The sequence below is a fragment of the Synechococcus sp. HIMB2401 genome, assembly GCF_042883245.1.
GTDB lineage: Bacteria > Cyanobacteriota > Cyanobacteriia > PCC-6307 > Cyanobiaceae > Parasynechococcus.
Genome location: NZ_JBDJKK010000004.1, coordinates 56562 through 110596 on the forward strand (window position 1 = coordinate 56562; position 54035 = coordinate 110596).

General features: G+C 63.7%; 64 protein-coding genes, 2 tRNA genes and 1 pseudogene (2 of these 67 cut by a window edge). 32 read left to right on the forward strand and 35 right to left on the reverse strand.

Annotation, left to right across the window (positions count from 1 at the left end; translation table 11 throughout):
• Positions 1-709 carry the 5' portion of a TatD family hydrolase gene (locus AAXE93_RS09675; protein WP_390130352.1) on the reverse strand. 80 nt of this gene lie to the left of the window's left edge, so the window shows 709 of its 789 coding nt (coding positions 1-709); the start codon lies at positions 707-709; its stop codon lies off the left edge, out of view.
• Between the two features lie 48 nt (positions 710-757).
• On the reverse strand, positions 758-1054 hold the full coding sequence (rpsT, locus tag AAXE93_RS09680; protein ID WP_011365018.1) for a 30S ribosomal protein S20: 297 nt from the start codon (positions 1052-1054) through the stop codon (positions 758-760).
• A gap of 108 nt (positions 1055-1162) precedes the next feature.
• Between rpsT and hisD the strand changes: the two genes are divergently transcribed.
• Entirely contained in the window at positions 1163-2470 is a 1308-nt protein-coding gene (hisD, locus tag AAXE93_RS09685; protein WP_390130354.1) for a histidinol dehydrogenase, read from the forward strand.
• Here the strand turns inward: hisD and rpiA are convergent.
• A complete protein-coding gene (gene rpiA / locus AAXE93_RS09690; RefSeq protein WP_390130356.1) occupies positions 2463-3182 on the reverse strand; it encodes a ribose-5-phosphate isomerase RpiA in 720 nt (239 codons plus the stop codon). The two genes, hisD and rpiA, sit on opposite strands and share 8 nt — an antisense overlap.
• A gap of 38 nt (positions 3183-3220) precedes the next feature.
• Positions 3221-4285 (reverse strand): trypsin-like peptidase domain-containing protein, encoded by a 1065-nt coding sequence (locus tag AAXE93_RS09695; RefSeq protein ID WP_390130665.1) that lies wholly within the window; start codon positions 4283-4285, stop codon positions 3221-3223.
• A 390-nt stretch (positions 4286-4675) separates the two neighbouring features.
• Between AAXE93_RS09695 and AAXE93_RS09700 the strand changes: the two genes are divergently transcribed.
• The 7 genes and pseudogenes from AAXE93_RS09700 to AAXE93_RS09730 form a co-directional block, all read left to right on the forward strand.
• The gene (locus tag AAXE93_RS09700) at positions 4676-4834 is read left to right on the forward strand and encodes a hypothetical protein (RefSeq protein WP_390130358.1); all 159 of its coding nucleotides are present in this window, start codon (positions 4676-4678) and stop codon (positions 4832-4834) included.
• A gap of 85 nt (positions 4835-4919) precedes the next feature.
• The gene (locus tag AAXE93_RS09705; RefSeq protein ID WP_115131921.1) at positions 4920-5177 is read left to right on the forward strand and encodes a hypothetical protein; all 258 of its coding nucleotides are present in this window, start codon (positions 4920-4922) and stop codon (positions 5175-5177) included.
• Positions 5178-5287: 110 nt separating this feature from the next.
• Positions 5288-5755 (forward strand): ribosome maturation factor RimP, encoded by a 468-nt coding sequence (gene rimP, locus AAXE93_RS09710; RefSeq protein WP_390130360.1) that lies wholly within the window; start codon positions 5288-5290, stop codon positions 5753-5755.
• Between the two features lie 54 nt (positions 5756-5809).
• Positions 5810-7213 (forward strand): transcription termination factor NusA, encoded by a 1404-nt coding sequence (gene nusA, locus AAXE93_RS09715; protein ID WP_390130362.1) that lies wholly within the window; start codon positions 5810-5812, stop codon positions 7211-7213.
• A complete protein-coding gene (locus AAXE93_RS09720; RefSeq protein ID WP_114989435.1) occupies positions 7210-7488 on the forward strand; it encodes a YlxR family protein in 279 nt (92 codons plus the stop codon). Before nusA ends, AAXE93_RS09720 begins: the two co-directional genes overlap by 4 nt.
• A 69-nt stretch (positions 7489-7557) precedes the next feature.
• Positions 7558-10893, forward strand: a complete 3336-nt coding sequence (infB, locus tag AAXE93_RS09725) for a translation initiation factor IF-2 (protein WP_390130365.1) — start codon at positions 7558-7560, stop codon at positions 10891-10893.
• 14 nt (positions 10894-10907) lie between these two features.
• Positions 10908-11468 (forward strand): annotated as a pseudogene (locus AAXE93_RS09730) (low-complexity tail membrane protein); the annotation flags it as partial.
• 567 nt (positions 11469-12035) lie between these two features.
• On the opposite strand, the gene AAXE93_RS09735 reads toward AAXE93_RS09730, so the two are convergent.
• Positions 12036-12311 carry a DUF3493 domain-containing protein gene (locus AAXE93_RS09735; protein ID WP_115131855.1) on the reverse strand — a complete coding sequence of 92 codons (276 nt, stop codon included), beginning with the start codon at positions 12309-12311 and terminating at the stop codon, positions 12036-12038.
• A 43-nt stretch (positions 12312-12354) separates the two neighbouring features.
• Here AAXE93_RS09735 and AAXE93_RS09740 point away from each other — a divergent pair.
• Positions 12355-12427 (forward strand) — tRNA-Thr (locus AAXE93_RS09740).
• 67 nt (positions 12428-12494) lie between these two features.
• On the opposite strand, the gene AAXE93_RS09745 is transcribed toward AAXE93_RS09740, so the two are convergent.
• Positions 12495-12953 (reverse strand): hypothetical protein, encoded by a 459-nt coding sequence (locus AAXE93_RS09745; protein ID WP_390130367.1) that lies wholly within the window; start codon positions 12951-12953, stop codon positions 12495-12497.
• Between the two features lie 191 nt (positions 12954-13144).
• The gene (locus AAXE93_RS09750) at positions 13145-13510 is read right to left on the reverse strand and encodes a hypothetical protein (protein WP_390130369.1); all 366 of its coding nucleotides are present in this window, start codon (positions 13508-13510) and stop codon (positions 13145-13147) included.
• Between the two features lie 250 nt (positions 13511-13760).
• Here AAXE93_RS09750 and AAXE93_RS09755 point away from each other — a divergent pair, with 250 nt between their 5' ends.
• From AAXE93_RS09755 to AAXE93_RS09770, 4 genes are all read left to right on the forward strand, one after another.
• On the forward strand, positions 13761-14387 hold the full coding sequence (locus AAXE93_RS09755; protein ID WP_390130371.1) for a succinate dehydrogenase cytochrome b subunit: 627 nt from the start codon (positions 13761-13763) through the stop codon (positions 14385-14387).
• The gene (locus AAXE93_RS09760) at positions 14384-16303 is read left to right on the forward strand and encodes a fumarate reductase/succinate dehydrogenase flavoprotein subunit (protein WP_390130373.1); all 1920 of its coding nucleotides are present in this window, start codon (positions 14384-14386) and stop codon (positions 16301-16303) included. Before AAXE93_RS09755 ends, AAXE93_RS09760 begins: the two co-directional genes overlap by 4 nt.
• A complete protein-coding gene (locus tag AAXE93_RS09765; RefSeq protein ID WP_390130375.1) occupies positions 16300-17028 on the forward strand; it encodes a succinate dehydrogenase/fumarate reductase iron-sulfur subunit in 729 nt (242 codons plus the stop codon). Before AAXE93_RS09760 ends, AAXE93_RS09765 begins: the two co-directional genes overlap by 4 nt.
• 113 nt (positions 17029-17141) lie before the next feature.
• Complete coding sequence (locus AAXE93_RS09770; protein ID WP_390130377.1) at positions 17142-17921, forward strand: prohibitin family protein; 780 nt, start codon at positions 17142-17144, stop codon at positions 17919-17921.
• A gap of 19 nt (positions 17922-17940) precedes the next feature.
• Here AAXE93_RS09770 and AAXE93_RS09775 read toward each other — a convergent pair whose 3' ends face one another.
• The 5 genes from AAXE93_RS09775 to AAXE93_RS09795 form a co-directional block, all read right to left on the reverse strand.
• Complete coding sequence (locus AAXE93_RS09775; protein WP_390130379.1) at positions 17941-18213, reverse strand: hypothetical protein; 273 nt, start codon at positions 18211-18213, stop codon at positions 17941-17943.
• Between the two features lie 218 nt (positions 18214-18431).
• Positions 18432-18620, reverse strand: a complete 189-nt coding sequence (locus AAXE93_RS09780) for a hypothetical protein (protein WP_115080922.1) — start codon at positions 18618-18620, stop codon at positions 18432-18434.
• 66 nt (positions 18621-18686) lie between these two features.
• Positions 18687-19571: a tRNA glutamyl-Q(34) synthetase GluQRS gene (gene gluQRS / locus AAXE93_RS09785; RefSeq protein WP_390130381.1), complete on the reverse strand. Its 885-nt coding sequence runs from the start codon at positions 19569-19571 to the stop codon at positions 18687-18689.
• Between the two features lie 62 nt (positions 19572-19633).
• Positions 19634-19909, reverse strand: coding sequence for an HU family DNA-binding protein (locus AAXE93_RS09790; protein ID WP_006850925.1), 276 nt, complete (start codon positions 19907-19909; stop codon positions 19634-19636).
• Positions 19910-20042: 133 nt separating this feature from the next.
• Positions 20043-20702: an MBL fold metallo-hydrolase gene (locus AAXE93_RS09795; RefSeq protein WP_115010048.1), complete on the reverse strand. Its 660-nt coding sequence runs from the start codon at positions 20700-20702 to the stop codon at positions 20043-20045.
• A 41-nt stretch (positions 20703-20743) separates the two neighbouring features.
• Here AAXE93_RS09795 and AAXE93_RS09800 point away from each other — a divergent pair, with 41 nt between their 5' ends.
• Positions 20744-22849, forward strand: coding sequence for a glycogen debranching protein (locus AAXE93_RS09800; protein ID WP_390130384.1), 2106 nt, complete (start codon positions 20744-20746; stop codon positions 22847-22849).
• Between the two features lie 4 nt (positions 22850-22853).
• Here AAXE93_RS09800 and AAXE93_RS09805 read toward each other — a convergent pair.
• A tRNA-Gly gene (locus AAXE93_RS09805) sits at positions 22854-22924 on the reverse strand.
• A 131-nt stretch (positions 22925-23055) separates the two neighbouring features.
• Between AAXE93_RS09805 and AAXE93_RS09810 the strand changes: the two genes are divergently transcribed.
• The 5 genes from AAXE93_RS09810 to plsY all read left to right on the forward strand — a co-directional run bounded on the left by AAXE93_RS09810 (position 23056) and on the right by plsY (position 27272).
• On the forward strand, positions 23056-24384 hold the full coding sequence (locus tag AAXE93_RS09810; RefSeq protein WP_390130667.1) for an MFS transporter: 1329 nt from the start codon (positions 23056-23058) through the stop codon (positions 24382-24384).
• Positions 24381-25130: an MlaE family ABC transporter permease gene (locus tag AAXE93_RS09815; RefSeq protein ID WP_390130386.1), complete on the forward strand. Its 750-nt coding sequence runs from the start codon at positions 24381-24383 to the stop codon at positions 25128-25130. The genes AAXE93_RS09810 and AAXE93_RS09815 overlap by 4 nt, the downstream gene beginning before the upstream one ends.
• A complete protein-coding gene (locus AAXE93_RS09820; RefSeq protein WP_390130388.1) occupies positions 25127-25552 on the forward strand; it encodes a DUF3119 family protein in 426 nt (141 codons plus the stop codon). The genes AAXE93_RS09815 and AAXE93_RS09820 overlap by 4 nt, the downstream gene beginning before the upstream one ends.
• Positions 25553-25659: 107 nt before the next feature.
• Complete coding sequence (locus tag AAXE93_RS09825; protein WP_390130390.1) at positions 25660-26679, forward strand: DUF3086 domain-containing protein; 1020 nt, start codon at positions 25660-25662, stop codon at positions 26677-26679.
• A complete protein-coding gene (gene plsY / locus AAXE93_RS09830) occupies positions 26676-27272 on the forward strand; it encodes a glycerol-3-phosphate 1-O-acyltransferase PlsY (RefSeq protein WP_115131847.1) in 597 nt (198 codons plus the stop codon). The genes AAXE93_RS09825 and plsY overlap by 4 nt, the downstream gene beginning before the upstream one ends.
• A 19-nt stretch (positions 27273-27291) precedes the next feature.
• Here plsY and pyrF read toward each other — a convergent pair whose 3' ends face one another.
• From pyrF to AAXE93_RS09845, 3 genes are all read right to left on the reverse strand, one after another.
• Positions 27292-28020 carry an orotidine-5'-phosphate decarboxylase gene (gene pyrF, locus AAXE93_RS09835; RefSeq protein ID WP_390130393.1) on the reverse strand — a complete coding sequence of 243 codons (729 nt, stop codon included), beginning with the start codon at positions 28018-28020 and terminating at the stop codon, positions 27292-27294.
• The gene (gene tyrS, locus AAXE93_RS09840) at positions 28020-29267 is read right to left on the reverse strand and encodes a tyrosine--tRNA ligase (protein ID WP_390130395.1); all 1248 of its coding nucleotides are present in this window, start codon (positions 29265-29267) and stop codon (positions 28020-28022) included. Before tyrS ends, pyrF begins: the two co-directional genes overlap by 1 nt.
• Positions 29268-29342: 75 nt before the next feature.
• Complete coding sequence (locus AAXE93_RS09845; protein WP_115131845.1) at positions 29343-29672, reverse strand: DUF1825 family protein; 330 nt, start codon at positions 29670-29672, stop codon at positions 29343-29345.
• Between the two features lie 202 nt (positions 29673-29874).
• Here AAXE93_RS09845 and AAXE93_RS09850 point away from each other — a divergent pair, with 202 nt between their 5' ends.
• The 5 genes from AAXE93_RS09850 (at position 29875) to AAXE93_RS09870 (ending at position 33578) form a co-directional block, all read left to right on the forward strand.
• Positions 29875-30582: a response regulator transcription factor gene (locus tag AAXE93_RS09850; RefSeq protein WP_390130398.1), complete on the forward strand. Its 708-nt coding sequence runs from the start codon at positions 29875-29877 to the stop codon at positions 30580-30582.
• Between the two features lie 95 nt (positions 30583-30677).
• A complete protein-coding gene (locus AAXE93_RS09855; protein WP_390130400.1) occupies positions 30678-31247 on the forward strand; it encodes a hypothetical protein in 570 nt (189 codons plus the stop codon).
• The gene (locus AAXE93_RS09860) at positions 31247-31819 is read left to right on the forward strand and encodes a GIY-YIG nuclease family protein (protein ID WP_390130402.1); all 573 of its coding nucleotides are present in this window, start codon (positions 31247-31249) and stop codon (positions 31817-31819) included. Before AAXE93_RS09855 ends, AAXE93_RS09860 begins: the two co-directional genes overlap by 1 nt.
• 56 nt (positions 31820-31875) lie before the next feature.
• Positions 31876-33345 carry a leucyl aminopeptidase gene (locus tag AAXE93_RS09865; protein ID WP_390130404.1) on the forward strand — a complete coding sequence of 490 codons (1470 nt, stop codon included), beginning with the start codon at positions 31876-31878 and terminating at the stop codon, positions 33343-33345.
• The gene (locus AAXE93_RS09870; RefSeq protein WP_011365057.1) at positions 33342-33578 is read left to right on the forward strand and encodes a hypothetical protein; all 237 of its coding nucleotides are present in this window, start codon (positions 33342-33344) and stop codon (positions 33576-33578) included. The genes AAXE93_RS09865 and AAXE93_RS09870 overlap by 4 nt, the downstream gene beginning before the upstream one ends.
• 49 nt (positions 33579-33627) lie before the next feature.
• Here the strand turns inward: AAXE93_RS09870 and AAXE93_RS09875 are convergent, their stop codons facing one another.
• The 5 genes from AAXE93_RS09875 to AAXE93_RS09895 form a co-directional block, all read right to left on the reverse strand.
• Complete coding sequence (locus AAXE93_RS09875; protein WP_114989454.1) at positions 33628-33810, reverse strand: hypothetical protein; 183 nt, start codon at positions 33808-33810, stop codon at positions 33628-33630.
• Between the two features lie 223 nt (positions 33811-34033).
• Entirely contained in the window at positions 34034-34201 is a 168-nt protein-coding gene (locus AAXE93_RS09880; protein ID WP_170950489.1) for a hypothetical protein, read from the reverse strand.
• A 190-nt stretch (positions 34202-34391) separates the two neighbouring features.
• On the reverse strand, positions 34392-34544 hold the full coding sequence (locus AAXE93_RS09885) for a hypothetical protein (RefSeq protein WP_170950490.1): 153 nt from the start codon (positions 34542-34544) through the stop codon (positions 34392-34394).
• 134 nt (positions 34545-34678) lie between these two features.
• Positions 34679-34846, reverse strand: a complete 168-nt coding sequence (locus AAXE93_RS09890; RefSeq protein ID WP_390130408.1) for a DUF4278 domain-containing protein — start codon at positions 34844-34846, stop codon at positions 34679-34681.
• 172 nt (positions 34847-35018) lie between these two features.
• Positions 35019-35309 (reverse strand): DUF3104 domain-containing protein, encoded by a 291-nt coding sequence (locus AAXE93_RS09895; RefSeq protein WP_390130410.1) that lies wholly within the window; start codon positions 35307-35309, stop codon positions 35019-35021.
• Positions 35310-35540: 231 nt separating this feature from the next.
• Here AAXE93_RS09895 and AAXE93_RS09900 point away from each other — a divergent pair, with 231 nt between their 5' ends.
• Positions 35541-35693, forward strand: a complete 153-nt coding sequence (locus AAXE93_RS09900) for a hypothetical protein (RefSeq protein WP_390130412.1) — start codon at positions 35541-35543, stop codon at positions 35691-35693.
• Between the two features lie 211 nt (positions 35694-35904).
• Here AAXE93_RS09900 and msrA read toward each other — a convergent pair whose 3' ends face one another.
• The 8 genes from msrA to AAXE93_RS09940 are packed head-to-tail and all read right to left on the reverse strand — an operon-like array spanning position 35905 to position 43690.
• Positions 35905-36528 (reverse strand): peptide-methionine (S)-S-oxide reductase MsrA, encoded by a 624-nt coding sequence (msrA, locus tag AAXE93_RS09905; RefSeq protein WP_390130414.1) that lies wholly within the window; start codon positions 36526-36528, stop codon positions 35905-35907.
• Positions 36525-37706, reverse strand: a complete 1182-nt coding sequence (gene lpxB, locus AAXE93_RS09910; RefSeq protein WP_390130417.1) for a lipid-A-disaccharide synthase — start codon at positions 37704-37706, stop codon at positions 36525-36527. Before lpxB ends, msrA begins: the two co-directional genes overlap by 4 nt.
• A complete protein-coding gene (gene lpxA, locus AAXE93_RS09915) occupies positions 37706-38530 on the reverse strand; it encodes an acyl-ACP--UDP-N-acetylglucosamine O-acyltransferase (protein WP_390130419.1) in 825 nt (274 codons plus the stop codon). The genes lpxB and lpxA overlap by 1 nt, the downstream gene beginning before the upstream one ends.
• 5 nt (positions 38531-38535) lie before the next feature.
• A complete protein-coding gene (gene fabZ, locus AAXE93_RS09920) occupies positions 38536-38991 on the reverse strand; it encodes a 3-hydroxyacyl-ACP dehydratase FabZ (protein WP_390130421.1) in 456 nt (151 codons plus the stop codon).
• Complete coding sequence (gene lpxC, locus AAXE93_RS09925; protein ID WP_390130423.1) at positions 38988-39815, reverse strand: UDP-3-O-acyl-N-acetylglucosamine deacetylase; 828 nt, start codon at positions 39813-39815, stop codon at positions 38988-38990. The genes fabZ and lpxC overlap by 4 nt, the downstream gene beginning before the upstream one ends.
• Entirely contained in the window at positions 39815-41989 is a 2175-nt protein-coding gene (locus AAXE93_RS09930) for an outer membrane protein assembly factor (protein WP_390130425.1), read from the reverse strand. Before AAXE93_RS09930 ends, lpxC begins: the two co-directional genes overlap by 1 nt.
• A gap of 43 nt (positions 41990-42032) precedes the next feature.
• Entirely contained in the window at positions 42033-42785 is a 753-nt protein-coding gene (gene purC / locus AAXE93_RS09935; protein ID WP_390130427.1) for a phosphoribosylaminoimidazolesuccinocarboxamide synthase, read from the reverse strand.
• Entirely contained in the window at positions 42782-43690 is a 909-nt protein-coding gene (locus tag AAXE93_RS09940) for a hypothetical protein (RefSeq protein ID WP_390130429.1), read from the reverse strand. Before AAXE93_RS09940 ends, purC begins: the two co-directional genes overlap by 4 nt.
• 58 nt (positions 43691-43748) lie before the next feature.
• On the opposite strand from AAXE93_RS09940, the gene purD reads away from it, so the two are divergent.
• Together purD and AAXE93_RS09950 are read left to right on the forward strand one after the other, a co-directional pair.
• A complete protein-coding gene (purD, locus tag AAXE93_RS09945) occupies positions 43749-45056 on the forward strand; it encodes a phosphoribosylamine--glycine ligase (protein WP_390130431.1) in 1308 nt (435 codons plus the stop codon).
• A complete protein-coding gene (locus AAXE93_RS09950; RefSeq protein WP_115131830.1) occupies positions 45053-47119 on the forward strand; it encodes an ATP-binding protein in 2067 nt (688 codons plus the stop codon). The genes purD and AAXE93_RS09950 overlap by 4 nt, the downstream gene beginning before the upstream one ends.
• 1 nt (position 47120) lies before the next feature.
• On the opposite strand, the gene kaiC is transcribed toward AAXE93_RS09950, so the two are convergent.
• From kaiC to AAXE93_RS09965, 3 genes are all read right to left on the reverse strand, one after another.
• Positions 47121-48659, reverse strand: coding sequence for a circadian clock protein KaiC (kaiC, locus tag AAXE93_RS09955; RefSeq protein WP_390130434.1), 1539 nt, complete (start codon positions 48657-48659; stop codon positions 47121-47123).
• Between the two features lie 65 nt (positions 48660-48724).
• Positions 48725-49090 carry a circadian clock protein KaiB gene (kaiB, locus tag AAXE93_RS09960; protein WP_114989467.1) on the reverse strand — a complete coding sequence of 122 codons (366 nt, stop codon included), beginning with the start codon at positions 49088-49090 and terminating at the stop codon, positions 48725-48727.
• The gene (locus AAXE93_RS09965; protein ID WP_390130437.1) at positions 49087-49971 is read right to left on the reverse strand and encodes a circadian clock protein KaiA; all 885 of its coding nucleotides are present in this window, start codon (positions 49969-49971) and stop codon (positions 49087-49089) included. The genes kaiB and AAXE93_RS09965 overlap by 4 nt, the downstream gene beginning before the upstream one ends.
• A 132-nt stretch (positions 49972-50103) precedes the next feature.
• Between AAXE93_RS09965 and rplU the strand changes: the two genes are divergently transcribed.
• Both rplU and rpmA read left to right on the forward strand, forming a co-directional pair.
• Entirely contained in the window at positions 50104-50469 is a 366-nt protein-coding gene (gene rplU, locus AAXE93_RS09970) for a 50S ribosomal protein L21 (RefSeq protein ID WP_011365073.1), read from the forward strand.
• A 45-nt stretch (positions 50470-50514) separates the two neighbouring features.
• Positions 50515-50781 (forward strand): 50S ribosomal protein L27, encoded by a 267-nt coding sequence (rpmA, locus tag AAXE93_RS09975; protein ID WP_114989469.1) that lies wholly within the window; start codon positions 50515-50517, stop codon positions 50779-50781.
• Positions 50782-50863: 82 nt separating this feature from the next.
• Here the strand turns inward: rpmA and AAXE93_RS09980 are convergent, their stop codons facing one another.
• On the reverse strand, positions 50864-51616 hold the full coding sequence (locus AAXE93_RS09980; protein WP_390130441.1) for a class I SAM-dependent methyltransferase: 753 nt from the start codon (positions 51614-51616) through the stop codon (positions 50864-50866).
• A gap of 41 nt (positions 51617-51657) precedes the next feature.
• Here AAXE93_RS09980 and truB point away from each other — a divergent pair, with 41 nt between their 5' ends.
• From truB to AAXE93_RS09995, 3 genes are all read left to right on the forward strand, one after another.
• A complete protein-coding gene (gene truB, locus AAXE93_RS09985; protein WP_390130443.1) occupies positions 51658-52566 on the forward strand; it encodes a tRNA pseudouridine(55) synthase TruB in 909 nt (302 codons plus the stop codon).
• Positions 52567-52619: 53 nt separating this feature from the next.
• Positions 52620-53363, forward strand: a complete 744-nt coding sequence (locus tag AAXE93_RS09990; RefSeq protein WP_115131826.1) for a YebC/PmpR family DNA-binding transcriptional regulator — start codon at positions 52620-52622, stop codon at positions 53361-53363.
• Between the two features lie 105 nt (positions 53364-53468).
• Entirely contained in the window at positions 53469-53639 is a 171-nt protein-coding gene (locus AAXE93_RS09995) for a Nif11 family protein (protein WP_071823080.1), read from the forward strand.
• 29 nt (positions 53640-53668) lie between these two features.
• Here AAXE93_RS09995 and AAXE93_RS10000 read toward each other — a convergent pair whose 3' ends face one another.
• Both AAXE93_RS10000 and AAXE93_RS10005 read right to left on the reverse strand, forming a co-directional pair.
• On the reverse strand, positions 53669-53932 hold the full coding sequence (locus AAXE93_RS10000) for a hypothetical protein (RefSeq protein WP_390130446.1): 264 nt from the start codon (positions 53930-53932) through the stop codon (positions 53669-53671).
• A 19-nt stretch (positions 53933-53951) separates the two neighbouring features.
• Positions 53952-54035: the end of a glucosamine-6-phosphate deaminase gene (locus AAXE93_RS10005; protein WP_390130448.1), read on the reverse strand. Its footprint extends 684 nt past the window's final position; 84 of the gene's 768 nt are visible here — the last part of the coding sequence; the start codon falls outside the window, past its right edge; the stop codon is at positions 53952-53954.

Consider the following 54035-nt stretch of genomic DNA (forward strand, 5'->3'; position numbering starts at 1 on the left):
CAACCCGCGTGGCAACGGACGCCACGAAGGCCGGCTCATTGCGCTTGCCGCGGCGGGGCACAGGGGCCAGGAAAGGGCAATCGGTTTCCACCAGGAAACGATCCTCCGGCACCTGACGGGCGCAGTCGTGGGTGGGCTCCGCCTTGGGGAAGGTGACGGTGCCGCTGAAGCTGATGTAGAAACCGAGCTCCAGGAACTGGTGCATTTCATCTGGGGTGCCGCCCCAGCAATGCATCACCCCTCCCGGGCAACGGCCCTGCGCCTTGCGGGCCCGCAGTTCCTCCAGCATCGGCTCGGCGGCATCCCGGCAGTGAATGATCACCGGCAGGTTCAACTCCACCGCCAGGTCCAATTGAGGGCGCAGCACAGCAAGCTGCTCCTCGAGATTCTTGTCTCGGAAGAGATCGAGGCCGAGTTCGCCGATGGCGACCACCCGATCGTCTTCCAGGGCTGACCGGCGCAGCACCGCCACCGTGTCATCCCGCCAATGCTCGGTGTCCAATGGATGGACGCCGACGGAATAGCGCATTTCCGGGAATCGATCCGCCAGGGCGCGGATCGCCGGGATTTCGGAGGGTTCGACGCAGGCATGCAGCAGTGCACCAACCCCAGCCTCACGCCAGCGTGAGGCCACCTCATCGAGGTCGTCGTCAAAGTTGCGGAAGACGATGTGACAGTGGCTGTCAATCAACGTCGGGGTGGGGGACACAGCTGGGCCGAAACGCGCTTTCGGCCCATTCTGCCGGTTGAAACCGAATCAGCTGGCGGGCTCGAGCACCTTGCGCACGGCCGCACTGAGGCGGGACTTCTGGTTGGCACCGTTGTTGCGGTGCAGCACACCCACCTTCACGGCCTTGTCGATCTTGCTGAAGGCGGCACGCATGGAGGTCTGCACGCTGGCCTTGGCTTCATCACCAGGGGTGGCGCTGTAGGCGTCACAAGCGGCGAAGCAGCGCTTCATCAGGGTGCGCATCGACGACTTGTAGGTGCGGTTGCGCAGACGGTTGCGCTCAGCAATCTCAATCCGCTTCTTGGCTGACTTGTTATTGGCCACTGAGGCTTCAACGTTGCGAACAATCCAGCACCTTACTCCTTGACAGGACCCCCTTCCCTGGGTTGTGGAGTCCTAACTTGACCGAACTCTCCCACTGTTCCTTTGTCTGTGAGCCAGCCGGCCGTTGCTCCCCTTCGCATCGTGCGGGATCTGGACCGGGCCCAGACGGAGCTGAAACGGTTGTCGAGCCGCACCACACAAACCCAGCAGGGTGAAGCCCGTGAGCGGGTTGAAGCCATTCTCAAAGCGGTGCGCGACCGCGGTGATGCCGCCATTGCCGACTTCACCGAACGGTTCGATGGCTTCCGGCCCGAACCAATGGCGGTGTCCCCCGAAGCCCTCGAACAGGCCTGGACGTCGCTGCCGACCAACCTGCGGGATGCCATGGAGCTGGCCCATCGCCGCATCACCGACTTCCACCAACGCCAACGTCCCGCCGATCTGGCGGTGACGGGCCCCCACGGCGAACAGCTTGGGCGGCGCTGGCGGCCGGTGGAGCGGGCGGGTCTCTACGTGCCCGGAGGACGGGCGGCTTACCCCAGCACCGTGCTGATGAATGCGGTGCCAGCCCGGGTCGCCGGCGTCAAAGACGTGGTGATCTGTTCCCCCGCCGGACGTGATGGTGCGGTGAACCCCGTGGTGCTGGCAGCGGCCCACATGGCCGGCGTGAAAACGGTGTTCCGCCTCGGAGGTGCTCAGGCTGTTGCCGCCATGGCCTACGGCAGCGAGAGCGTGCCCAAGGTGGACGTGATCAGTGGCCCCGGAAACCTCTACGTCACTCTTGCGAAACAGGCGGTGTACGGCCAGGTGGCCATCGATTCCCTGGCGGGACCAAGCGAAGTGCTGGTGATCGCAGACCACTCCGCCAAGCCCGATCAGGTGGCAGCGGATCTGTTGGCGCAGGCGGAGCACGACCCCCTGGCGGCGGCGGTGCTGATTACCACCGACCCTGCACTGGCCGACGGGATCAACGCCGCAGTGGCCGAACAGCTGGCCGATCACCCCCGCCAGGAGATCTGCGAAGCCGCTCTGCGGGACTGGGGGCTGGTGGTGGTCTGCGGCGACCTCGAGAGCTGTGCCCGCCTGAGCGACAGCTTCGCCCCAGAACACCTGGAGCTGCTGGTGGAGCGGCCCGAACCCCTGGCGGATCGCATTCAGAACGCCGGCGCCATTTTCCTGGGCCCCTGGTCTCCAGAAGCAGTGGGGGATTACCTGGCAGGCCCGAACCACACATTGCCCACCTGTGGAGCCGCACGCTTCAGCGGGGCCCTGAGTGTTGAGACCTTCATGCGCCACACCTCGCTGATCGGTTTCAACCGGGCTGCCCTAGAAGCAACGGGTTCAGCTGTGCAGGAGCTGGCCACCAGTGAAGGCCTGCACAGCCACGCTGAATCGGTGCGGCGGCGCCTCAGCTGAGGCGCTTTTCCAGGCTGCGGACACCGGCAACACCATCGGTGATCTCGCCGACCAGCACCTCATCGGTGATGTTGACGAACAGGCCGTTCTCCAGCACACCGGGAATGTTGTTGATCGTTTGCTCCAGGGCCACTGGATCGCTAATGCCACCGTTGAGCTTGGCGTCCAGAACCAGGTTGCCCTGATCGGTAACCACAGGGCCGGCCTTGCGCTGGGCCATGCGCAGCTCAGCGCTGCCCCCGAGGGCTTCCAGCTGCTGCTTCACCTGGCGCCAGGCACCGGGAAGCACTTCCACCGGCAGCAGAAAACCGAGGTTGAGACGGTCCACCAGTTTGGTGGAGTCCACCACCACCACAAACCGATCCGCCCGTGCCGCCACGAGTTTCTCCTGCACGTGGCAGGCGCCACCACCCTTGATCAATTGGAAGCCAGGGTCGACTTCGTCGGCACCATCGATGGCCAGATCAATCCGGCTGACGGCGTTGAGGCTGAGCAGGGGAATGTTGAGCTCAGCGGCCAGCACCTCTCCTTGGAAGGACGTGGTGACACCGACGATGTCTTTGAGTTCTCCGCTGGCGAGCTTGGCTCCCAGGCCCTGAATCATCAGGGCGGCGGTGGAGCCTGACCCCAGGCCCAGCACCATGCCGTCCTTGATCTGTTCCACGGCGGCATCAGCCACCGCCTGCTTCATCTGGGTCTGTAAATCAGCCATCGGGTCACGTCCTTTGGGCGAGACCGTAGCAAGGGGTTTCAGGCCATCCCAGGCAGGGGCTCCGGTTTGACGGACAGGGTGAGCTCGCGGCCGGCCCGCAGCACTTTCAGAGGCAGAGGAACATCAATGGCGGCGGCATCCACCACCTCGAGCAGCGCCTGAGGATCGGCAATGTCGCGCTCAGCCACCGTGATCAACAGATCGCCGCGGCGCAGTCCTGCTTTTTCAGCCGGGCCATCGGGCAGCACGGCTTGCACCAGGGCACCGCTGCGTTCCGGCAGCTGCACAAGGGCATTGGGGTCCATGTTGTGCTCGCGCGCGATGCGCGGTGTGAGGGCCACCAGTTGCAGACCGATGTAGGGGTGCACCACTTCACCCTGCTTCTGGAGCTGATCAGCCACCCGGCGGGCCAGGTTGATCGGGATGGCAAAACCGAGGCCGGCCCCAGGGCCCGACCGCACCAAGGTGTTGATGCCAATCACCTGGCCATCGCCGTTCACCAACGGCCCACCGGAATTGCCCGGGTTGATGGCGGCGTCGGTCTGAATCAGTTCCAGCCGTTTGTCGGCGAAGCCAAGGCTGTTGATGTTGCGGTGCAGGCTGCTTACGATCCCCAGGGTCACCGTGCGTTCCAATCCGAACGGGGTGCCGAGGGCGATCGCCCAATCGCCCACCTGCATGGCTTCCGAATCACCAACGGGAGCCCGTGGCGGCAGTTGATCGCCCTCGAGACGCACCAGTGCCAGGTCTGTCACCGCATCGGTGCCCACCACCCGTCCATCCCGCTGTTCCCCGTCGGCCAGGGTGACGCTGACGGACTCCACCCGATCCACCACATGGGCATTGGTGAGCACAAGGCCCTTGGCATCGATCACCACACCAGAACCTTGCCCCCGTTCCCGCTCCGGACCTGCCGGAGGGTCCCCCAGCAGGTCCCGCAGCAGGGGATCAAGCAGCGTGGGGTCAAACGGCTGACGTTCCACAGTGCGCTCGGTGTCGATCCGAACCACCGCCGGCGCCACCCGCTGAACGGCATCGGCCACAAAGCTGTGCTCCAGGGCCTGCGCTGAGTCGCCTTCACCGACCAGAACCGCTACGGCCATCAGAACGGCCAGGAGTTGACGCAGGGCGTACCGCAACACAAGACCTCATAATTGCCTTCTTTTTATCGGATCCAGCCGGAGAAACGGGCCCTGGTCCAAATCGATCGCAATCTCAAAACCTCCATTGCGATGCGCGGTCGAGCTTGGACATTCCAGCTAACAAACCAGCAAACGCAGTTTTCGCATGCGTGCACTTCTGGCTCCAGCGGCAGCTCTGCTTGCCCTGGCTGGCCCGGTTGCCCTCACCCCTCAAGCCTCCGCGGAGAGCACAACTCTCAAGGCGGTGATCTTTTAGGAGGTCAAGCCGCTATATCAAAAAGCAGATGCCGGCTACGAAGGCCTCGGGGTTGACGTTCTTGAACAGATCCGGTCCAGGCCAAGCGCCGCAAGGTGGACTACCGGGTGGCCAAGTCGGTGAACGACGGCATCGGCGCCGTGATCACCGGCCGGATGTTCGGCCCCTTCCAGCAGGAGCAGGGCAAGAGCATCAGCCAAGTGAATTTCAGGATCGGCGCCAATAAGGATCCACTGGCCATTGGATTCAGTTAACGCATTTCCGTTCAGGGCTGCCACTGATCGCACAACGGCTCTTGAATCCACTGCTTAGGGTCAGGCCGTTTTGTGGGCTTCACTCTTGAGCGAATCCGCCGCTTCACAACGCTGTGAGCTCTGCCAGGTCGTGATCGAAGACCGCCCTGGCCTTTCCGATGTGGTGACGTTCAGCAATGGCCCCCAGGGCAGCCGCAGCAAACTCTGGAGCCGCGTCTGCCAGTACGTGACCGATCCGGAGCGTCGACGCCTCTGCATCAATCAGGATTCCGACGGGCGCGGCGCTGAACAGCCGGGCGACGCCTTTCCCGATGCACCGGCCATCGATCTGGGCAACAGCTGACGGCGGGCAGACGGTCCCGTACATTGAAGGTGTGTCCGACGGGCATCTCCCTGCGGGAGATCGGTCACAACTGAAATGCACGTCGGGCCGACGTCAGCCCTCAGTTCGCGTTGCCTCATCCTCTGCTTCCGGATCTCGAAACGCTGGTCACCGATGTGGCCGCCAGCAAAGGCTTTGCCCTTTGCGGCATTCAGCTGCTCACCCACATGAGCCCGATGACCCTGGAAGTGCAGATCCGCCACAGCGGTGGAGCGGATGTGAGCCTTGATGACTGCGCCGGTTTCAGTGGCGTGCTGGGAGATGCCCTTGAGGCCTCCACCCTGCTCACTGACGCGTATGTTCTGGAGATCAGCAGTCCCGGCATCGGCGACCAGCTGTCCAGCGATCGCGACTTTGAAACCTTCCGTGGGTTCCCCGTGGAGATTCATCACCGCGACAATGACGACAGCGAGCAACGCCTGGAGGGCCTCTTGCTCGAACGCGACGCCGACACGCTGCAGATCAACATTCGCGGACGAATCAAACGGATTCCCCGGGATTGCGTGATCGGTGTCCGCCTCACGAGTCCAGGCAGCTGAACCCAGCGTTCACACCCCTGCAACCGCTCCTTTCTTTTCCCCTTACCCAACGCGATGGCTCTCGTCCTGCTTCCCGGTCTCAGCAACCTGATCGACGACATCAGCGAAGAGAAGAAGCTGCCGCCCCAGGTGGTGGAGGCGGCCCTGCGGGAGGCCCTGCTGAAGGGCTATGAGCGCTACCGGCGCACCCTATACATCGGCATCAGCGAAGACCCCTTTGATGAGGAGTACTTCAGCAACTTTGACGTTGGCCTCGACCTTGAGGAGGAGGGCTACCGAGTTCTCGCCAGCAAGATCATTGTTGATGAGGTGGAGAGCGAAGATCACCAGATCGCGATCGCCGAGGTGATGCAGGTCGCCGATGACGCCCAGGTGGGCGACACGGTGGTGCTGGATGTCACCCCAGAGAAAGAGGACTTCGGCCGGATGGCCGCCGCCACCACCAAGCAGGTGCTGGCCCAGAAGCTACGGGATCAGCAGCGCCGCATGATCCAGGAGGAATTCGCTGATCTGGAGGATCCGGTGCTGACGGCCCGGGTGATCCGCTTCGAGCGCCAGTCGGTGATCATGGCGGTCAGCTCAGGCCTGGGCCGTCCGGAAGTGGAGGCCGAACTCCCCCGGCGCGATCAACTGCCCAACGACAACTACCGCGCCAACGCCACCTTCAAGGTGTTCCTGAAAGAGGTGAGCGAAGTGCCCCGCCGGGGACCACAGCTGTTTGTCAGCCGCTCCAATGCCGGTTTGGTGGTCTACCTGTTCGAGAACGAAGTTCCCGAAATTCAGGAAGGGTCCGTTCGGATCGTGGCCGTTGCCCGTGAGGCCAATCCCCCCTCCCGTTCCGTGGGCCCCCGCACCAAGGTGGCCGTCGACAGCATCGAACGCGAGGTGGATCCCGTCGGCGCCTGCATCGGCGCCCGCGGCTCCCGCATTCAGCAGGTGGTGAACGAACTGCGTGGAGAAAAAATCGACGTGATCCGCTGGTCGCAGGATCCGGGCCAGTACATCGCCAACTCCCTCAGCCCCGCTCGGGTGGAAATGGTGCGCCTGGTGGATCCCGTGGGCCAGCACGCCCATGTGCTGGTGCCCCCCGATCAGCTGAGCCTGGCCATCGGCCGCGAAGGCCAAAACGTTCGTTTGGGCGCCCGACTCACCGGCTGGAAGATCGACATCAAGAACTCCACCGAATACGACCAAGAGGCAGAGGATGCCGTGGTGGCAGAGCTGATCTCCCAGCGGGAGGAGGAGGAAGCCCTCCAGCAGCAAGCCGAAGAACGACTGGCCGCCGAACAGGCCGCTCGGGCGGAAGAGGATGCACGCCTGCGGGAGCTGTATCCGCTTCCCGAAGACGAAGAGGAGTACGGCGAGGAGCAGGCAGAGCAGGAGTTCGAGGCCGAGGCTGAAATAACGGACGCAGCGGCTGAGGCCGATGCCGAGCCCGATCAGGAGCAGGTCCGGTGAGTGACCGCCCCGTCCTGCGTCGCTGCGTGGCCTGCCGCCAGCTCTTGGATCGCCGCCAACTCTGGAGGGTGATCCGCGACCATCAGGACGGAGTTCTCCTCGATAAGGGGATGGGCCGTTCGGCCTATCTCTGCCGCGAGGAGAACTGCCTTGAGGAGGCGACCCGTCGCAAGCGTCTGCAGAAAGCTCTGCGTTGTCAGGTGCCCGAAACAGTGCTTGCGGTGTTGAAACAGCGGCTTAACCAAAGCGTTGGTGAATCCGCTGAGGCAGACTGAACATTGGCCCCACCTTGTGCGAGGCCACCGCGGCATTCCATGCCCGGACCGATCGGAGACCCGAACTGAATGACCAGCAGCGGCAAAGTCAGAATTTACGAGCTGTCCAAGGACCTCGGCCTTGAGAACAAGGACGTGCTGGATGCGGCTGAAAAGCTGTCGATCGCTGCGAAGAGCCACAGCAGCTCGATCAGTGACGCTGAAGCCGGAAAGATCCGTTCGCTCCTCGGCAAAGGCGGGAATGGTGCGAAACCCGCTGGCGCGGCCCCTGCCAAGCCCGCATCTGGCAAGGCCATCCTCTCGGTGAAGAAAGCGGCCCCCGCCGCGCCAAGCAAGCCCGCCCCAACGGTGAGCAAACCGGTCGCCAAGCCTGTGGCTGCCAAGCCCGTGGTCGCCAAACCGCAGGCGGCCCCGAAGCCTCCCGCAGCGGCCACGCCCAAACCGGTCATCAGCAGGCCAGCGGCTGCACCGGTGAAAGCCTCAGCAGCACCGGCGCGGCCCGCCGCTCCTCAGACCCCCCCCGCAGCCCCGGCGCGGCCGACGGCGGCAAAACCCGTTCCACGACCTGCCGCGGCTAAGCCGCAGGTTGTCAGCAAGCCGGCTGCAGGAAAACCGGAACTGGTGAGCAAGCCCAAGGCTGCTGCCAAACCCACGGCACCCACGCCGCGACCCACACCGGCTCGCCCGACGCCGCGACCTGCAGGGGCTGGAAGTCCAGCACGACCCACCCCTAGCCAGGGGCAGCCCAAGCCACAGATCATCCGCGCAGGCGCTCCATCTAGGCCCGGCGCACCAACCCGGGCCGGTGCCCCCACAAAGCCTGGTGCACCCTCACGGCCCACTCCGAGGCCTGAACTGGTGGGCAAACCCGTGCCCCGCCGTCCGGCAGGCACTGGCGTGCCTCAACGCCAGGGCAGTCCAAGCCGCCCAGGAGCCCCCACCCGACAGGGTCGCCCCGGGATGCCTCCCCGCAGCGGCAACACCCTGGAACTGGTCGGCAAGCCGATTCGTCGTGACGGCAGTAGTACAGGTAGCGGCCGTCCTGGTGCACCCACCCGTCCGGGAGCTCCTGGACGTCCCGGCATGCCTGCTGGAATGCGCAAACCGGTGGCTCCCGGTGAGCTCATGCAGCTGCAGAAGCCTGTCGGCAGGCCAGCAGCGCCGGCACCCCGCCGTCCGGATGCATCCACCAAAGCCGGTGCAGGTGCAGGAACGGCCACCCCGCCCGTGGCGCGTCCGAATGCCCCCTCAGCGCCCCGCCGTCCCAGCTTCCGTCCGGGTGGCCCTGGTGGCCAGCGGCGGCCTGGCCGTCCCGACTGGGATGACAGCGCACGGCTCGATGCTCTGCGCAGCCGCTCGCCGCAGAAGCAGCGCCAGAAGGTGCATATCATCGGTGAGAACGATGATTCCCTGGCGGCACAGACCGGCGGCTTCGCCGGCGAACAGGAGAACATGGTTCTCTCGGCGAGCCTGGCTCGTCCCGCCAAGCCCAAGTCGCAGCAGCGCACCGCACCCAAGCCGGTGGCGGCGATGCGCAAGCGCAAGAAGGAAACCGCCCGCCAGCGTCAGCGCCGGCGTGCCATGGAGCTGCGGGCAGCTCGGGAAGCCAAGCAGGTGCGTCCCGAAATGATCGTGGTGCCGGAGGACAACCTCACGGTGCAAGAACTGGCGGACATGCTGAGCGTCGAAAGCTCAGAGATCATCAAATCCCTGTTCTTCAAAGGGATCATCGCCACGGTCACCCAGACCCTGGACATGCCCACGATCGAGGCCGTTGCCGACGAATTCGGCGTGCCGGTGCTGCAGGACGACGTGGAGGAGGCGGCCAAGAAGACCGTCGAAATGATCGAAGAGACCGACAAGGCTCACCTGATCCGACGTCCGCCCGTGGTCACCGTCATGGGCCACGTCGACCACGGCAAAACCAGCCTGCTGGATGCCATCCGTCAGGCCCGCGTCGCTGCGGGTGAGGCCGGCGGCATCACCCAGCACATCGGTGCGTATCAGGTTGAGATCGAGCACAACAACGAGCAGCGCAAGCTCACCTTCCTGGACACTCCGGGCCACGAAGCCTTCACGGCCATGCGAGCCCGCGGCACCAAGGTGACCGACGTGGCTGTGCTGGTGGTGGCTGCTGATGACGGCGTCCGCCCCCAGACCCTGGAAGCCATCAGCCACGCCCGGGCCGCTGAAGTGCCGATCGTGGTGGCGATCAACAAGATCGACAAGGAAGGCTCATCGCCCGAGCGGGTGAAGCAGGAGCTGTCTGAGCAGAACCTGCTGGCGGAAGACTGGGGCGGCGATGTGGTGATGGTGCCGGTGAGCGCCATCAAGGGCGAAAACATCGACAAGCTGCTGGAGATGCTGCTGCTGGTCACCGAAGTCGAAGACCTCCAGGCCAACCCGGATCGTCTGGCCCGCGGCACCGTGATCGAGGCCCACCTCGACAAGGCCAAAGGCCCTGTGGCCACTCTGCTGGTGCAGAACGGCACCCTCAAGACCGGCGACGTCGTCGCCGCTGGTCCGGTGCTGGGCAGGGTCCGCGCCATGGTGGACGACAACCGTCAACGCCTCAAGGAAGCGGGCCCCTCCTTTGCTGTGGAGGCCCTGGGCTTCAGCGAGGTGCCCACCGCCGGTGACGAGTTCGAGGTGTACCCCGACGAGAAATCGGCCCGGGCCGTGGTGGGCGATCGCGCCTCCGATGCCCGCGCCACCCGTCTTGCTCAGCAGATGGCGTCACGACGCGTCTCGCTCACGGCCATGTCCGGCCAGGCCAATGACGGTGAGCTGAAGGAACTCAACCTGATTCTCAAGGCCGACGTTCAAGGCTCCGTGGAAGCCATCCTCGGATCGCTCGAGCAGCTGCCCAAGGATGAGGTTCAGGTGCGGGTGCTGCTGTCGGCACCTGGCGAGATCACCGAAACCGACGTCGACCTGGCCGCCGCCTCCGGCGCGGTGATCGTGGGCTTCAACACTTCCATGGCCTCCGGCGCCAAGAAAGCGGCGGATGCCACCGGGGTGGATGTGCGCGACTACGACGTGATCTACAAGCTGCTGGAAGACATCCAGTTGGCGATGGAAGGTCTGCTGGAGCCGGAACTAGTGGAAGAAGCCCTGGGCGAAGCCGAGGTGCGCGCCGTCTTCACCATCGGCAAAAGCGCCGTTGCTGGCTGTTATGTCACCACCGGCAAGCTGCATCGCAACTGCCGGGTGCGGGTGCACCGCGGAAAACAGGTGGTCTACGAGGGCGACCTCGACTCCCTGCGTCGCAACAAGGACGACGTCAAGGAAGTGGCCACGGGCTTCGAATGCGGTGTCGGCACCGATCGGTTCGCCAACTGGGAAGAGGGCGATCGCATTGAAGCCTTCAAGATGGTCACCCAACGCCGCAAACTCACCACCTGACCCCGCAAGCGATCGTGCAGCCCCGCAGCGAGCCCCTGCTCTGGCTTCAGTGCCTGGCCCTTGGAGCCATTCCCCTGGAGCTGCTGCTGATCCGCCTGGTTCTGGCCGGCGCGGATCCGGGTCCTGTTCCCGGTGTAGAGCGATTCCTGATCTGGGGGGTGGGGGTCCTGGCCCCAGCTGTCGCGTTGTGGCGACGGCCCGCCGACTGGGGATCTCTGCTGTTCGTGCGTCAGCCGTTGGCCAGCCGCAACAGCGATCAACTCCGCATCAGTGCATCCCAAGGCGGCTTGAGCAGCCGCGCCGCTGTGGTAATCGCCGCAGTCATCCTGTTGCCCGTGCTCTGGTGGATGGACGATTCAGCGGTGCTGGCGAGTGAATTTTCCCCGGTGTCGGGACAATCCCGTCTGGTCACCCTGTTGCTGGTCAGCCCATTGCTGGCCTTGATGGTCTGGCAGGGGCAGCAGCTGATTCAAGCCGCAGCGCTGTTGCTTGGATCACCAGCAACCGTCGCCCCTGCCGATTCGGCTTTTCGTGCTGATGCTCTGGCAACGCAACGCACCAGCCTGGGCCTGCAGTTGCTCAACCTCCCTGGCCTGGAGTGGCCGGAGCCTGCAGTGGAGCCGATCAAGCAAGAGCCCGACAAGGCCATCGGGGTGGACGACACCGCGTCGAAGACAGACGACAGCACTGATCAAGCCACTACTGATCAAGCCAGCACTGACAACGAGGCACCCGATGGGGAGAGTGCAGCCGTCCATCCAGTTACGGCTGCAGTGTCTGACGAAGCTGATCCCGAAACCGCTCCTGAGCCCGTCGTTGCCGAGGCTCAAGCTGAAGAGGCTGCTCCAACAAGCGATCAGGACGCCGATGAGGGCATGGACGTGGAAGACACCACGCCGAAACAGAGCGACAGCACGGAAGACATCAGCGCCTCCGACATCAGCCCTGACAACGAAGAGCCAGACGACGAGGCACCGGACAACCAAGAGCCAGACGGCGAAAGTTCAGCCATCAACACCGCGACGGCTGAAGAGTCTTATGTCGTCGAGTCCGAAGCGCTGGAAGCGGTCGATGCAGAGGATCAAGACGGCATGTCGGAAGACGACGACGCTGACGACATCCGTGCGGTTGACGCCAACCAATCAAGCGTCGCTGCTGCTGCTGCCTCTGTTGCGGTCGAACCAGAGCAGACCGGAGAAGAGCAGGAGAGCACCCCCCTGGATGCCGAAGTCAGCCAGATCGACGGTGTCGCCGGCGGAAGCACGGAAAGCCATCGTGAACAGACCGAGTCCAGCGGAAGCAAAGAGAGCGAACCAGACGAGCCGTCTGAGCCCACGCCAGGGGGTCTGTGATTCCTTGAGCAACCGTTCCCGCAGGGCGGGATCCAGGCCAGATTTGGGGCGGGGATTATCGGGCAAACGTCCAAGTTGGATTCAGAGCAAATGTTAAATTGCTTGTGACGCCGATGTAGCTCAGCCGGTAGAGCAACGCTTTCGTAAAGCGTGGGTCGCCTGTTCAAGTCAGGTCATCGGCTTTTTAAGCAGTGACGCATTGAATCAGCCGAATTCAATGCATATCTAATTAACACATATCCTCTTCAATCACGAAGACGAGCAGAGATCATTCCCACTGGTGATCCTTCCACTGAGAAGATCATTCCAGGGAACAATCCAGTGAGCTGGATTCACATCAGCCAACACTTCAGCCGCCTCAGGATTCTGAAGCACCAGGATCCTTCGCGACCGCAGTTTGAGCTGGCGCCTTAACCAGGGCGTCATGATCGCTTCTTCAACAAGGCGCTGGTACGAGCCATCGGCGATCACCCGTTCAAAACCGGTCTGAATCGCGGCTGCCAGCTCCGTGTTCTCTGGAGCCACATAGAAGAAACCCGCAAAGGGATAAACAATCAACAGATGGGGATCCAGCAGCATCTGCGGGTACAACGACCTCACCACGGAAGCCTCCGCTTCAAGTTCCGCCACACCGCGGGGAAACAACTGCACCCGGTTGTCATTCACCAAGCGCAGCAATTTTTCCGACCGGGCGGTGTAGGCGCGCAACCCAGCACGATCGAAAATTTCAACATCACTCCAGCCCCTTGGTCTGCGATTCCGTTATCTCGGTGCGGGATGGTTCAGTCACGGAATGATCATGAAAATGGCGAGCAGCGTGATGCCCACATAGCTGGGCAAGAGCAACACGCGCAACACCTGGGAAACGCGCTCGTTGAGAACAATCAGATGGCTGTCAATCAACTCATCAGCCGCCAACGTTTGACCACGGCCGAACGCACCCGGTAGAGGTTCCATGCGCCGGCCGCGGTTTGCTCGTGGCTCACCCGCTCAAACCGCTGAATGTCGCCGTCGTAGATCCCGTTGAGGATCATCAGCTGATCACTGGGATCAGCCTGCGTATCACCGGCCCAGGTCGTCCAGAGCAACATCTCCACAGAGAAAAGGTCCTGCAGGAGATCGATATCGCTGATGTTGGTGACGTAGGCACCGATCCGAAGCGGCGGCCCTGCTGGTTCCACCCGCTCCACCGGGGCCGACCCCCAGTCGATCGGAGTGGGCCTCGGGTCGACATCGGCCTTGGCGCTCCATCCCAAATGCGCCATCGACAGGCTGAGCGCGCAGGCCAGAGCAACCCAGACAAGCCGCCATGTCCAACGACGGGACCTCAGCCTCACGCCAGCCAGCGTTCACAACCTCCCCACGATGACAAGGTTGAACGACGGCGACCAGCACGGAACCAGCCTTTTCCACGATCTGAATACGATTGGACTGGGAATCAATGACGACCCTGATGTCGAAACAACGCGTCGATCGCAGGTATCGTCCCAGCCGAAATCCTGTGGCCTGGGGTTCATGCAGGATCCAACCTTGATGCGCATTGGCTCGGCCATCAGCGGGTTGCTGCTGGTGCTGTTTCTGGTGGTTCATCTGGCCGGTTTGTTGCCCGCGCTGATGGCACCGGTGCAGTTCGAGCACTACGCCACGGCCCTGCATCACCAGCCATGGCTGCCGGTGTTGGAGGTCGGCCTGGCCGCCACCGCAGTCGTGCATCTGAGCTGCACCATTGCAAAAACGCTGCGGAATCAAGGTGCTGGGAACACGGCGGCGCTGCGTAGCCGTCGAGGTCGTCCGCTGGACGCTCTGGCCAGTCGCAGCAAGATGGCGGCCGGTGTGATCACCCTTGGATTTCTGGCCCTGCATCTGCAACAACTGCGCTGGCCACGCCCGAGCGATGGGCTGGAGCGGGAGCTGCTGCAGCAGGTGCTGCTGCAGCCGATCAACCTGGTGGTTTATGCCGCCGGCAGCCTGGCCATTGGCCTGCATCTGCTCCACGGCGCGGAAGCAGCCCACCGCAACCTGGGTCTACTCAACCCGGCCAACAGCCCCAGCATCCGCTGGGGAGGTCGCCTCTTGGCGTCGGGAATCGGGGGAGGCTACCTGCTGATCAGCCTGGGACTGGCCCTTGGAGGGTTGGCATGACAAAGGGCCTGCCTGATCCCAGGATTCCCGCCGGGCCGCTCGCCGATGCCTGGCGACGGACCCGCGAAGGACTGCCGCTGATCAGCCCTCTGCGCAAAGGGCAGATGGATGTGCTCGTGGTGGGCACCGGCCTGGCGGGAGCTTCCGCCGCGGCGACTCTGGCGGAACAGGGCTACCGGGTCACGGTGCTCAGCTTTCACGACAGCCCGCGGCGTGCCCATTCGGTGGCGGCCCAGGGGGGCATCAATGCCGCACGTTCTGTGGCGGTGGATGGCGACAGCGTCAGCCGCCTGTTCGCCGACACCCTCAAAGGAGGCGACTTCCGCGCCCGTGAAGCGGGCTGCCAGCGGCTGGCGGAAATCAGCAGCGGCATCATCGATCAATGCGTGGCCCAGGGGGTGCCGTTCGCACGCGAATACGGCGGCAGCCTGGCCACCCGCAGTTTTGGCGGGGCCCTGGTGAGCCGCACCTTCTATGCCCGGGGGCAGACCGGTCAGCAATTGCTTTATGGCGCCTACCAGGCCTTGATGCGCCAGGTGGAGCTGGGCCGCGTTCAACTGCTCACCCGCCGGGACGTGCTAGAGCTGATCACAGTGGATGGGGTGGCCCGTGGCGTGGTGGCGCGCCATCTGCTGAGTGGTGAGCTGGAGGTGCACACCGCCCGCACCGTTCTGCTCTGCACCGGCGGTTACAGCAACGTCTACTTCCTCTCCACCAACGCACTGAAGTCGAACACCAGTGCGATCTGGAGGGCCCACCGCAAAGGGGCGCTGTTCGCCAATCCCTGCTTCACCCAGATCCATCCCACCTGCATTCCCAGTGGCGATGTCTTCCAGAGCAAGCTGACGCTGATGAGCGAAAGCCTGCGCAACGACGGGCGGGTCTGGCTGCCCACGAATCCCGGCGAGACACGCCAACCCGATGCGATACCGGAAGAGGAACGCGACTACTTCCTCGAGAGGCTTTATCCCACCTACGGCAACATGACGCCGCGGGACGTCGCCTCAAGGCGGGCCAGAGAACTCTGCAACGCGGGGCGGGGTGTTGGCCCAGGGGGACGCTCGGTTTACCTCGACCTCACCGATGCCATCAGAGCCGAAGGCAAAGACGCCATTGCGGCCCGCTACGGCAACTTGATGACGATGTACGAGCGCATCAGTGGCGATGACCCGTACAAGAAGCCGATGCGGATCTACCCCGCCCCCCACTACACAATGGGCGGCCTCTGGGTGGACTACCACCTGATGAGTTCCATCCCCGGCCTGTTTGTTCTGGGGGAAGCGAACTACTCTGAACATGGCGCCAACCGCCTGGGCGCAAGCGCCCTGATGCAAGGGCTCGCCGATGGCTACTTCATTGCGCCGTCCACGGTCACAGCCTGGCTTGCAGGCAACTCTGCGCAGGATGTAGCCACCGATCACCCGGCCTGCCGCGAGGCCTTGGAGAGCACCCACCGCCGCATCAGCCAATTGATCAACAGCTCAGGCAGCACCCCGGTGGACAACTTCCATCGCGAGCTGGGCAGCGTGATGATCGACCGCTGCGGCATCAGCCGCAATGCCGATGGTCTGCGGGAGGGGCTGGAACAGGTGAAGACGCTGGAGGAGAGGTTCGAGGCCGAAGTGCGGGTGCCCGGCGAAGCCAGCGGCCCCAATGCCGAGCTGGAGAAAGCGCTGCGGGTTAAAGACTTCTTCGGCCTGGCCCAGCTGATGCTGCGGGATGCCCTGGCCCGGGAGGAGTCGTGCGGGGCCCACTTCCGCGAGGAACACCAAAGTGATGAGGGCGAAGCCCGACGGGATGACGTGAACTTCGCCCACATCGCCGCCTGGGAGCACAACACCAACGGTGAGCCGATCCGCCACAGCGAACCGCTGCAGTTCACCGCGCTGCAACCCAGCACCCGGAGCTACAAATGAAACTCACCCTGCGCATCTGGCGGCAACGCAGCGCCGATCAACCCGGTGGTTACCAGAGCCATCAGATGGAGAACGTCTCCCCCAACCTCTCCCTGCTGGAGGTCCTCGATCAGCTCAACGAACAACTGATCAGCGCCGGAGAACGGCCGGTGAGCTTCGAGCACGACTGCCGCGAAGGCATCTGCGGCAGCTGCGGCTTCCTGGTTAACGGCCAGGCCCATGGCCCTCGGGCCGCCACCTCCGTATGCCAGCTCTACCTGCGGGAGTTCAACGATGGTGCGGTGCTGACCCTGGATCCCTGGCGCGCCAACGCCTTCCCTCCGATCCAGGATCTGATGGTGGACCGCTCCGCCTTTGACCGGATGATCGCCGCCGGCGGCTACTGCTCAACGGGCACTGGCCAGGCTCCCGATGGCAACGCCCTGCCCGTGGGCCGGGAGCAAGCCACCAGCGCCTTCAGCACGGCAACCTGCATCGGTTGTGGCGCCTGCGTCGCCAGTTGCCGCAATGCCTCGGCAAGCCTGTTCGTGGCCGCCAAGCTGGCGCACTTGGGGCAACTGCCGCAGGGGCAACCGGAACGGGCCAGCCGCGCCGACGCCATGCAACGCCAGATGGAGGCCGAGGGCTTCGGCAGCTGCAGCAGCAACCTCGAATGCGAGGCGGTCTGTCCCCAGGAGATTTCCGCAGACTGGATCAGCTGGATGCACCGAGAATGCAGAAGCTGACTGAGCCAAAACACCACAATCGCTGCTGCGTCAGCCCAGAGATCATCAGAAACTTTTTGCCAATAACCCACAACAAATCACTACTGTTTTAAGGATCGACGCAAGCCAAAAGCATGCAATCCAACCCCCAGCCGGAGCAGATCACCAAAACAGTGGTGGGCGTGACCACGGTTTTCATTGGAGGCATTGCTCTGCTCTCCAGCGTGTTTGTTGTTCCCGCTGGTGAAGTTGGCGTGGTCACCACCCTTGGCAAAGTCTCCAACACGCCAAGAGAGCCGGGATTGAACCTCAAACTTCCGTTCATTCAGTCGACCCATAATTTCAGCGTCAGAACGCAGGTCATCCCCGAAAAATTTTCAACACTCACCAAAGACCTGCAGGTGATCGAAGCCACAGCAACGGTGAAATATGCGGTCAAGCCCGGAGAAGCCCCCAGGATCTACAGCACGATTGCCACCGATGACTCTGCGATTTACGCCAGGGTGATCCAGCCATCCCTGCTGAAATCACTGAAATCGGTGTTCTCGAAGTATGAACTCGACACCATCGCCACCGACTGGAACAACATTTCCACCCTTGTGCAAGAAAGCGTCTCCAATGAGCTGAGCAAATTCGACTATGTGGCCGTTAAAGGCCTGGACATCACGGGCCTCAAGATTGCTGAGGAATACCGAGCGGCCATCGAGCAGAAGCAGATCGCGCAACAGCAGCTTCTACGCGCCAAAACCGAGGTTCAGATCGCCGAGCAGGAGGCCCTGAAGTTTCAGACCTTGACCCGCTCGCTCAATGACAGCGTTCTCTACAAGCTGTTCCTCGACAAGTGGGACGGAAAAACAAAGGTTGTTCCGCCCATTCGTGGGGGCAGCACGCCACCGGTGATTGTTGGCCGATAACGGGATGCAACTGGATGCGTCAGAGCCCAGCGCAGCCGCAGGTCGCCGCCTGCAGGTCAGCAATGGCCTCGGCGCCACGGCCCGCCCGCAGCTGCTGCATCACCAGATCCGCCTGAACCCCCAACAGCAGGGTCTGGCAGGGATAGGCACTGCTGGCTGACGCCTGTTGCTGCAGGGCCTCCGCCTCGACCAAAGCCTGTTCACAGAGCTGAGGCTGATGGCCCTCCAAGCAGCGCCTGGCTCGGGCCTGAAAGGCTGCCAAGGGCGATGCACGCACCACAGGGGCCGCCATGGCGAGGAGCAGCAGGACTGTGACGGAGCGCGCGAGCAGGGCTCAGGGGGGCGATTTGCTGAGATGATGCCTCAACTTCGACCCATCGCCCCGCCGTGTACACCGACTGGACCGCCATTGCCCTGCTGCTGTTCACCGCGGTGCCGCTGTTGATAGTTGTGGCGACGGCCACCTACTTCGTGATCCAGAACGATCAGAAGACTCCCCTGGGCTGAGGATCAAGCCAGGGGCCGGGTAGGACAGCTGAGTTTGGCCAGACCTGGGGTGTTGATGGGCTGGTGGTTCAACGGTGCCGACTGCACCGCTGAACTGATCTGACCGGTCCCCAGACAGACGATGCAGGTGCGGAAGCGGTCCCCCGACACCCGCTGCATCCCACTGCCTCCACAGACGGTGCACGTGCACATGATCCCAAGGATCAGACGATGAATTCAGTGTGGGTGGAAAACCCGCCGCTGATCCCGAAGTGTTCCTTAAGAAATCACTGCATTGATCTCTTGCTGCGTCAAGTGTTCGAGCAACTCTGTTGCACTCAGGCGCGCACCAGGATCCAGCAGCTGAAGCCCTGAGGCCAAGCGACCAATCACCGCAGCCGCATCGAGCCCCGCGGCACGGAGCGGTTCCAGGCCGGAACTGGCCTCACGCTTGGACAGTTTTTGGCCGCTGGCATCACAAAGCAGCGGCCCATGCCGGAACTGGGGCGGTGATTCACCTAGGGCCGCAAAAACACTTCGCTGGGCTGGCAGGGCCTCGCGCAGATCAGCACCACGCACCACATCGGTGATGCCGAAGCTGAGTTCGTCGATCACGGTGGCGAGCTGGTAGGCGATGAAGCCATCGGCTCGCCGCACCACCACATCGCCACTGCCGTGGGGATCGTCATCAGTCACCCGCAGGCGCCAACTGGGGAGCCGCTGCTGCTGCCAGCCCCAGTGGTGCCCAGCCGTCCGGCAGACGCCGGGATAGATCGGCTGACCGGCAAGCTGCCTTCGGGAGCAGCGACAGGCGAACAACCATCCGGATCGGCGCAACCACGACAACCAGGAGTGGTAGATGCCACGCCGTTCGCTCTGGAGAAGCACCGGTCCATCCCATTCCAGACCCAGCCAGCGCAAATCGCTTTGGATCGCCTCGATGGCACCGGCGCGGTTGCGCGGCGCATCGAGGTCATCGATGCGCAGCAACCAAGTACCACCGGCCTGACGGGCCGCCAACCACGAGAGCAGAGCCGTTTGCAGGTTGCCGAGGTGGAGCACCCCCGTGGGAGATGGGGCGAAACGGCCGCGGTAGCCACCGGCGGCTGCCAAGGATCGCCCCCGCTCCAGATGCTGTTGCAGATGCTCCGGAAGTTCCTTCATCTGAACAGCCATCAAAAAAGGCGACCCACTGGGCCGCCCGGAGAACGAGGTTGAGGCGCTGATCAGCCCTGAACGCGGTCCTTGAACATCTTGCCGGCGGTGAAGGCGGGAACGCGCTTGGCGGGAATCGCGATCTTCTCGCCGGTCTTGGGGTTCAGACCCTGACGGGCGGAACGCTCACGGGGCTCAAAGGAACCGAAACCGAGGATGGACACCTTCTTGCCTTCCACCACGGAGTCGATGATCGTGTCGATGGCGGCGTCGACAACCATGGAAACGTCGGTCTTGGTGAGCTCGGTGCGAGCAGCCACCAGATTCACCAGATCAGCTTTGTTCATTGGTTAGAGAGAGTCGGGGGGCGGGAGACGGCTCAGATACGGCGTCGTGGGCTCGCCGCTGCCTTCCCCAAGCGGCCCAATCGTATGGAGAGCAACCGGTTGCTGCAAGCGAAACGTGTTGTGCCGCAACGCTTTAGCTATTGTCCGCCGCATCGCTCCAACCGCTGAAGGGCACGAGCCGCTCCCCACGCAAGGCACCAAGCGCAGCCCCAGAAAGCAGTTGGGGACTGGCATCTGAAGGAATCCAATCCCTGAGCCTGGCCAAGCTGTTCAGCTGTCTGGGCCAGTGGAATGTGCGGGCATGGCGCATCGGCGCGAGCTGACCCGGAGCCCATGGCGTCAGCAAACGCCCGCAGAACAACAGTTCATTTGGTGCTGGGGCGAACACCACACAGCTCCCCGGCGTCGGCCCCGGCGTCCACAACAGCCGCAAACCACTCACCGTGGTGTGTTCCTCGGCAAAGGTGTCCAACGGCTCCACATTGGGCAGGAGATAGGCCTCCTGTTCCTGCACCAGCACCGGCCATCCCAGGCGCTCCTGAACGCGACGCAAGCGCCCATGGCCTTCTCGGCTGGTGAGCAGGATCCTCGGGCTGCGGGTTCCCGCCAGCTGGCGCAGAGCCGTGAGGCTGGCCTCCGTCAACGGCGGGCAGTCCACCAGCACGGGCTCGGGATCCAGATCCAGCCACCAGGAGCTGCCGCCCTGGCTGTCGCGGTTGGGCGGAAACAACCAGAGGTCGTCACGCAGCTGCTGCGGCGGCCGGCCGGCCTCAAGTGTGGTGGTCATCGCCATTGGTTCAAAACAACGGACCAAACCACTAGTTTGAAGTCGAGATGCCCCAACGGGCCTTGAGTGGCATTCACCCCGGTTCTCCCTGGCCCCTGGGCAGCAGCCTCACCCGACGAGGTGTGAACTTTGTGCTGGCGGCCCCCGGGGCCGACCGCATTGAATTGCTGCTCTACAGCAACGGCAACGATCGCAGCCCGGAGCGGGTGATCGAACTTGACGGTCGACGTCACCGCTCGGGCGACTACTGGCACGTGGAAGTGGAGGGGGTCGGCGAAGGCTGCTGTTACGGCTACCGGGTCTTCGGGCCGCTGGCGCCGGGGGGCCATGGCTTCCAGCCCTCCAAGGTGCTGCTGGACCCCGCCGCCCGTGCCATCAGTGGGTGGGACGTCTACGACCGGGTGCTGGCCACCGGCCCCTCACCCAACGCCCATGCCTGCCTCAAGGCGGTGGTGTGCGAACGGGATCTGTTCGACTTTCAGGCCCATCCGCGCCCGCGCCACAGCTGGCAACGCACGGTGATCTACGAGCTGCACGTGGGGGGCTTCACCCGCCGTGAGGATGCCGGGGTCGCCGTGGAACACCGCGGCACCTACCTGGGCTTGATCGAGAAGTTGCCCTATCTCAAGGAGCTGGGCATCACGGCGGTGGAGTTGCTGCCGGTGTTCTGCTTCGACCCGGCCGATGCCCCCCCGGGCCGCGACAACGTATGGGGGTACAGCCCCCTGAGCTGGTTCACACCCCACCACGGCTACTGCAGCAGTAGCGATCCGTTGCAGGCCCGCCATGAGGTGCGCCAGCTGGTGGCCGCCTGCCATGACGCCGGCATCGAAGTGCTGCTGGATGTGGTCTACAACCACACCACCGAGGGCAATCGACATGGCCCCACCCTGAGCTGGCGAGGTTGTGCCGACAACGTCTACTACCACCAAAACGAGGACGGCGACTATCAGGATGTGAGCGGCTGCGGCAACTCGATCGCCGCCAATGCGCCGATCAGCACCCAACTGATCCTCGAGTCGATGCGCTGCTGGGCCCTGGAACTGGGGGTGGATGGCTTCCGCTTCGATCTGGGCATTGCCCTCAGCCGCGGCGACCAGCTCAAACCCCTGAATGAGCCGCCCCTGTTCGCGGCAATGGAGGCGGACCCGCAGCTGAGTGATCTCAAATTGGTGAGCGAACCGTGGGACTGCGGCGGTCTTTATCGGCTGGACGACTTCCCCGCCAAGCGGATCGGCACCTGGAACGGCCATTTCCGCGACGGGGTGCGGCGCTTCTGGAAAGGGGACGACCACAGCACCTGGAGCCTGGCCCAGCGGTTCAAGGGCAGTCCCGATCTCTATGACGGCAAGCCCGTGGCCCTGGGGCGTTCGGTGAACTTCATCACCGCCCACGACGGCTTCACCCTGGCGGATCTGGTGAGCTACAACCGCAAGCACAACCTGGCCAACGGCGAAGACAACCGCGACGGCGAGAACCACAACAACAGCTGGAACCACGGCATCGAAGGCCCCAGCAGCAACCCCCTAGTGCAAAGCCTGCGGCGGCGTCAGCAACGCAACCTGCTCAGCTCGCTGCTGCTGGCCCGTGGCGTGCCGATGCTGCTGATGGGCGATGAAGTGGGCCGCAGCCAAGGGGGTAACAACAACAGCTGGTGCCAGAACAGCCCCCTGGGCTGGATGGTCTGGAATGAAGACCAGTGCGACCTGGAGCTGAAGCAATTTCTGCAGCGGCTGCTGCGGCTGCGCCAGTGCTTGCCGCAACTGTTCAATCCCTTGGTGCCGCCACGGGAAAGCAACCGCAAATCAGCGGAACAACCATCGGAGCAGCGCAGCGATCTCTGGCGTCAATGGCACGGGGTGAACCTGGCCAAACCCGACTGGGCCGCCTGGAGCCGCACGACGGCCACCAGCCTCCACCGCGGCAGCCGCGGGGCGCTGCTGTGGATGGGCTTCAACGCCTACAAGGAAAGCCTCAGCTTTGAGTTGCCGGTTCCGGCCTCCCCCTGGAAACGGGTGATCGACACCTCATTGCCAAGCCCCAAGGATTTCCCAGCCGAGCCAGCCAGCTTCAGCGGCGTTGAGATTCCCTTGCAGAGCCGGAGCTTCGTGCTGCTGCTCGCCGAGGAGGAAACCTCAGGCCTGCGGTTGTGATCAGAGCGGGTGACGGGAATCGAACCCGTGTCATCAGCTTGGAAGGCTGAGGTCTTACCATTACACAACACCCGCGTAGTACAAACGAACCACTGCCCCAATGGCTGGTGGTGTCGTGAGCACGCATTCATTATGGCAATCCGCCTGCCCGAAGCCTCCGCGTGACACCGACCGACGCATCCCTGCAGGGATCCCGCCGCAGGCTGATGCTGGCCTACGGCCTGGGCGACGCCGGCACCGGACTTGCCGCCACTCAGCTGGGCTTCTACCTCTTTCCGTTTTTCATCTGCGCCGCTGGCCTGCCGGCCTTCATCGCCGGCTCTCTGCTCACGGTGAGCAAGGTGTGGGACGCGCTGAATGATCCGTTGATCGGCTGGCTCAGCGATCACACCCACAGCCGCTGGGGCCCGCGCCTGCCCTGGATGCTGACCGCAGCCCTGCCGCTGGGCATCAGCCTGACGGCGATGTGGTGGGTGCCCCCGGGCGACAGACTGCAGCGCACCACGTATTACGCGGTGATGGCGGTGTTGCTGATGACCGCCTACACCAGTGTCAACCTGCCCTACGCGGCCCTCAGCACCGAACTCACGCCGGACACCGCCATTCGCACCCGCCTGAATGCGGCGCGGTTCACCGGATCAATCCTGGCGGGCCTGAGCGGACTGATCGTGGCTTCGGTGGTGCTCACCGACGGAGGTGGGGGCTACCTGGCCATGGGCCGGATCACCGGCAGCATCGCCGCCACCACCACGCTGCTCTGCTGCTGGGGGCTGGCCCCCTACGCCAAGCGGGCCCAACGGCCGGTGCCCAACAACGAACCGCCGATGCAGCAGCTGAAGCGGGTGATGGCCAACCCCCGTTTCCGCCAGGTGCTGGGGCTGTATTTGCTGCTCTGGTTTGGCTTGCAACTGATGCAGGTGGTGGCCCTGATCTGGCTGGTGCAGGTAGTGCATGTGCCCGCCAACCTCTCCACCTGGATCCTGTTGCCTTTCCAGATCGCCGCCCTGCTGGGGCTTCAGCTCTGGAGCAACCTCAGCAACCGCATCGGCCGCGTCGCCACCCTGCGCTGGGGCGCGGGGCTGTGGATCAGCGCCTGCCTGATCTCAATGCTGTTCCCGCCCCTGGCGGCGGATCCCGGCCCGCTGCAGCTGCTGCCACTGGTGGGGCTGATCGCCCTGGTGGGGGTGGGAGCAGCGACGGCCTATCTGATCCCCTGGTCGCTGCTGCCCGATGCGATCGACGCTGATCCGAGCAAACCCGCCGGGCTTTACACCGCCTGGATGGTGTTCGGCCAGAAGCTGATCATCGGCCTGACCATGTCGGTGTTCGGCAGCCTGCTCTCGCTCACCGGCTACATCTCCGCCAAGGGGGGCAACTGCAGCGGAGCACTGAGTTTCATCGAACAGCCGGATTCAGCCCTGCTGGCGATCCGCCTCTGCATGGGTCTGATTCCCGCCATCCTTGTGCTGCTTGGCCTTGTGGTGATGCGAGGCTGGCCCGACCGTGGAGCCCACCTGCAGAAGGCCGCCGGATGAACACGCCCCGTTCCATCAAACGCCTGGGCACCAGCCTGCTGATCGGAGGCCAGGCCGTGGCCGCCACCCTGCGCGGCCGCATCAATCGGGGAGAGCTGTTTGAGCAAATGCTGGAGGCCGGCCCCGGCAGCCTGCTGATCGTGCTGATCATCTCGGTGGCCGCCGGCTCGGTGTTCAACATTCAGGTGGCCGCAGAACTCACCCGCCAGGGAGCGGGATCAACGGTGGGCGGCATCCTGGCGATCGGCCTGGCACGGGAGATCGCACCCATGCTCACCTCCTGCCTGCTGGCCGGCAAGGTGGCCACCGCCTACGCGGCCCAGCTGGGCACGATGAAGGTGACCGAACAGATTGATGCGATCACCATGCTGCGCACCGACCCGGTGGAGTACCTGGTGGTGCCCCGGATGATCGCCATGGTGGTGATGGCACCGGTGCAGTGCTTCTTCTTCTTCTTCGTGGCGGTGTGGTCGGGCCAACTCACCAGCACGGCCCTCTACAACATCCCGCCGGCGGTGTTCTGGACCTCGGTGCAGACCTGGATGAACCCGCTGGACCTGCCGTTCATGCTGGTGAAAGCCCTGGTGTTCGGGCTGATCATCGCCACGGTGGCCTGCGGTTGGGGCCTGACCACCCGCGGCGGTCCCAAGGAAGTGGGCACCAGCACCACCGGCGCTGTGGTGATGATCCTGATCCTGGTGGCCTTGATGGATGTCGTTCTCACCCAGGCGCTGTTCGGAGCATGAGTTCAACCCCCTCCCCCGTCACCCTCAAGCCAGACGTGCGGCTACCGCTGCTGGTGGTGGCCCTTGGCCTGGCACTGCTGCCTCTGCCGCTTTCGCCCTGGCCCACCTTGGTGGTGGTGTTGTTCGGCCTGTTTTTGCTGATCCAGAGCGCCAGCCTGCGCTTGGAATTCAAGGAAGACGCTCTGATCGTGTGGCAGAACAGCCGCGAGCTGCGGCGTTTCCCCTACGACCAATGGCTGAGCTGGCAGCTGTTCGCCCCCTGGCTTCCGGGCCTGTTTTATTTCCGCGAAACCCAGAGCATTCACTTCCTGCCGATCCTGTTCAGCCCCAAGGAGCTGCGGGAACAGCTGGAACTACGGGTGGGAGCGCTTGAAGTACCGAAAGATGACCCCGAAGACAAAACGAATAATAGCGAGCAGTAGCACGATTTCGAGACGATTTCGTTCCGATATCCATGCAATTTCGTGCATACCTGTCGCAGTTTTGATGCCACCTGTTTTTCTGCGGCCTGTTCGGCTGGAATGGAGGGATGGAGAGCACGGCAGCTGACGCAATGCCCGACGACACCGACCTGACCCCCCAGGCGCCTGAACCGGAGCAGCCCCCGGCGGAAACCAGCGGCGAAACCAGCGCAGAACCCGCCAACACCACCAGCACCGAGCCCGCCGCCGCAGAAGCCAATCTCGTGATGGAGCTGGCCCTCAAGGATCTGCAGGACCGCCGCGATGCCCTGGAAGCGGAGATCAACGCCCTCAGCTCCCGCAAGCAGCAACTCGAGACCGAGCTGAAGGCCAACTTCGCCGGCCAATCGGACGCCATCGCCCGCCGCGTGAAGGGCTTCCAGGAGTACCTGGGCGGCGCCCTGCAAGACCTGGTGCAGAGCGTGGAAAACCTGGAGCTGGTGGTGCAGCCGATGGTGGTGCAGCCCTCCCCCCTCGATCAGGCGGCAGACAACGCAGCGGCGCCGGAGAAGGCCGGTGAGAGCACTCCGCCGCTCGCAGTGGCCGACACCTTCCGCCCCGATGAAGAGCTGATCCGCCAGACCCTGGAGCGCTTCTTCAAACAACCCGACGTCTACGCCGACCCCTGGAACCTGCGGCGCAGCATCGACGCGCGCGACACGGCACTGCTGGAGGACTGGTTCTTCAATCAAGGCGGACGTGGCGCCCAGCCCAGCCGCGGCACCCGGCCGCGCAACATCCTGGTGAGCGCGGCCCTGATCGCGGTGATCGGTGAGCTGTACGGCGATCAGTTCCAGTGCCTGGTGCTGGCCGGCGGCCCCGAACGGCTCGGCGAATGGCGGCGCGGCCTGCAGGATGCCCTGGGCCTGGGCCGGGAAGACTTCGGGCCCAGCAGCGGCATCGTGCTGTTCGAACGGCCGGAAGCCCTGGTGGAGCGGGCCGACCGGCTGGAGGAGCGTGGGGAAGTGCCCTTGATCCTGATCGATGCGGCCGAGCGCAGCGTCGACATCCCTGTGCTTCAGTTCCCCCTCTGGCTGGCCTTCGCGGCCGGACCGGGTGAACGCCTCGACGACGACGACCTGCTGTGATCCTCACTGCCCTGCTGCTCCTGACCATCGGCTACCTGCTGGGAGCCATCCCCAGCGGTTACCTCGCCGGCCGCTGGCTCAAGGGCATCGACCTGCGCGAGTGCGGCTCCGGCAGCACAGGCGCCACCAACGTGCTGCGCAACGTGGGCAAGGGCCCAGCCTTGGTGGTGTTCATGATTGATGTGGGCAAAGGCGCCCTGGCGGTGCTGTTGGCGAAGAGCGTTGGCCTCAGTGACTGGCTGCAGGTGCTGGCGGGCCTGGCGGCCTTGGCTGGGCACATTTGGCCGGTGTGGCTGGGCTGGAAGGGCGGCAAGGCGGTGGCCACCGGCCTGGGCCTGTTTCTCGGCCTGGCCTGGCCGGTGGGACTGGCCTGCTTTGGCCTGTTCATGGCCGTGATCTCAATCTTCCGGATCGTGTCGCTCTCCAGCGTGGTGGCCGCCATCGGTTTGCCTTTGCTGATGCTGATCTCCGGCGGCAGCAGCGCCTACGTGGTGGTGTCACTTGTGGCCAGCCTGATGGTGCTCTGGCGCCATCGCAGCAACATCGAGCGGCTGCTTGCGGGCACCGAACCCAAGATCGGGCAGAAGTCTTGAGCACTGCCGCCAACAGCGATCAGCCCAGGAGCTCTCCGCAACAAGCAGCAAATGCCGCACTGGGATCCTCGGCCTTGGTGATCGGCCGGCCAATCACCAGCTGGCTGGCACCGGCGACACTTGCCTCTGCCGGCCCCATCACCCGGGCCTGATCACCTACCGCTGTCCCTTTGGGGCGAATGCCTGGGGTGACCAAGGCAAACGGTTCGGAGTGCTGTGCCCGCAATGCCGCGGCCTCCAGGGGTGAACACACACACCCGCCGATGCCGGAAGTCGCCGACAGCTGCGCCAACGCCGGCACCCGTTCGGCGATGCCCTGGGCAATGGCGAGTTCCCGTTGCAGTCGCTGCTCCTCCCAACTGGTGAGAACCGTCACCGCCAGCAACGTTGGTACGGGCTGGCCAGCCCCTTGGGCCCCTTCCACTGCCGCAGCCTGAGCCGCCTTGAGTGCCTCGCTGCCTGCGCAGGCATGCACCGTGATCAGTTCGGCCCCCAGCGCCGCCGCCCGCCGGCAGGCACCAGCCATCGTGGCCGGGATGTCGTGAAATTTGAGATCGAGAAACACCCGCAACCCCTGTTCACGCAGCTGCGCCACCACCTCCGGGCCGGCCTGCACAAACAGCTCCAGGCCCACCTTCACCCAGCGCAGCCCCTCCACCTCGCCGGCAAAGCGCAGCGCCTGTTCGGGCGCCATGCCATCGAGGGCCACGATGATTCGATCGGCGGGGTCTGCGGGATGCAAGGTCATCAGCCCACCAAACGTCGGAAGGTCTTCTTGCCCAATTGCAGCACCTTGCCCTCCAGTTCCGCCGCTGAGGCGAACTCCTGGTTGGGGTCGCTGATCTTCTCCCCCTCCAGCCGCGCCGCGCCGCCTTTGATCTGGCGGCGGGCTTCGCTGCTGCTGGCGCAGATGCCCACGGCACTGAACAGATAAAAGGCCTTGGCAGGGAAGTTCACCTCCGCCAGGGAGGCCTCGGGCACATCAGCGCCGGCGTCACCGATGCCGCCCACGAGGGTGGCGGCATCGCTCTGGGCCTTCTGGGCGGCTTCGATGCCGTGGCGGCTGGCGGTCACCGCCAGGGCCATCGCCTTCTGCTTCTCGCGCGGGTTCTCCGGCAACGAAGCCAGGTCCAGATCAGTCAACAACGTGACGTAGTCGTCGATTGCCGCATCACCGACCTTCTCCAGCTTGGAGTACATCGAGAGCGGATCCTCCTCCAGGCCCACCACGTTGCCGAGGCTCTTGCTCATCTTCTGCACCCCGTCCAGACCCACCAGGATCGGCAGCAACAGCCCGAACTGGGTGCCCTTGTTGAAGTGGCGCTGCAGGTCGCGGCCCATGGCCACGTTGAACTTCTGATCGGTGCCGCCCAGCTCCACATCCGCATTCACCGCCACCGAGTCGTAGCCCTGCAGCAGCGGGTAGAGGAACTCATGCAGCGCAATCGGCGTGCCGCTGCCGTAGCGCTTGGAGAAGTCGTCCTTGGCCAGCATCTGGCCCACGGTGCCTGTGCCGAGCAGGCCGATCACCGCCGGCAGGTCCATGCCCTCCAGCCACTCGGAGTTGTATCGCACCTCCAGACGGCCGGGGGTTTCGAAATCGAGCAGCGCCGTTTCCTTCGGCTGGTCTTGCCCCAACTGGCGCAAATAAGTGGAGGCGTTGGCGGCCACCTGCTCCTTGGTGAGCTGCACCCTCGTGGCGCTCTTGCCGGTGGGATCTCCGATCCGCGCCGTGAAATCTCCGATGATCAGCACCGCCGTGTGGCCCGCGTCCTGGAAGGCCCGCAATTTGCGGAACAGGATGCTGTGACCCAGGTGGATGTTGCTGCCAGTGGGGTCGATGCCCAGCTTCACCCGCAGCGGCCGGCCTTCCTTGTCGGCCTGCGCCAACCGGGCCGCCAGGGCCTGATCCGCATCACTGGGATCCCCGGCCGGGAACAGGTCGGCCATGCCCCGGGCCAACCAATCCGGCAACGACAGGATGGAGTCCAGCATGGGGAGGCGCAACGAGCAAGCGCTGGCGATCGTAAGAGTCTTGGCTCAGCTCGAGCTGGTTCAGCTGGGGCTGTTTCAGCTAGAGGGCGGCTGCTCGATCTGCGCCTTCATCCGCTCCAGGGTGGAGTTCATCTGCTCAAACATCTGCTCGGGGGTGATGCCGAACTGGCTGAGCTGGGTGCGCAGCTGCTCCACCGTGAGCTTGGCCTGGAAATCCTCCGAGAGTTCAAAGCGCTTCATGAACACCCGGTAGCGGCCCATCAGCTCTTCCATCGTCTCGATGAACTTCTTCTTGCCCTCCCGGTCGAACTTGCCGTACTCACTGCCCAGCTGCATCAGCTGCTGGTAATCGCTGAACAGGCGCTTGGCTTCGTCCTGAACGATGTCGGAATCGAAGAAGGCCATCGTCGGCGTTGCGCACTGCTTCGGCAAAGTCTGCCAAGGATTCGCCAGGGGCAACGGGGGGGGATCGCCGCACCTTTGACGGCCGTTCACGCAAAGGTTTTGTACGGTCTTGCTGACCCGCGCCACCCTTCGGGAGCATCCGAATTCATGGTGAGTTTCGGGCCGCCTTCAGGATGTGGACTTCACTGCTCAGCTAGGCGCGATGCGTGAGCTTCCCCAGCGCCACCGGCACCTGTTGGAGGGGCGCCGCATCGTGGTGGCCTCCGCCGATCGCGTCTTGATCAGCGGCCTGTTGCACAGCCTTGATGGCATTGGCTCCCTGGTGGGAGCAGCCAGCACCGAAGCGAAAGCCCTCGCCTGCCTTCGCAACACAGCCGCTGATCTACTGATCTGCAGCGACCAGCTCGAGCGCGGCACCGGCCCCGCCCTGGTGGCAGCCGCCAAGGCACAGCAGCCCTCCCTGCGCTGCCTGATGTTGATTCAGCGTCCGTTGCTCAGCACGATTCACGCCGCGGCCAAGGCGCAATGCGAAGGGCTCTGCAGCCATGAACGCATCGGCAACGGCGGTCTGCTCAGCGTTCTGCGCGCCATGGAGAGCGATGGCAGCCACATGGATCCGGTGATTGCCGGCGTGGCCAACCACGACCGCGGCGCCAGAGGCGTCGTCCATCCCCTCAGCGACGTGCTGAGCCTGCGGGAGGAAGACGTGCTGCGCGGGCTCTGCAAGGGCCTCAGCAATCAGGAAATTGCCGATCAGCTGCACCTCTCGATCGAAACCACCAAGCACTGCGTCACCGGACTGCTGCGCAAACTCGATGCCAAAAGCCGCACCCAGGCGGTGCTGATTGCCTTTCAGCGCAACCTGGTGGATCCACCGCTGCCGATTCCCCGCTGGACCCCCTCGACCTGAAAGAACCCGCTCGGTGCCAGAACAACCAGATGCGCCAATTGCGCTGACGCAGCCCCTGCAACCTCGTTAAGGTCAGCCCATCTCTGCTGAGCAGCATGCCCCGCAGCCACTGGTTGGATCCCCTGGCCAGGCGGGTACTGCAGGCCACCGGACAGCTGCCAGCACCACCCCGGCCGGCCCCAGCGCAACCTTTACCAACCGTGCCCGAGCCGCCGGCTTGGGTGATGGATGTGAACCGGGCCAGCCGCGATCAGTGGCTGCAACTGCCCGGCTGCAGCCAGGACACAGCCGATCTGCTGGTGCGGCTGCAGCGGGGTGGGGTGCAATTCGCCAGTGCCGATGATCTGTTCCGGCTGCTGGAGCTGCCGAGTGATCTGGTCAGGCTCTGGACCCCCCATCTGCTCTTCCAGTGGCACGGCGATGCCCCACCGCAGCCCCAGGCCGCTCCCCTCGACCTCAACAACGCCAGCGCCGATCAGCTGGCGCTGCTGGGCTGGTCCGAACAACGGCTGGCCAACCTGATGCGCGAACGCCGCCGCGCCGGTTTCAAGGATCTGGCCGATCTGCAGGAGCGGCTCTGCCTGCCCGCCAGCAGCGTGGAAGCCCTGATCGGCCGGGTGAGTTTCGGCAGCCGCCCCGCCGGGCCCAGCCTGCCGCTGCCCTGATGCAGGGGGATCTGTTCTCCACCGGTGCGCTGGCCTTCAACAACGGGCCCGACCTGCCCCTGCAACGGGAACAGCTGCTCGCCTGGCAAGCGCGGCTTCATGCCCATCAGGCGCCGCTGTTCCGCGGCGAAAGCGCCAGTACGGCCCAGGGGGATCTGTTCTGTGCCAGCCCCGATGACGCTGCGGCAACCATCGATCCACTGGCCCTGACCCCCCTGGCGATGAGTTTCTGGCGCTGGCCGGAACCGTCCCACCGCGGAGCAGCGATTTATCTGGTGATGGACAGGCCAGCCCAGCTGGAGCAGCCGCTTCTGCTTTATGTGGGCGAAACCCTGGCGGCCGAGCGCCGCTGGAAAGGTGATCACGACTGCAAGGCCTACCTCGCCGCCTACGGCGAAGCCCTACAGCGCTGTGAGCTGAGCGCCCAGCTGAGCATCCGCTTCAGCTGCGATGTGCCCCGGGCCACCCGCGCCCGGCGGGCCCTGGAACAACAGCTGATCCAACGCTGGTGGCCGCCGTTCAACAAGGAAACCCGCCAGCGCTGGGCCACCCCCTTCACCGCAGAGCTCTGAGGGCCGAGGGCGTCGCACAGGATCGCTACGCTCATCCTTTGCTGACGCGTCCACCCATGCGCTTCTCCCTGTCCTCCGCCGGTTTGCAGGAGTGGAACGGCGATGTGCTGGCGGTGGGGCTGCCCCAGGGCGATGTCGATGCCACGCCAACGGCCCTTGAACAACGCTTTGCCGGCATTACCGAGGCCCTCAAGCAGCAGGAGTTCAAAGGCAAGCCCGGGGATCAACTGGTGATCACGCCCCTGGGCGGCGGCCCGCAGCGCCTGGTGGTGCTGGGCCTGGGCGAGAGCGATGGGATCGACGCCGAGCGCCTGCGCGGCGCCGCCGCCCGGGCCGCCAAGGCCGCCATCGGTTGTGAAGGCAGCCTCGGCCTGCACCTGCCCTGGGCGGGAACCGATGCCACAGAAGCCGCCCGCATCTGTGCTGAAGCGGTGCGGCTCTGCCTCTACAAAGACCAGCGCTTCCGCAAGGAGCCGGACCCACGCCGGATCCCCGAGGCCCTGGAGCTGATCGACCTCAACCCCGCCGCCGAAAGCGGCTTTGCGGCCGTCAATGCCACCTGCGCCGGTGTGGAACTGGCCCGGGAGCTGGTGGCAGCCCCTCCGAACGTGGTCACCCCAGCAGCCCTCGCCGACACGGCCGCTGGCATCGCCAAGGACCACGGCCTTGAACTCAAGGTGCTCGAGCGCAGCGACTGCGAAGCCAAGGGCATGGGGGCCTTCCTGGCGGTGAGCCAGGGCTCCGACCTGCCCCCCAAGTTCATCCACCTGATCTATCGCCCCGAGGGCGAGGTAAAACGCCGCGTTGCCCTGGTGGGCAAAGGCCTCACCTTCGATTCCGGCGGTTACAACCTCAAGGTGGGGGCCGCCCAGATCGACATGATGAAGTTCGACATGGGCGGCAGTGCCGCTGTGATCGGTGCCATGCGCAGCATCGCCGAACTCAAGCCGGTCGGCGTTGAGGTGCACATGGTGGTGGCCTCCTGCGAAAACATGGTGAACGGCTCCGCCGTCCACCCCGGCGACATCGTCACGGCCGCCAACGGCATGACGATTGAGATCAACAACACCGACGCCGAAGGCCGCCTCACCCTGGCCGATGCCCTGCTCTACGCCTGTGAGCAGAAGCCCGATGCCGTGGTGGATCTGGCCACCCTCACCGGAGCCTGCGTGATTGCTCTGGGGGATGAGATGGCCGGGCTCTGGTCCAACAATGACGATCTGGCGGAGGCCCTCGATGCCGCTGCTCAGACGGGCGGTGAAGGGCTCTGGCGCATGCCACTGCGGCAGTCCTACAGGGATGGATTGAAGTCGTTGCTGGCCGACATGAAGAACACCGGCCCGCGGCCCGGTGGTTCGATCACAGCGGCCCTTTTCCTCAAGGAGTTCGTGGCCAAAGACACCGCCTGGGCCCACATCGACATCGCCGGCCCGGTGTGGAGTGACAAGGGCAAAGGGGTCAATCCCGCTGGTGCCACCGGCTACGGCGTGCGCACCCTGGTGAACTGGGTGCTGGCCCAGTCATGAGCCGCTCCCCGGTGCGCTGGTACATCAAGGCCCAGTTGGGGGTGCTGCTGCTCCCGGTGGGCCTCTGCCTGTTCGGCGAGGCGGTGAGCCGCAAGGTGGTTCAGATGCTGGGCAAGGACGCAGGCCCCTGGTTCTGGTACGGAACCCTCAGCCTGATCTGCATCAACGCCGGCATCGGCCTGATGATCGACAGCGGGCTGACCCGAGGCTTTCCAGGGCGACGTCAGAGCTGATCAGGTCGCAGGGTCAGATCAAAACAGCCAATAAGGACGAAACAACCCGTCAGGAGGCAACAGCCTGCAATTCGAGTGTGCGGTCTGGGGTTTCCAATGCATGAATCTGCCACCGTGCTCGCTCGGAGCAGGTTTCCAACACCCGATCAAGATCATCCGATGCGTGCTTCGGCGACGCGTAGGGACCGATATGACGGGTACCAAGACCATCCTTAATGGTCAGCAGATACATACAACCCTCCTCTCACCGCCTGATCGTAAGCATGTGCTGAAGCATCGTCGATGGCCGGAAACCCGTCTGTTCACTGAGAACTTGCTGAATCAATCAGGTTGCCGCGCTTAATCTTTTCAACAGGTTGGATGTTGGTTTCTTAAGGAATTCGACCAAATTTGATCAAGTAACGGCCGGCGCAATCCCCTGGAGCGATACGGGGTATCGCTCCATTTCATCGGGCTCAGTTGGCTTCAGTGACAGCCGCTGGAGCAGCAGACCTGCCAGACATCTCACGCAGAGAGCCAGCAGCGCAAAGGGTTGAAAGCGCGATCGCAACCAGGGCGGCGCTGTTGATCAGCTTGAGCGCGACGGGCAGATGGGTGTTGACCATCTCGCGGACGTTTGCCATGAAAAAAGTTTATAGTGAACATATTGCGGCCCCTGTCAACGCAGCGAGGGCGCCCGGAGAGCCCGGCCTTTTTGTCGCAATGGAGACGACCAGCCACGGGAGCCCAGGCCATCCTGCGGGGGCTTCTCTCGGTGAAGGGGCAACGCGTCGAGCGAGGGTGCCTAGGGAACACCCCCTCTTTTTTTGGGCATCAGGCCACAAGAACAAGGGCGACGTTGAGAATCGCCAACCCCACCAGGAACACCGCCGCCAGCAACGCGGCTTCAGGGAAGAACTTGGCAATCACAAAACCCACCCCAAGAAACACCGAGGAGATCACGATGGCGGTGAGATCCGATCCCATCGGCGAATGCTGACTGGCTCGCCCACAGCATGCCGGGATCTCCCTTGGACCGTGGCTTGCCTCCATCCGACTACCCAACAAAAAGCCCCTGCCCTTGAAAGGGGGCAGGGGCAGGAACCAACGGGTGCTTCGGGCTACTTGGTGTAGGTGACGCCCCGGTAGGTGAGGGTGCGGCGGCTTTCGCCAATAAGTTCCTGGCGGCAGGTGTTGTAGTGCTCGCGGCGGTAGGTCAATTCAACGCAGGCTTTGGGCGTGACTGGAGCTACTGCGTAGGTGTGGCCTCGATAGAGAAGTGCAGTCATTGGATGTTCCTCGAAGAAATCCAAGTCCCCGTTCCATGGCTTGGAGCATCTGCGCCCCCTCAAGAGGGGGTGAACGTTTTGTAGCAACTGCTACAAACTACTTATAAGGCAGCCGCCGAGCCCGTGTCGTTCGCGCGAATACATATCGCCCCTTGACCAAGGCCCCACTCGATCAACAGCCCGAAGAGACAGGCGCACTGGCGGACCATCCATCCATCGACCAGATCACATCCGAGACCGCGTCGGCATTGATCCATTTGATGACGCCCGTATCCACGTCAGCCACCTGAAACAGCGACGGAAGCCTGGGGTGGCGCGCACTTCCCTCGCAGAAGAGCACCTGTCCCATCCACCAATCCCCTTGATCGAGCTGGTCTCCAGCAACGATCACAAAGTGCCCTGGGCGGACGTGGAGAAAGGGAGCCTCCGCCTTCACCGCGAGATCACCGTGATCAACCGACATGAGCCACCCAGGAACCAGTACACCTGTACTCATAGCCATGGCGATACATGTTTGGCAAGCCTTCAATCGCGCTGGCGTTGAAGCACAGACGTGTTGCCAGACACTGACGTAAGCACTTTTGCTCCCTGGACGTTGACCCGTGGGCGCCTAGGTTTCGACAGTCTTCAGACCCGTAGGCCCCCTTTCGATCGCACAAGGCCCTGAGCCTGCCGCCGTCGAGAACGCCAATCGATGACTGACCGCACTCTCAGCATTTCCGATGCCCTGCGCGAAGCGCAGCTGCAGCGCCTGGAAGCCTCCCTGGCCTGCAAGGCGGCATCCAAGCCTCAGGCCACGACACAGCCAGCAAAAGAGAGAGACAAGGACGCCAAAGCAAGCGACTGATCGCAACAGTCCCCACGCATTCCTTGATCAGATCGGCATATTGAGGAGCATCCGGCAGTTGCCGGTGTCCTCAAGTGCTGTGCTGTGGAGTCGCTGCTCTCGATCCTGTTGGGCGTCGCCCTCGCGTGGGCGATCACGCGGGTGATCATCTGGCTGAGCGACCGTGCCCGCATCCGGGGGCGCTCTGCCGAGGAATGAGGCTGCAGCAGCCCTACTTCCCCCAGGCGTTACCGGAGCGAGCGTTGTTGCCCCAGACGCTGTCGAGTCTGCGGTCACGACCGCAGCTGAACCGGTAGAAGTTGTATTTGACGAAGTTGTTCTCCGCGTAGTTCTGGTGGTATCCCTCGGCGGGCCAGAAGCGAGTCGCCTGCCGGAGCTCCACCTTCAAAGCAGACCGGGGTTGTCCGAGCTCACGGGCCGCCGCCGCCGCACTGGCTTCGGCCGCCTGAGCCTGGGCCTCATCAGCCGTGAAGATCACCGGCCGGTAGGAATCGCCGCGGTCGCAGAACTGGCCGCCGCCATCGAGGGGATCCACATTGCGCCAGTAGCTGCGCAGCAGCTCCGCGTAGCTGATCTGATCCGGATCAAAGCGCACCTGCACCGCTTCCTGATGCCCCGTCGTCTCACTGCTCACCTGCCGGTAGGTGGGGCGCTCCAGCTGCCCGCCGCTGTAGCCGCTCACGGCATCACGCACCCCGGGAAGATGTTCCAGGTCGTGCTCCATGCACCAGAAACAGCCACCGGCAAAGACTGCCGTCTGCAGCTCAGCCATGGCGCGCTGGGGCCAGCTGAGCAGCATCAGGCAGGTGAACAACAACAGCAGGGTTCGTTTCATCCGATCACCTGATCAAAGATGGCCTTGGCCGCCCGCTCGGTGACCCCAGGAGCACCCAGGGTGGTCCGAAGCCGTGCGTATCCCTCCAGCATGGCCCGGCGCTCTGGGGTGTCAGTCAGAAGAGGAAGCGCCCTCTCCACCAGAGCTTCGGCCGTGAGTTCGTCCTGGAGCAGCTCCGGCACCAACCGCTGCTTGAGCAACAGATTCACCGGCGAGATGTGATCCACCTGGAAGCGCAGCACGTGGCGGGCAACCCAGGCCGTCAGTCGGCTCACGCGGTACCCCACCACCTGGGGAACCCCCTGCAGGGCCAGCTCCAGGTTCACCGTGCCGGATTTGCCCAAGGCGAGATCCGCCGCCGCACAGAAGGTGGTCTTCAACCCATCCGCTTCAGCGGCAGGAATCACCCGGGCGTGGCGCACACCGGCTTCCTGCAGCGCTGCAGCCAGGGGGGCTTCGAACTGCGCAAGCCCAGCGGGCAGCAGCACCTGAAGATCAGGGTGGCGTTGCTGCAACAGGGCTGCTGCCTGGGCCAACGGGGGCATCAGGTAACGCAACTCCTGGGGGCGCGAGGCTGGAAGCAGCAACAACACCGGCGCTTCAGGATCCAGACCCAGTTGACGGCGGGCGGTGGCGCGATCGGGCAGGTTCTGGAAGCTGTCCAGCAGGGGATGGCCCACCCAGCTCACATCCGCACCGCGGGCGGCATAGAACTCGGCCTCCGCCGGGAAGATCGCCAGGATCCTGTCGGTGAATTCAATCAATCGAGTGCTGCTGCCATCGCCAAAGCGCCAGGCCCATTCCTGGGGGGCGATGTAATAGGTGATCGGCAGCTCGGGTTGCTGGCGCCGCAGCCGCGTGCCCAAGCGCACATTGGCCCCGACATAGTCGATCAGCACCACCCCATCAAGGGGCCGGTCCTCCAACAGCGCATCCACCCGGGCCTGTTGCCGCAGCGTGGGAAGAATCAAGGGAAGGGCCTCCCACAGGCCGATCGCCCCCATCGGCGCGGTGTCGGCGATCAACACGGCACCCGCTGCCTCCATGCGCGGGCCACCCAGAGCCAGCACCTCCAGCTCAAGTCCCCGTCGTTCCGCCTCCAACCACAAGGCGCGAATCAACAGGCTGCCCTGCAGATCACCGGAGACCTCCCCGGTGCTGATCAGCAGCCGAACCATCAGCGGCCCTGCACCGGCATCGGCCCCCGTCGACCCTGACCCGTGGAGGCTTCCAGGAACCGGCAGAAGTGCTCAGCCGCCGGCAGCAAGGGCTGGCTTCTGGCCTGCTGAAGCGCATCGGCAATCACGAGGTCAGAGCGATACATCAGGGTCCAGATCTCCTGAAGCTGCTTGAGTTCAGCGCCGTCATGGTTGGCAGCCAGGCCACGGCGCCGAAGGCCCACACGGTTTAAACCCCGCACGCGGCCCGGATGGCCTTCGACCAGGCAATAGGGGGGAACATCTCGGTCGACGCGGGTCATCCCGCCCACCATCGCCATCCCACCGATGTGAACAAACTGGTGAATGCCCAGACAGCCACCGATTACTGCACGGTCTTCGATCACCACGTGGCCCGCCACCTGAATGGCGTTGGACATCACGATGTTGTTGCCAAGATCGCAGTTGTGGCCCAGATGGCAATAAGCCATCAGCAGGTTGCCGTTGCCGATGCGGGTCACCTCACCCTCTTCGGTAGCGCGGTTGATCGTCACGCATTCCCGCAGGGTGTTTCCATCACCGATCAACACTTCGGTATTGGCACCGCGGTACTTGAGATCCTGCGGCGGAAGCCCAAGGCAGGCACCCGGGTAGACCTTGTTGTCACGGCCCAGGGTCAGCCGGCCATCCAAGACGGCATGGGGACCGATCCAGGTGTTCTCACCGATCACCACCTCAGGGCCGACCACCGCACCCGGGCCGATGACCACGCCGGAGGCCAGCTCAGACTTCGGGTCCACCACCGCCGTGGGATGGATCTGCTGTGACGCCGTTTGCTGCAACATCCCTCTCAGTCCACGAGGGAGAACATCAATTCCCCAGAGCAGGCCAGATCGCCATCCACCGTGGCCTCCGCCTTCACCTTGCCGAAACGGTTGCGCTTGAGGCTGAGCAGTTCACAGCGGATCACCAGCTGATCTCCAGGAACCACGGGGCGCCGGAAGCGTACCCCGTCAATACCGGCAAAAACGAACAGTCCCTTCGGCAGATCGGGCATCTGGGTCACGATCAGACCACCCACCTGCGCCATCGCCTCGACAATCAGCACCCCTGGCATCAGGGGACGCTCAGGGAAATGCCCCTGAAACTGGGGCTCGTTCATCGTCACGTTCTTGATCGCCGTGGCGGAAACCCCGGGCTCATGGGCGATGACCCGATCCACCAGCGCGAAGGGATAACGGTGCGGGAGCAAACCGGCGATCTGCTCGCTGGTGAGCACGACTTTTGAGGTGGTGGATTCAGTCACAAAGCGGCTGCGAGATCAGTGTGAAGACCATGGGATCCCTTGTACACAAGAACCTGTGCCTGGGGAAAACCGACGAGGGCCAAGTCGCCGATTAAGTCCAAGAGCTTATGGCGCACTGGTTCATCCTCGAACCGCAGCGGTGGATTCATCCACTGATCACCGTCACAGACCAGGGCATTGTCCAGAGCTCCACCCTGGATCAATCCCGCAGCGCGCAGCTGCTCCACCTGCTCCCTGAACCCAAAGGTGCGTGCTGGAGCGATCTCATCGACGAAACGTTGGGGCGTGAGCTCCAAGGCGAATTGCTGTCGCCCGATGGCCGCCTGCGGGAAATCGATGATGCCAACAACACCAAAGCAATCGGCCGGAGTGGCGGTGATCACACTGTTGCCGCGGGTGCGCAGCAGTGGTTGCTTCAGACGCGGTGCAGCCGGCCGCGGGGTGGCCGCCGGCACCAACCCAGCGGTGGCAATGGCCTCCACCCAACCAAGCGCTGAGCCATCCAGAAGGGGTACTTCATGGCCGTTGAGGCCAATCTCCACATGGCTGAGCCCACAACCGGCCAAAGCGGCCAGCAGATGTTCGACGGTGGCCACCTTGCTGGATCCCAAATCCAAGGTTGTGCACAACTGGCTGTCGCGCACCTGATCCGGCCGCAGCAGGATCGGCTGCTCCATCCCCGGCAAACGCATGTGGAAGCCCGGCTGATCCGTCGGCCGAAGCTCCACCGTGGCCTCAGCTCCACTGTGGAGGCCAATACCAGAGCGTGATGTTTGCTCCGCCAGTGTCCAACCAGCGGAGTAGTCCTGGGGCCAGCTGGTCACTAGAACTTCCAGCCCACGCCCAGATTGAAGCGATAGTCGGATAAAAAGTCTTTGGTGGCCACCTCCAAGCGGATTGGGCCGACTGGGGTGGTCACGATCACTCCAGTACCAACAGAGACACCAGAACCGTCCTTATCTAGAAGCAGACCGGGTTTGCCAGGCACATCCTCCTGAGTGCCGAAATCAGTACCAGCATCCATGAACAATTCACCAGAGAAAATACTGATCAAGGGGAAGCGGTACTCGATCGTCAATTCACTGAAGGCCTTGGAAACAGCTAGATCGCAGTCGTACCAACCACGAATCGAGTTGGAGCCGCCCATGCAGAACGCCTCGTAAGGGGGTGCTTCACCCATGAGGAGGCCACCCTTAACCTGCAAACCAATGGCCTGCGGGCAATCCGCCTGCTCACCGGGCTTGGGTCGACAGCTCTTATGAAGCTTTAGCCAGTCCACTGGGAAGAACTGCGTGTAGCTGGCCCGCAACCGGTTGAAGGTGGGAGAGTCGTTATTGATTCCCACGAATTGCTCAGTTCCGGCTGAGAAAAACCGCCCGACGGTGGGATTGCGAGGATTGTTGAGCGTGTTGTAGGTAGTAGCAAAACGAGCCCCAATGAGGGTGTTGCTATCTGCGCAGTTGTACGAAACGCAAATAATTTCATCTTTGCCGACCTCACCATTCCCTTCACTCCGCTTTTTGGAGGAGACGGCGTAAGGCCTTGAATCACCTGCAAAATTGATTGGCCGCACTTCAGCAAAAGACATGCCGGCCACAACATTCCATTTGGCATCTTTGTACGGATCACCACCGTTCAAAGGCCGGGCGAAGGAGAAGCTGCCGCCAGTCTTGCGCAGGACCACTGTGTCGCCCTCGTAGTCGAACCAACTGCGATTCGGATAAGCGGCTTGCGCCAAATTCACATCATCAGGAGCTGCAACACCTCCCGTAAAGTTATAAATATTGCCTATTTCATAAGCTGAATTAGAGCCGTTATTGGCATATTCCTTTGCCGCACGGATGTTGCCATTGTCTTCGCTCTGGAAGACCTGAGGCACCTGCTGACTCAAGAAGACAGACGTGCGGAAGCTCGTGCGGTGCTTATCGCCGTAGATCCAGGGGTCCGAGAAGTTGAGGTTGGCGAGCCCACCGTATTGCCCGTAGGTGATGTTGGTGCCCAAATTCCAAGCTCTGCCAAGGAAATTGGTTTCCTGCAACTGCACCTGCCCAAACACACCCTGGCCTTGGCTGTAGCCAAGACCACCGGAGAGCTGTCCGGTGGACTGCTCAACGATGCCAAGAACAATCACAACATCTCCAGGCTGCGCGGGCACTGGCCGCAACGTCACCTTGACATCACTGAACAGCTGGGTTCCGTACAACCGTTTGATGTCTCGCTCCAGCTGGTTGCGATTGAAGGGATCACCAGGCTGAATAGAAACCTCTCGGGTGATCACCCACTCCCTGGTTTTGCCGCGGATGGGATTGCCGTTCTCATCGGTGTCATCACCATCTTGGGTGAGGAATTTCACCTCGACGCCAGACACCTTGCCCTGCAGAAGTTTCAGCGTGACCAAACCCTCAGGGCTGACCCGTTGCGGACCGGACACCCGCGCCAGGGAATAGCCCTGACCGGCCACTGAAGCCTGCAGGGCCTTCATCCGCTGCTGCAGATCGTTGAGGTTCAGCGTGCGGCCGTAATCGGAGGCAAACGTCTCCTCAATCAGCTCATCCGAGAGGAGATTCTCCTCATCACCGTTGATCTCCACGGCACTCAGCGGAGGGAAGGGCTCCACCTGCACAACCACTTGAACCCCGAGCGGTCCGTTCTGAGGAACGATCCGCACATCCGAGAACCAACCTGTGGCCTGAATGCCATTCAGATCGTTCTGCAGCTCCTCGCGGGTCACACGCATCCCCGGACGCACCTGCATGGCGTCGTAGGTGGAGATCTGAAGACGTTCCTCTTCCGGGTGGCCCTCGAGGCCCTCAATCAACACCTCGGAGATCAGCACCCGGGGCTCTTCCGCCAGGGTGTCTTCACTCTCAGCAGCTTGATTTCCAGGTATGGCCACCTGAGCCATCACAGGTGGAGCGACCAAGGGGATCCCCAGCATCAGACCCAAAACCGTGCCACGAACAGCAACCGAGGAGCGGCGGGACGAACGGCGGATCATCAAGACGCAGGCTGGGCCGAAGCCACAAATAGGTGCGCCGACCTTACAGGCAGTTGCGGGGGTTGGGGCAGCTGCTTTGCACCCGTTTAAGGACCTCCCCGTAGGCCTCCATCACCCCACCGAGATCCTTGCGGAAACGGTCCTTGTCCAAAATCCGGTCTTCGGCATTGCTCCTGCGGCGATCCCAGAGCCTGCAGGTGTCAGGGCTGATCTCATCGGCGAGCAGGAGTGTTCCGTCCGCAGCCAGCCCCAACTCCAGCTTGAAATCCACCAGTTGCAGATCAAGCCCCTCAAAGAACGGCAGAAGCACGGCATTCACCCGGCGGGCCAATTGTTCAATCGCTGACAGTCGTGCTGGGTCTGCCACACCAAGCAGCTGCACGCGCGCTTCCGTAAGCAAGGGATCGCCCAGGGAATCGTCCTTGTAATAGAGATCCAGCAGGGCGGGTTCGATGGATGTGCCCTCCGCGATCGGCGTCTGACGGCACAGCGATCCAGTGGCGGTGTTGCGCAGAACCACCTCCAGGGGAATGATCTCCACCCGTCGCACCAGCATCCAGGTCTCCCCGGCCAGACCGCAGTAATGGGTCGGCACGCCCTCACGCTCGAGCAGCTCGAACAACCGCGCTGAGATCTGGCAGTTCAGCCGACCTTTGTCGTCCAGCTGAGCTTTCTTCTGGGCATTGAAGGCGGTGGCGTCGTTCTTGAACTCCACCAGCACCCGGTCGGGATCCGCGCTGGCGAACACCCGCTTGGCCTTGCCTTCGTAAAGCAGCTCTCCGTGATCGGGCGTCATGGCGACGGTGCAACGGCTGATGGTCTTACATCAGCATGGCCTCCGGGATCCCGCGGTGATCGCAGCAGGGGATCGGGTTCGGCCTCCGGCTGCAGTTGCTGGAGCGCATAACGATCATCGAGAACAGTGGCCAGCCGTTGGATCCGCTGCCGCGGCCGCGCGCCATCGCCCCCAGCCGCCAACTGCAGTTGCAGCTGTTGGTGCAGCAGGTCCATGGCCAGTCCCCAGGCCTCCGCTGCCGCGGCTTGGTCCAAGGCGGTTTCCAGGAGCTGATCGGCCTGCTCGAACTGATCGGCATCGAGCCATTGCGCCGCCCGCGCCAGTCGTTTCGCCCCCTGAACGCCCGTCAGATCGCCCAACAGCTGCAGCTCCACAGCCACAGCGTTGTGACCCAGAGCCGCTTCATGCCAAGCCAACTGATCGAGCCCATTGCCCTGATCCGACAACGGCTTTCCAGGGAACAGAGGCGCATCCAGGGCTTTCAAATTGCCATCCACCAAACGGCGCAGCGCCAAAGCCGCCTGGCGGTGATCCAGGGCCGCTGCAGCAGCACGCCAGCGCAACAACAACCACTGACGCCGTTCATCACCAACGCGGGGGATGTAGCGGTTGAGCACCACGGCCGCAGCTTCGGGGGCACCGCAGATCATCAGGGCTTCGGCGTTCGCCAGCACCAGCTCCAAGGAATCGATCACCGGATGCAGCTCCAGCAGCCGATCGCGCAAGGCCTGGCGACGGCCGTCGGAGTTGGCGATGCGGGGGTTGAGACAAGCCTGCTCCGCCGCGGCCAGATCCATCTCAGCGAGAACGCTCTGAAAGCGTTCCTCGCGCATCACCTGCGGATCCGGGGCTGCCGTGACAGCAGCCAGAAGGGTGAGGGCGAAGGGGAAAAGGGGAGTCCCCATGGCGGGCTGCGGTCTACAAAGGAAAACCTACGAGGCCCAAACCGTTCCTCCCGCAACCATGGCCATGTCGTCCACCCGTCCCACCACGCTGCCCGCCCTCCAACGTGCCCTCGTCGTCGGTGGCGGCGGCAGGGAACAGGCCCTGGCCTGGGCCCTGGGCCGTTGTCCGGGCCTGGACACGGTCTGGATCACCCCTGGCAACGGCGGCACGGAAGGCAGCGCCATGGCGGTGGGCGAAACCGATAGCGCTGGGTTGATCGCGCTGTGCCAGCAGAACGGCGTCGACCTGGTGGTGGTGGGTCCAGAAGCGCCGCTGGCCGCCGGCGTTGCCGATGCCCTGCGCGATGCAGGCTTTGCCGTGTTCGGCCCGGGAGCGGAGGGGGCCCAGCTCGAGGCGAGCAAAGCCTGGGCCAAGCAGCTGATGCAGGAGGCGGAGGTCCCCACCGCTGGCCACTGGGCGGTGAGCAGTGAAGCCGAGGCTCTGGCGGTGTTGCAGGAGGTGCAACGGCCTCTGGTGGTTAAGGCCGATGGCTTGGCCGCCGGCAAGGGCGTCACGGTGGCGGACAGCGTGGAGGAATCGGAAACCGCCATCCGCGAAGCCTTTGAAGGGCGTTTCGGTGCCGCCGGCTCCCAGCTGGTGCTGGAGGAGCGGATGGAGGGCCCTGAAGTGTCGGTGTTCGCCCTCTGCGATGGGGAGCGGATGGTGCTGTTGCCCCCAGCGCAGGACCACAAACGGCTCAAGGACGGTGATCGCGGACCCAACACCGGCGGCATGGGCGCCTATGCCCCCGCCCCGCTTCTAGATGCCGAGGGCCTCGAGGAAGTGCGCCGCATCGTGCTCGAGCCCACCTTGAAGGCCCTGCGCCAACGGGGCATCGATTACCGCGGTGTGATCTACGCCGGTCTGATGATCACGGCCGATGGGCCCCAGGTGATTGAATTCAACTGTCGCTTCGGCGATCCCGAATGCCAGACCTTGATGCCCCTGCTCGGCCCTGAGCTCGGCGCCGTGCTGCAGGCCTGTGCCCTGGGACGCCTCGATCTGGCCCCGCAACTGAGCATCGCCGAACGCTGCAGTGCCTGCGTTGTGGCGGCCGCCGAGGGCTACCCGGAGGCCCCCCGCAAAGGCGATGCGATTCGCATCGACCTCGCCCCCAGCCCCAACCATCAGCTGTTCCATGCCGGCACCCGCCGCGACAGCTCCGGCGAACTGCTCACCGCAGGGGGCCGGGTGCTGGCCGTCGTCGCCCAGGGCGATGACTTCGATGCCGCCTTTGCCGGGGCCTACAACGGCCTCAATCAGCTGGATTACGCCGGAATCACCTACCGTCGTGACATCGGCCATCAGGTGCGCTCGGGCGGATGAGCAGCGGCAGTGGAGCAGCAATCGCTGATTGGGCGCTTCCCCCCAATGGCAAGCCGCCGGGGGACGACCAGAACCTCTGGGACCGCATCACCGCCTGGTGGGCGGAATTCACCCTCCAGACCAAGCTGCTGGCGATTGCCACCCTGGTGGTGAGCCTGATGATGACGGGCATCACCTTCTTCGCGCTGAACGGAATTCAGCGCGATGCCGTGATGAACGACACGCGCTACGCCCGGGATCTGGGCCTGCTGCTGGCCGGCAATGTCACTGAGCTGGTGGCGCAGGGCCAGGACCGTGAGCTGGCCAACGTGGCCGAAAAGTTCTGGCGTTCCAGCCGCAGCGTCCGCTACATCTTCTTCGCCGACCCCGAAGGCGTCGTCTACCTGGGAATCCCGATCAGCGGAACCCCCAGCAGTGGCGATGGAGAGCTTCGTCTCAACCGACGACTGGAGCTGCCCGAGGAGCTGCGTCGACGCCCCCAGAACCCCCTGGTACGACAACACCTCACGCCCCAGGGTGCCGTCACCGATGTGTTCGTCCCCCTGATCCGCGGGGGTCAGTACTACGGCGTTCTCGGCCTTGGGGTGAACCCGAATGAGACGGCCCTGGCCAGCGCAGCCCTCACCCGGGAGGTGACCGTGGCCGTGTTCATCTCGATCTGGGTGCTGGTGATCCTGGGCGCGGTGTTCAACGCCCTCACCATCACCCGCCCGGTGAAGGAGCTGCTACGCGGGGTGCGCTCCGTCGCCTCCGGCAACTTCGGTGCCCGGGTTGACCTGCCAGTTGGTGGGGAACTGGGGGAACTGCTCACCGGCTTCAACGCCATGGCCTCCCAGCTCGAGGCCTATGACGAGGCCAACATCGAGGAGCTCACCGCCGCCCAGGTGAAGCAGCAGTCGTTGATCGCCACCATGGCCGACGGCGCCATGCTGCTGGATGCCGACGGCCGCATCGTGCTGGCCAATCCCACGGCACGGCGTCTGTTCCGCTGGGAAGGGCGCAGCCTGGAAGGCCAGGAGCTGGTAGGAGAACTGCCGGAACTGCTGGCCATCGAACTGCACAGTCCCCTCGATTCCCTGCTCGGTGGCGCGGCCGACAGTGAAGACCTGCGCTGCAGCGTGGGGGAACCGGCCCGCACCCTGCGCATCGTTTTGCAAGCGGTGCGTGATGCCAGCGGTGAAACCCTCAAGGGCATCGCCGTCACCATCCAAGACCTCACCCGCGAGGTGGAACTGAATGCGGCCCAGAGCCGCTTCATCAGCAATGTCTCCCATGAACTGCGCACGCCGCTGTTCAACATCAAGAGCTACGTCGAAACCCTGCACGACCTCGGCGATCAGCTCAGCCCCGATGAACAGAAGGAGTTTCTCGGGGTCGCCAACGACGAAACCGATCGACTCACCCGGCTGGTGAACGATGTGCTGGACCTCTCCCGGCTGGAGTCGGGCCGGACGCTGCAGTTCGAACCGATCAGCATGCGCCCGGCCATGGAGCAGACCCTGCGCACCTACCGGCTGAATGCCGAGGATCGCCAGGTGGAACTGGTGCTGGATGTTCCCGAAGAACTGCCCGAGGTGCTGGGCAACTGGGACCTGCTGCTCCAGGTGCTCGACAACCTGGTGGGCAATGCTCTGAAGTTCAGCCGGCCCGGCGGCCCCCTGGCGCTGCGGGCCTATCCCTGGCCCGACGCCTGTTCGGTGGAGGGAACGGCGATCACCAACAGTGATGGACCCACCTGCGCCCTCACCTCACCGCTGCCCAAGCTGAGGGTGGAGATTGCCGACACGGGCTGCGGCATCAGCAGCGCTGATCAGGAACGCATCTTCGATCGCTTCTTCCGGGTCGAGAACGCCGTTCACACGGAAGTGGGCACCGGACTGGGTCTTTCGATCGTGCGCGGGATTCTCGAGAAACACGGCGCCCAGGTTCAGATGGCGAGTGAGCCCGAGGTGGGCACCACCTTCTGGTTCGATCTGCCCCTGGCGGAAGCCGACAAGGATGAGCTGCAACTGCAGGCGGAACGGCGCAGCCGCAACGCCATCGCCGAGGCCGTGGAGCTTTAGATCAGTCCTCGGTGGAGACGCCGCGGGCGATGCGCGACAACTCGCTGCGCTCATCGGTGGTGACCCGATGGGGCACACCGGAAATGATCCGCTCAAAGTTGGAGAAGGAATCCTTGATCTGAGGGCCATTGCCCGTGATCACAAATTCGCGGATGCCCTTGTCGTGCCATGAACCGCGCATCTTGAACACGTTCAGGGCGCGGGCCATCTCCCCGCGGATCTCCACGTACTGCAGCAACAGGATCGTGTCGGTGATCGTGGAGATGTGGGAGTCGGTGATCGAATGGCTGCCCATGAACTCCTCGGAGGTGTTCGTGAAGAAGCCGGCGATCTCCTCCTGCTTGGCGTAGCCGGTCACCCCGATCACGAACTGACGGAAGGCGTTGTGGCTCACACCGCGCGCCAAGGCCGAGAGGGAATCGATCGCCATACGCGACGGTTTGAACTGGCTGATCTCCGTCTTGATGATCTGCAGGTGATCCTCAAGGCCCGTGGATTCGGGGTAGGCGCAAATGATCTTGAGCAGCCCGTCTCGCTCCATCTGCTCGAAGTCGATGCCCCAGCTGGTGCCGTTGCGCAGCAGCTGAGCCCGCGATTCCTCATAGGCAAACAGGATCGCGCGTTCCTTGTTGCGGCAGGCGTCTTCGATGAATTTGGAGACGAGCATCGTCTTGCCCGTTCCGGTGGCGCCGGTGGCGAGGATGATCGAGTCCTTGAAGAAACCTCCGCCGCACATGTCGTCCAGGCGCGGCACGCCGGAACTGACCCGAACGTTGGATGAGCGCTGGGTGAGGCGCATGGCCCCGAGCGGGAAGATGCTGATGCCGTGGGTTCCCATGGTGAAGGGGAACTCGCCCTTCATGTGGGTGGTGCCCCGCAGCTTAAGAATCTCCAGGGTGCGCCGACGCCGCTCCCCTTCGAGCACGTTGCGCAGAATCACCACGTTGTCGGAGACGAATTCCTCAACGCCATAGCGGGCAATCGGGCCGTACTCGTCAATTCGTTCGGTGGTCATCACCGTGGTGACGCCGATTTCCTTGAGCCTTGCAATCAGCCGAAAGATCTCACGGCGCACCACGAACACAGCGTCGTACTGCTGGAACACCGCCGTGATCGAGTCGATGGCGACGCGCTTGGCCTTGTATTTGCGGATGGCGTAGTTGATCCGCTCGATCAAACCGGAGAGATCAAAACTGCCGGCCACGTCCTGGCCGTCCGGATCCGGTGAGGCATCGAGGATGAAGAGCTTGTCCTGCTCAACCATCTCCTGCAGGTTCCAGCCGAAACTGGCGGCGTTGCGCAGGATGTCGAGGGGTGATTCCTCGAAGGTGACGAAGATGCCGGGTTCGTCGAACTGCTTGATGCCGTTGTGGAGGAAGTGCAGCGAAAACACCGTCTTGCCGGTGCCGGACGTGCCGCTGATCAGCGTGCTGCGGCCGATCGGCAGACCGCCCTGGCACACATCATCAAAGCCCTCGATCCCTGTCGGGAGCTTTTGAACCTGCATCTGAGGCTGACCGCTGGTCGGAGGGAACTGCATGGCAACCACCTATGACTTGACCGTAGTGAGCAGGAGATGAACCGTGCTGGAGCGCACCATGTCGCTTAAGGATCTGAAGAAATCGTCGTGTCGGTCTCCTCATCGACCGCATCGATCAAGCTCGAACTGAGCGACGTATCTGACAGCTCGTCGTAAAGCAGATCCAGACCGATCAGCACCCGCTCGCGATCGGAGAGGTCACCGATGATGCGGCGCACCGGCGGAGGAAGAATCTTGGACAACGTCGGCGTTGCCAGGATCTTGTCTTCCTCCGCCAGTTGGGGATTTTTGAGCACATCAATCACCTTGAGGGCATACACCCCCCGGAATTCGGTCTCGAGGATGTTGCGCAGCGTTTTCAACGCCCGCATCGAATTGGGCGTGTTGCCCGCCACGTAGAGCTTGAGGATGTAGGTCTTGCGGGGACTCATGACGACTCCTCCGAGGCATCGAGCTGATCCGTCGGGCGACGTACACGGCTGGAAGCCGTGCCCGACAGAGGAAGGTCCGGCGGAATGGAGCGCCGGTACATCTCACACAGATGCGCCATCACATCAAGAAGCGCAAGGCGGTAATCCTGAAGAAAGTCATGTTTGTGGCCCTCCAGACTCAGTTGTTTCCAGAATTCATCGATGAGATCCACGTGGATCTCAACGGTGCGGGTGATCGGCAGATCACTGAAGAAAGCGGTGTTGACGAAGCTTTCCAGGGCCTGATTGGCCGCGGCCGGATCGCTGAAATAACTCGCCAGCAGGTCCCGATAGGTGCGTTGAAGCGACAGCAGCAGATCCCTGCGCTCCTCGGGGGGCAGGCTGCCCAGGAAGCGCGATGGATCTCGCTTGTAGAAGACCCCTAGGTAGCCGAGTCGCTCCTGCAGGCGATCGGAAAGGTTGCTGACGGCGCGGGAGGAGGAGCTGCTGTCGTCCGTGCGTCCGTCGGCACGACCCTGGCGCAGAAAACGCGAAATGGCCGCATCCACGTTGTATCCCAGCTGGGCCAGCTGGTCGTCGGGCAGATGCAGCTCCTCGGGGTGGTAATCCACCTGCCCCTTCACCTCCCCAACGATCACGGCGGGGAAAAGCAGACCCGCCACCAGCAGTTGCTCCTTGGCTGAAGCATCGAGCAGGCTCTGCTCGAGCACCACAGCGTCGAATTCGTCCTGCCGGGGTCCGAGAACAGCCGCCAAGGTCTCCCCAGAATCAATCGTCAGAACAACAGACTCGTAACGGTTGGCCGGCAGCCAGGGGCGGCAGGCTTCCACTAGGGCTGGGCTGGCCAGCACGAGAGCAACAGTGAGGGCCGGCCTGGCCATCCGGGCATCCGCAGCGTCGAGGTATCTGAATCTTGACGATGGGGCGCGTCAGAGACGAAGATCTTTGTTTGTCTTTCGATTGCGGCTCAGGCCTGAATCGGTTCGCCGAGCCTGAACGCGTCTTTTCACCTTATGGCCGACACCAAACCAGCCGCGGAACAGAGCGGGACCTACGCCATCGTTGAGGCGTCGGGCACACAGATCTGGCTGCAGCCCAACCGCTACTACGACATCGATCGGCTTCAAGCTGAGGTGGATGACACCATCAAGCTTGAGAACGTTCTCCTGGTGAAGGACGGCAAGGGCACCACCCTCGGCCAGCCCTACGTCAAGGACGCGACCGTGTCCCTGAAGGTGATGGCCCACCGCCGCGGTCCCAAGGTGATCGTTTACAAGATGCGCCCCAAAAAGAAAACCCGCCGCAAGAATGGTCACCGGCAGGAACTCACCCGGGTGATGGTTGAGTCCATCTCCGTGGGCGGCAAGGCCATCAGCTGACCTCTCCCCCTCGCTCCATCAACCGCCCCACCAGCATCTCTTCTCATGGCACATAAAAAAGGCACAGGCTCAACCCGTAACGGCCGCGACTCGAACGCCAAACGCCTTGGTGTGAAGGCCTACGGCGGAGAAACCGTCACCGCCGGTTCCATCCTGATCCGCCAGCGCGGCACCTCCGTTCTGCCCGGCGTCAATGTCGGCAAAGGCAAGGACGACACCCTGTTTGCCCTCACCGACGGCATCGTGAAGTTCGAATCGATCCGCCGCGGCCTGCGTAACCGCAAGCGCATCAACATCACTGCAGCGGTCTGAGTTTCAAGGCCAACGTCAATCCAAAGCCCCGATGCCAGCTGGCACCGGGGCTTTTTTGTTGGCAGCTTGTGTTGCCGCAGCCTCAGGAACGCCGGTAGAGCCGAGCCGTGATCAACAGGGGGTGAAACACCTCCAGGAACTGAGCCTGCAGGGTGCGGAAGAACCCATCCACCAGGGCCGGATGATCGAAATGGAAGGGGTACTCGCCCTGATGCCCTTTGAAGAAGTACCAGTTCAGAAGCGCGATGGCCCCGGGGGACATGCGCTGGTGAAACTCCAGCAACTGCGCCGAGGGATCCGGCAGGTGTTCCAGCACATCGAGGCAGACCACCGCATCGAAACGAACATCGCCTGTGCTGCTGAGGTCGCGATGCACCGAGAGCTTGTCCGCCAGCCCCAGGCTTTGCGCCCGTTGCTGAACAAAAGCCTGGTTGTGGGGATTGAGGTCGACAAACCAGACGTGATCGACCTCCGGCAGCGCCGCCGCTGATAGGGCGTGGGTGCCGATGCCACCGCCGAAATCCAGCACCTGGCCATGCACCGCCATGCCCTGCAACCGCAGCGTGTCGGCGATGTAGTCCGCACTGGAGAGGTGCCAGGCCGCCAGCTCCAGCAGGTGTCCCGTGCCCACCGTGTCCTCATAGAAGGCGGTGGCGTCCTCCGGCCGGAACGCACCGGGATGGAGATCCGCCAGGTCGTCGGTGCTGCTGGGCAGACGCTGCTCAAGCTGATCCAGCGTCAAGTCGAGGTAGCGACTGAGGTGTTGCTTGATGCCCAAACCATCCGCCAGGAAAGCGGAGACGTCCACGTCCGTGCTGCTGCGGAGCTGGGGCATGGATGGGCATCAGGGAGCGGCCAACCTACGCAGCCGGCGGAATGCAACAGTCAGGGCACCCCGCTCCAGCCCCGGTGAACGGCCCCTTCGGCTTCGTGGTGATCGACAAGCCCGCAGGCCTCACCTCCCATGCCTGCGTCAGCCGCCTGCGCCGCAGCTACGGCCTCAAGCGCGTGGGCCATGGGGGCACCCTTGATCCTGCCGTCACCGGGGTTCTCCCCATTGCCCTAGGGCCGGCGACCCGATTGCTGCCGTACCTCCCCGGAGAGAAGACCTACACCGGGGTGATTCAGCTGGGCCGGCGCACCAGCAGCGACGATCTGGACGGAGAGCTGCTGGAGCAGCAGGCCTGGCCATCCCTTAGCGAAGCCGAGCTCAACAGCAGCCTGGAGGCGTTCCGGGGCGCGATTGAACAGCGTCCTCCGCAAGTCTCCGCCGTCCATGTGGATGGCGAACGGGCCCACGCCAGGGCACGGCGCGGTGAAGCCATGGATCTGCCGCCACGGGCCGTCACCGTGCACCGGCTGGAGCTGTTGGATTGGAATGCGGCCCTGGGGGAGCTCAGCATCGAGGTGCACTGTTCCGCCGGCACCTACATCCGCTCGATCGCCAGGGATCTGGGGGACCGCATCGGCTGCGGAGGTTGTCTGGCCTCCCTGCGCCGCACCCAAGCCCTGGGGTTCCATGCGCATCAGGCCCATCCCCTGCCGGAGCGAGACGCTGTGCCGCCCGATCCCCTCTCGCCGCTGCTGGCCCTGTGGGCCCTGCCCCGGCGTGATCTCAGCGAAGCCGAGCAGATCGACTGGCGCTGCGGCCGACGCATCGCGATGGATCCAGGGCCTGGAGAGGCGGTGGTGGTGTGCAATGCGGATGGAAGCATGGCCGGCATCGGCCACCGCGAGAGCGAAAGTCTGCTGCGACCCAAGGTGGTCTTCGATGCAGCAGGCTGAAACCAACCGGTCGCTCAGTACTCTCCGAGCGCATCCCGCCCTGCCCTGACGCGATGGCTGGCCACAGCAAATGGTCCCAGATCAAACGCACCAAGGCCGTCGTCGACGCCAAACGTGGTGCGGTGTTCACCCGGCTGGGGCGGGAAATCATGGTGGCGGCCCGTGCCGGAGCCGATCCCGCCGGGAATTTTCAGTTGCGGACGGCCATCAGCAAAGCCCGGGCCGCTGGGGTGCCCGCCTCCAACATCGAGCGGGCCATCGCCAAGGGGTCAGGTCAGGCCGGTGATGGAGCCCAACTCGAGGAGGTGCGCTACGAGGGCTACGGCCCCGGCGGCATGGCGGTGCTGGTGGAAGCGCTCACGGACAACCGCAACCGCACCGCGGCGGATCTGCGGCTGGCCTTCAGCAAGAACGGCGGAAATCTGGGGGAAAACGGCTGCGTGGCCTACCTGTTTGAACACCGCAGCGAAGTGATCCTCAACGCCGGCCCCAACGACGAGGAACGGTTATTGGAAAGCCTCCTGGAGCTGGAGGCCGATGGCTATGAGCTGTTGGACGAATCAGTGATGGTGCACGGCCCCTTTGAGGCCTTGGAGAGCCTTCAGGACGGCTTGCGACGGGCTGACTGGAATGTGCGGGAATGGGGCCATCACTGGTCAGCCCAGACCAGCGTCTCTGTGAACGATCCCGACACCGCCCGCAGCTGCCTCAAGCTGCTGGATGCCCTCGACGGGCTCGACGATGTGCGCAGCGTCAGCGCCAACCTCGATCTCGCCGACGGACTGGAGCTCGACTGACGCCTCCTTGAAGTTTGTCGTCAGCAAATCCGCACCAAAGCTTGAGGCCCTGAGCCCCGATCGACCCCAGCGCTAGGCCGAAGACATCCCTTCTGGAGGATCGCCATGTCCATGAAACAGCTGGAGACGTTCATGTCGCGGGTGCAGAGCAACGACTCGATCCGCGATGAGGTGCAGCGCTGCGGCAAGGACAACTCCTGCGTGGTCAAGGTCGGGGCCAAACACGGCCACAAGTTCTCGCCCGCACACCTGAGCCGCTGGCAAAAGGAACACTGACACCCGACCAGGCCGGCGGCTGGGCTCCCTCAGGGGGACTCAGTCGCCTTCTCCTCCTCGCCATCGGGTGGCTGACGGATCATCCGCGCCAGCATCTCCAACTTGGCGTTTTCCGATTCCGAGGCCCGGGTGGCCATCCAGGCACTGGCCGCCTTCTGCTGGGCCAGCTGCTGCACCAACGCCAGGGCCGTCTCGCGCAACTGCTCAAGGTCCTGACAGTCCTGAATGAAGCGCGTCCAGCGTTCTGCCTCAAAGCTCTGCTCAAGGCGCCGTTCCACGGGGTCGATGCTCATCGCAGCTGCTCTCGGCTGTTCAAGCTAAAGCCGCTGCATCGCACCAGAGCCAGACATTGGGATGGGTCAGCAGCCAGCTGGCGGGCAGCGCAGGATCCGGCTC

Bases quoted from the DNA above. Each gene is read 5' to 3' on its own strand.
- rpiA (WP_390130356.1), bottom strand. From the start codon at position 3,182: ATGGCTGATTTACAGACCCAGATGAAGCAGGCGGTGGCTGATGCCGCC.
- AAXE93_RS09695 (WP_390130665.1), bottom strand. From the start codon at position 4,285: ATGGCCGTAGCGGTTCTGGTCGGTGAAGGCGACTCAGCGCAGGCCCTG.
- nusA (WP_390130362.1), top strand. From the start codon at position 5,810: ATGGCTCTCGTCCTGCTTCCCGGTCTCAGCAACCTGATCGACGACATC.
- infB (WP_390130365.1), top strand. From the start codon at position 7,558: ATGACCAGCAGCGGCAAAGTCAGAATTTACGAGCTGTCCAAGGACCTC.
- AAXE93_RS09750 (WP_390130369.1), bottom strand. From the start codon at position 13,510: ATGGCGCATTTGGGATGGAGCGCCAAGGCCGATGTCGACCCGAGGCCC.
- AAXE93_RS09755 (WP_390130371.1), top strand. From the start codon at position 13,761: ATGCAGGATCCAACCTTGATGCGCATTGGCTCGGCCATCAGCGGGTTG.
- AAXE93_RS09760 (WP_390130373.1), top strand. From the start codon at position 14,384: ATGACAAAGGGCCTGCCTGATCCCAGGATTCCCGCCGGGCCGCTCGCC.
- AAXE93_RS09765 (WP_390130375.1), top strand. From the start codon at position 16,300: ATGAAACTCACCCTGCGCATCTGGCGGCAACGCAGCGCCGATCAACCC.
- AAXE93_RS09770 (WP_390130377.1), top strand. From the start codon at position 17,142: ATGCAATCCAACCCCCAGCCGGAGCAGATCACCAAAACAGTGGTGGGC.
- AAXE93_RS09775 (WP_390130379.1), bottom strand. From the start codon at position 18,213: ATGGCGGCCCCTGTGGTGCGTGCATCGCCCTTGGCAGCCTTTCAGGCC.
- AAXE93_RS09780 (WP_115080922.1), bottom strand. From the start codon at position 18,620: ATGTGCACGTGCACCGTCTGTGGAGGCAGTGGGATGCAGCGGGTGTCG.
- gluQRS (WP_390130381.1), bottom strand. From the start codon at position 19,571: ATGAAGGAACTTCCGGAGCATCTGCAACAGCATCTGGAGCGGGGGCGA.
- AAXE93_RS09790 (WP_006850925.1), bottom strand. From the start codon at position 19,909: ATGAACAAAGCTGATCTGGTGAATCTGGTGGCTGCTCGCACCGAGCTC.
- AAXE93_RS09795 (WP_115010048.1), bottom strand. From the start codon at position 20,702: ATGGCGATGACCACCACACTTGAGGCCGGCCGGCCGCCGCAGCAGCTG.
- AAXE93_RS09800 (WP_390130384.1), top strand. From the start codon at position 20,744: ATGCCCCAACGGGCCTTGAGTGGCATTCACCCCGGTTCTCCCTGGCCC.
- AAXE93_RS09810 (WP_390130667.1), top strand. From the start codon at position 23,056: ATGCTGGCCTACGGCCTGGGCGACGCCGGCACCGGACTTGCCGCCACT.
- AAXE93_RS09815 (WP_390130386.1), top strand. From the start codon at position 24,381: ATGAACACGCCCCGTTCCATCAAACGCCTGGGCACCAGCCTGCTGATC.
- AAXE93_RS09820 (WP_390130388.1), top strand. From the start codon at position 25,127: ATGAGTTCAACCCCCTCCCCCGTCACCCTCAAGCCAGACGTGCGGCTA.
- AAXE93_RS09825 (WP_390130390.1), top strand. From the start codon at position 25,660: ATGGAGAGCACGGCAGCTGACGCAATGCCCGACGACACCGACCTGACC.
- pyrF (WP_390130393.1), bottom strand. From the start codon at position 28,020: ATGACCTTGCATCCCGCAGACCCCGCCGATCGAATCATCGTGGCCCTC.
- tyrS (WP_390130395.1), bottom strand. From the start codon at position 29,267: ATGCTGGACTCCATCCTGTCGTTGCCGGATTGGTTGGCCCGGGGCATG.
- AAXE93_RS09845 (WP_115131845.1), bottom strand. From the start codon at position 29,672: ATGGCCTTCTTCGATTCCGACATCGTTCAGGACGAAGCCAAGCGCCTG.
- AAXE93_RS09850 (WP_390130398.1), top strand. From the start codon at position 29,875: ATGCGTGAGCTTCCCCAGCGCCACCGGCACCTGTTGGAGGGGCGCCGC.
- AAXE93_RS09855 (WP_390130400.1), top strand. From the start codon at position 30,678: ATGCCCCGCAGCCACTGGTTGGATCCCCTGGCCAGGCGGGTACTGCAG.
- AAXE93_RS09860 (WP_390130402.1), top strand. From the start codon at position 31,247: ATGCAGGGGGATCTGTTCTCCACCGGTGCGCTGGCCTTCAACAACGGG.
- AAXE93_RS09865 (WP_390130404.1), top strand. From the start codon at position 31,876: ATGCGCTTCTCCCTGTCCTCCGCCGGTTTGCAGGAGTGGAACGGCGAT.
- AAXE93_RS09870 (WP_011365057.1), top strand. From the start codon at position 33,342: ATGAGCCGCTCCCCGGTGCGCTGGTACATCAAGGCCCAGTTGGGGGTG.
- AAXE93_RS09875 (WP_114989454.1), bottom strand. From the start codon at position 33,810: ATGTATCTGCTGACCATTAAGGATGGTCTTGGTACCCGTCATATCGGT.
- AAXE93_RS09880 (WP_170950489.1), bottom strand. From the start codon at position 34,201: ATGGCAAACGTCCGCGAGATGGTCAACACCCATCTGCCCGTCGCGCTC.
- AAXE93_RS09885 (WP_170950490.1), bottom strand. From the start codon at position 34,544: ATGGGATCGGATCTCACCGCCATCGTGATCTCCTCGGTGTTTCTTGGG.
- AAXE93_RS09890 (WP_390130408.1), bottom strand. From the start codon at position 34,846: ATGACTGCACTTCTCTATCGAGGCCACACCTACGCAGTAGCTCCAGTC.
- AAXE93_RS09895 (WP_390130410.1), bottom strand. From the start codon at position 35,309: ATGTCGGTTGATCACGGTGATCTCGCGGTGAAGGCGGAGGCTCCCTTT.
- AAXE93_RS09900 (WP_390130412.1), top strand. From the start codon at position 35,541: ATGACTGACCGCACTCTCAGCATTTCCGATGCCCTGCGCGAAGCGCAG.
- msrA (WP_390130414.1), bottom strand. From the start codon at position 36,528: ATGAAACGAACCCTGCTGTTGTTGTTCACCTGCCTGATGCTGCTCAGC.
- lpxB (WP_390130417.1), bottom strand. From the start codon at position 37,706: ATGGTTCGGCTGCTGATCAGCACCGGGGAGGTCTCCGGTGATCTGCAG.
- lpxA (WP_390130419.1), bottom strand. From the start codon at position 38,530: ATGTTGCAGCAAACGGCGTCACAGCAGATCCATCCCACGGCGGTGGTG.
- AAXE93_RS09930 (WP_390130425.1), bottom strand. From the start codon at position 41,989: ATGATCCGCCGTTCGTCCCGCCGCTCCTCGGTTGCTGTTCGTGGCACG.
- purC (WP_390130427.1), bottom strand. From the start codon at position 42,785: ATGACGCCCGATCACGGAGAGCTGCTTTACGAAGGCAAGGCCAAGCGG.
- AAXE93_RS09940 (WP_390130429.1), bottom strand. From the start codon at position 43,690: ATGGGGACTCCCCTTTTCCCCTTCGCCCTCACCCTTCTGGCTGCTGTC.
- purD (WP_390130431.1), top strand. From the start codon at position 43,749: ATGGCCATGTCGTCCACCCGTCCCACCACGCTGCCCGCCCTCCAACGT.
- AAXE93_RS09950 (WP_115131830.1), top strand. From the start codon at position 45,053: ATGAGCAGCGGCAGTGGAGCAGCAATCGCTGATTGGGCGCTTCCCCCC.
- kaiC (WP_390130434.1), bottom strand. From the start codon at position 48,659: ATGCAGTTCCCTCCGACCAGCGGTCAGCCTCAGATGCAGGTTCAAAAG.
- kaiB (WP_114989467.1), bottom strand. From the start codon at position 49,090: ATGAGTCCCCGCAAGACCTACATCCTCAAGCTCTACGTGGCGGGCAAC.
- AAXE93_RS09965 (WP_390130437.1), bottom strand. From the start codon at position 49,971: ATGGCCAGGCCGGCCCTCACTGTTGCTCTCGTGCTGGCCAGCCCAGCC.
- rplU (WP_011365073.1), top strand. From the start codon at position 50,104: ATGGCCGACACCAAACCAGCCGCGGAACAGAGCGGGACCTACGCCATC.
- rpmA (WP_114989469.1), top strand. From the start codon at position 50,515: ATGGCACATAAAAAAGGCACAGGCTCAACCCGTAACGGCCGCGACTCG.
- AAXE93_RS09980 (WP_390130441.1), bottom strand. From the start codon at position 51,616: ATGCCCCAGCTCCGCAGCAGCACGGACGTGGACGTCTCCGCTTTCCTG.
- truB (WP_390130443.1), top strand. From the start codon at position 51,658: ATGCAACAGTCAGGGCACCCCGCTCCAGCCCCGGTGAACGGCCCCTTC.
- AAXE93_RS09990 (WP_115131826.1), top strand. From the start codon at position 52,620: ATGGCTGGCCACAGCAAATGGTCCCAGATCAAACGCACCAAGGCCGTC.
- AAXE93_RS09995 (WP_071823080.1), top strand. From the start codon at position 53,469: ATGTCCATGAAACAGCTGGAGACGTTCATGTCGCGGGTGCAGAGCAAC.
- AAXE93_RS10000 (WP_390130446.1), bottom strand. From the start codon at position 53,932: ATGAGCATCGACCCCGTGGAACGGCGCCTTGAGCAGAGCTTTGAGGCA.